The 56,519-nt window shown below is 64.1% G+C and carries 52 protein-coding genes, 1 tRNA gene and 2 riboswitches (2 of these 55 running past the window's edge); of the genes, 34 read left to right on the top strand and 19 right to left on the bottom strand.

What is annotated here, in order from left to right; all coding sequences use genetic code 11:
• From ACFFUC_RS02725 to ACFFUC_RS02705, 5 genes are all read left to right on the top strand, one after another.
• Positions 1–857, top strand: the 3' portion of a protein-coding gene (locus ACFFUC_RS02725; RefSeq protein ID WP_377683282.1) for an FIST N-terminal domain-containing protein. It extends 313 nt beyond the left edge of the window; 857 of the gene's 1,170 nt are visible here — the last part of the coding sequence; the start codon falls outside the window, past its left edge; its stop codon occupies positions 855–857.
• 10 nt (positions 858–867) lie between these two features.
• Positions 868–2,196 (top strand): ATP-binding response regulator, encoded by a 1,329-nt coding sequence (locus ACFFUC_RS02720; protein WP_377683281.1) that lies wholly within the window; start codon positions 868–870, stop codon positions 2,194–2,196.
• An 84-nt stretch (positions 2,197–2,280) separates the two neighbouring features.
• Entirely contained in the window at positions 2,281–2,916 is a 636-nt protein-coding gene (locus tag ACFFUC_RS02715; protein ID WP_377683280.1) for a hypothetical protein, read from the top strand.
• Positions 2,913–3,257: a hypothetical protein gene (locus ACFFUC_RS02710; RefSeq protein WP_377683279.1), complete on the top strand. Its 345-nt coding sequence runs from the start codon at positions 2,913–2,915 to the stop codon at positions 3,255–3,257. Before ACFFUC_RS02715 ends, ACFFUC_RS02710 begins: the two co-directional genes overlap by 4 nt.
• Before the next feature lie 91 nt (positions 3,258–3,348).
• On the top strand, positions 3,349–4,131 hold the full coding sequence (locus ACFFUC_RS02705; protein WP_377683278.1) for an SDR family oxidoreductase: 783 nt from the start codon (positions 3,349–3,351) through the stop codon (positions 4,129–4,131).
• Between the two features lie 18 nt (positions 4,132–4,149).
• Here the strand turns inward: ACFFUC_RS02705 and ACFFUC_RS02700 are convergent, their stop codons facing one another.
• Positions 4,150–4,551 (bottom strand): hypothetical protein, encoded by a 402-nt coding sequence (locus ACFFUC_RS02700; protein ID WP_377683276.1) that lies wholly within the window; start codon positions 4,549–4,551, stop codon positions 4,150–4,152.
• A 213-nt stretch (positions 4,552–4,764) separates the two neighbouring features.
• A riboswitch (glycine riboswitch) is annotated at positions 4,765–4,853 on the top strand.
• A gap of 3 nt (positions 4,854–4,856) precedes the next feature.
• A riboswitch (glycine riboswitch) is annotated at positions 4,857–4,917 on the top strand.
• A gap of 72 nt (positions 4,918–4,989) precedes the next feature.
• On the opposite strand from ACFFUC_RS02700, the gene gcvT reads away from it, so the two are divergent.
• From gcvT to ACFFUC_RS02675, 5 genes are all read left to right on the top strand, one after another.
• Complete coding sequence (gene gcvT, locus ACFFUC_RS02695; protein ID WP_377683608.1) at positions 4,990–6,099, top strand: glycine cleavage system aminomethyltransferase GcvT; 1,110 nt, start codon at positions 4,990–4,992, stop codon at positions 6,097–6,099.
• A gap of 9 nt (positions 6,100–6,108) precedes the next feature.
• A complete protein-coding gene (gcvH, locus tag ACFFUC_RS02690; protein WP_377683274.1) occupies positions 6,109–6,468 on the top strand; it encodes a glycine cleavage system protein GcvH in 360 nt (119 codons plus the stop codon).
• A 161-nt stretch (positions 6,469–6,629) separates the two neighbouring features.
• Entirely contained in the window at positions 6,630–9,467 is a 2,838-nt protein-coding gene (gene gcvP / locus ACFFUC_RS02685) for an aminomethyl-transferring glycine dehydrogenase (protein ID WP_377683272.1), read from the top strand.
• Between the two features lie 135 nt (positions 9,468–9,602).
• On the top strand, positions 9,603–10,040 hold the full coding sequence (gene trxC / locus ACFFUC_RS02680) for a thioredoxin TrxC (RefSeq protein ID WP_377683270.1): 438 nt from the start codon (positions 9,603–9,605) through the stop codon (positions 10,038–10,040).
• Positions 10,041–10,126: 86 nt separating this feature from the next.
• Positions 10,127–10,202: transfer RNA gene (locus tag ACFFUC_RS02675), tRNA-Ala, on the top strand.
• Positions 10,203–10,467: 265 nt separating this feature from the next.
• On the opposite strand, the gene ACFFUC_RS02670 is transcribed toward ACFFUC_RS02675, so the two are convergent.
• The 5 genes from ACFFUC_RS02670 to ACFFUC_RS02650 are packed head-to-tail and all read right to left on the bottom strand — an operon-like array spanning position 10,468 to position 15,782.
• Entirely contained in the window at positions 10,468–11,382 is a 915-nt protein-coding gene (locus ACFFUC_RS02670; RefSeq protein ID WP_377683268.1) for an SMP-30/gluconolactonase/LRE family protein, read from the bottom strand.
• Between the two features lie 2 nt (positions 11,383–11,384).
• Positions 11,385–12,350 carry an ABC transporter permease gene (locus ACFFUC_RS02665; RefSeq protein WP_377683266.1) on the bottom strand — a complete coding sequence of 322 codons (966 nt, stop codon included), beginning with the start codon at positions 12,348–12,350 and terminating at the stop codon, positions 11,385–11,387.
• Positions 12,347–13,276 carry an ABC transporter permease gene (locus ACFFUC_RS02660; RefSeq protein ID WP_377683264.1) on the bottom strand — a complete coding sequence of 310 codons (930 nt, stop codon included), beginning with the start codon at positions 13,274–13,276 and terminating at the stop codon, positions 12,347–12,349. Before ACFFUC_RS02660 ends, ACFFUC_RS02665 begins: the two co-directional genes overlap by 4 nt.
• A complete protein-coding gene (locus ACFFUC_RS02655; protein WP_377683262.1) occupies positions 13,273–14,763 on the bottom strand; it encodes a sugar ABC transporter ATP-binding protein in 1,491 nt (496 codons plus the stop codon). Before ACFFUC_RS02655 ends, ACFFUC_RS02660 begins: the two co-directional genes overlap by 4 nt.
• Positions 14,763–15,782, bottom strand: a complete 1,020-nt coding sequence (locus ACFFUC_RS02650; RefSeq protein WP_377683261.1) for an ABC transporter substrate-binding protein — start codon at positions 15,780–15,782, stop codon at positions 14,763–14,765. Before ACFFUC_RS02650 ends, ACFFUC_RS02655 begins: the two co-directional genes overlap by 1 nt.
• Positions 15,783–16,026: 244 nt before the next feature.
• On the opposite strand from ACFFUC_RS02650, the gene ACFFUC_RS02645 reads away from it, so the two are divergent.
• Positions 16,027–17,292, top strand: coding sequence for a GAF domain-containing sensor histidine kinase (locus tag ACFFUC_RS02645; RefSeq protein ID WP_377683258.1), 1,266 nt, complete (start codon positions 16,027–16,029; stop codon positions 17,290–17,292).
• Positions 17,289–18,008 carry a response regulator gene (locus ACFFUC_RS02640; protein WP_377683256.1) on the top strand — a complete coding sequence of 240 codons (720 nt, stop codon included), beginning with the start codon at positions 17,289–17,291 and terminating at the stop codon, positions 18,006–18,008. The genes ACFFUC_RS02645 and ACFFUC_RS02640 overlap by 4 nt, the downstream gene beginning before the upstream one ends.
• Here ACFFUC_RS02640 and ACFFUC_RS02635 read toward each other — a convergent pair.
• Positions 18,005–18,994, bottom strand: coding sequence for a GntR family transcriptional regulator (locus ACFFUC_RS02635; RefSeq protein WP_377683254.1), 990 nt, complete (start codon positions 18,992–18,994; stop codon positions 18,005–18,007). The genes ACFFUC_RS02640 and ACFFUC_RS02635 overlap by 4 nt on opposite strands.
• A 112-nt stretch (positions 18,995–19,106) precedes the next feature.
• Between ACFFUC_RS02635 and ACFFUC_RS02630 the strand changes: the two genes are divergently transcribed.
• The 6 genes from ACFFUC_RS02630 to ACFFUC_RS02605 all read left to right on the top strand — a co-directional run bounded on the left by ACFFUC_RS02630 (position 19,107) and on the right by ACFFUC_RS02605 (position 25,290).
• Complete coding sequence (locus tag ACFFUC_RS02630) at positions 19,107–20,168, top strand: Ldh family oxidoreductase (protein ID WP_377683252.1); 1,062 nt, start codon at positions 19,107–19,109, stop codon at positions 20,166–20,168.
• A 214-nt stretch (positions 20,169–20,382) separates the two neighbouring features.
• Positions 20,383–21,078 (top strand): FadR/GntR family transcriptional regulator, encoded by a 696-nt coding sequence (locus ACFFUC_RS02625; RefSeq protein ID WP_377683250.1) that lies wholly within the window; start codon positions 20,383–20,385, stop codon positions 21,076–21,078.
• Positions 21,079–21,139: 61 nt separating this feature from the next.
• Entirely contained in the window at positions 21,140–22,114 is a 975-nt protein-coding gene (locus ACFFUC_RS02620) for a sialic acid TRAP transporter substrate-binding protein SiaP (protein ID WP_377683248.1), read from the top strand.
• An 80-nt stretch (positions 22,115–22,194) separates the two neighbouring features.
• Positions 22,195–22,767 carry a TRAP transporter small permease gene (locus ACFFUC_RS02615; protein ID WP_377683244.1) on the top strand — a complete coding sequence of 191 codons (573 nt, stop codon included), beginning with the start codon at positions 22,195–22,197 and terminating at the stop codon, positions 22,765–22,767.
• A gap of 5 nt (positions 22,768–22,772) precedes the next feature.
• Complete coding sequence (locus ACFFUC_RS02610) at positions 22,773–24,179, top strand: TRAP transporter large permease (RefSeq protein WP_377683242.1); 1,407 nt, start codon at positions 22,773–22,775, stop codon at positions 24,177–24,179.
• 61 nt (positions 24,180–24,240) lie between these two features.
• Positions 24,241–25,290, top strand: a complete 1,050-nt coding sequence (locus ACFFUC_RS02605) for an L-idonate 5-dehydrogenase (protein ID WP_377683240.1) — start codon at positions 24,241–24,243, stop codon at positions 25,288–25,290.
• 76 nt (positions 25,291–25,366) lie between these two features.
• On the opposite strand, the gene ACFFUC_RS02600 is transcribed toward ACFFUC_RS02605, so the two are convergent.
• Both ACFFUC_RS02600 and ACFFUC_RS02595 read right to left on the bottom strand, forming a co-directional pair.
• The gene (locus ACFFUC_RS02600) at positions 25,367–25,723 is read right to left on the bottom strand and encodes a cupin domain-containing protein (RefSeq protein ID WP_377683239.1); all 357 of its coding nucleotides are present in this window, start codon (positions 25,721–25,723) and stop codon (positions 25,367–25,369) included.
• 185 nt (positions 25,724–25,908) lie between these two features.
• Positions 25,909–26,796, bottom strand: a complete 888-nt coding sequence (locus tag ACFFUC_RS02595) for a helix-turn-helix transcriptional regulator (RefSeq protein ID WP_377683237.1) — start codon at positions 26,794–26,796, stop codon at positions 25,909–25,911.
• A gap of 215 nt (positions 26,797–27,011) precedes the next feature.
• Between ACFFUC_RS02595 and ACFFUC_RS02590 the strand changes: the two genes are divergently transcribed.
• Together ACFFUC_RS02590 and ACFFUC_RS02585 are read left to right on the top strand one after the other, a co-directional pair.
• Positions 27,012–27,899 (top strand): DMT family transporter, encoded by an 888-nt coding sequence (locus ACFFUC_RS02590; RefSeq protein ID WP_377683235.1) that lies wholly within the window; start codon positions 27,012–27,014, stop codon positions 27,897–27,899.
• 73 nt (positions 27,900–27,972) lie between these two features.
• On the top strand, positions 27,973–28,431 hold the full coding sequence (locus ACFFUC_RS02585) for a YaiI/YqxD family protein (protein WP_377683233.1): 459 nt from the start codon (positions 27,973–27,975) through the stop codon (positions 28,429–28,431).
• A 3-nt stretch (positions 28,432–28,434) separates the two neighbouring features.
• Here ACFFUC_RS02585 and ACFFUC_RS02580 read toward each other — a convergent pair whose 3' ends face one another.
• From ACFFUC_RS02580 to ACFFUC_RS02545, 8 genes are all read right to left on the bottom strand, one after another.
• Positions 28,435–29,529, bottom strand: a complete 1,095-nt coding sequence (locus ACFFUC_RS02580; RefSeq protein WP_377683231.1) for a mannitol dehydrogenase family protein — start codon at positions 29,527–29,529, stop codon at positions 28,435–28,437.
• Positions 29,530–29,586: 57 nt separating this feature from the next.
• Entirely contained in the window at positions 29,587–30,585 is a 999-nt protein-coding gene (locus ACFFUC_RS02575) for a Gfo/Idh/MocA family protein (RefSeq protein WP_377683229.1), read from the bottom strand.
• The gene (locus tag ACFFUC_RS02570) at positions 30,585–31,472 is read right to left on the bottom strand and encodes a sugar phosphate isomerase/epimerase family protein (protein ID WP_377683227.1); all 888 of its coding nucleotides are present in this window, start codon (positions 31,470–31,472) and stop codon (positions 30,585–30,587) included. The genes ACFFUC_RS02575 and ACFFUC_RS02570 overlap by 1 nt, the downstream gene beginning before the upstream one ends.
• A gap of 85 nt (positions 31,473–31,557) precedes the next feature.
• Positions 31,558–32,391: a carbohydrate ABC transporter permease gene (locus tag ACFFUC_RS02565; protein ID WP_377683225.1), complete on the bottom strand. Its 834-nt coding sequence runs from the start codon at positions 32,389–32,391 to the stop codon at positions 31,558–31,560.
• A complete protein-coding gene (locus tag ACFFUC_RS02560; protein ID WP_377683223.1) occupies positions 32,391–33,308 on the bottom strand; it encodes a carbohydrate ABC transporter permease in 918 nt (305 codons plus the stop codon). The genes ACFFUC_RS02565 and ACFFUC_RS02560 overlap by 1 nt, the downstream gene beginning before the upstream one ends.
• A 153-nt stretch (positions 33,309–33,461) precedes the next feature.
• A complete protein-coding gene (locus tag ACFFUC_RS02555; protein WP_377683221.1) occupies positions 33,462–34,682 on the bottom strand; it encodes an ABC transporter substrate-binding protein in 1,221 nt (406 codons plus the stop codon).
• A 24-nt stretch (positions 34,683–34,706) separates the two neighbouring features.
• Positions 34,707–35,633 carry an alpha/beta hydrolase gene (locus ACFFUC_RS02550; protein WP_377683218.1) on the bottom strand — a complete coding sequence of 309 codons (927 nt, stop codon included), beginning with the start codon at positions 35,631–35,633 and terminating at the stop codon, positions 34,707–34,709.
• A gap of 1 nt (position 35,634) precedes the next feature.
• The gene (locus ACFFUC_RS02545) at positions 35,635–36,318 is read right to left on the bottom strand and encodes a GntR family transcriptional regulator (protein WP_377683217.1); all 684 of its coding nucleotides are present in this window, start codon (positions 36,316–36,318) and stop codon (positions 35,635–35,637) included.
• Positions 36,319–36,460: 142 nt separating this feature from the next.
• On the opposite strand from ACFFUC_RS02545, the gene ACFFUC_RS02540 reads away from it, so the two are divergent.
• The 14 genes from ACFFUC_RS02540 to ACFFUC_RS02475 all read left to right on the top strand — a co-directional run bounded on the left by ACFFUC_RS02540 (position 36,461) and on the right by ACFFUC_RS02475 (position 55,145).
• Positions 36,461–37,540, top strand: a complete 1,080-nt coding sequence (locus ACFFUC_RS02540; protein ID WP_377683215.1) for an ABC transporter ATP-binding protein — start codon at positions 36,461–36,463, stop codon at positions 37,538–37,540.
• A 232-nt stretch (positions 37,541–37,772) separates the two neighbouring features.
• Positions 37,773–38,819 (top strand): autoinducer 2 ABC transporter substrate-binding protein, encoded by a 1,047-nt coding sequence (locus ACFFUC_RS02535; RefSeq protein ID WP_377683213.1) that lies wholly within the window; start codon positions 37,773–37,775, stop codon positions 38,817–38,819.
• A 70-nt stretch (positions 38,820–38,889) separates the two neighbouring features.
• Positions 38,890–40,383: a sugar ABC transporter ATP-binding protein gene (locus ACFFUC_RS02530; RefSeq protein WP_377683211.1), complete on the top strand. Its 1,494-nt coding sequence runs from the start codon at positions 38,890–38,892 to the stop codon at positions 40,381–40,383.
• 9 nt (positions 40,384–40,392) lie between these two features.
• Entirely contained in the window at positions 40,393–41,370 is a 978-nt protein-coding gene (locus tag ACFFUC_RS02525) for an ABC transporter permease (protein WP_377683209.1), read from the top strand.
• A gap of 15 nt (positions 41,371–41,385) precedes the next feature.
• Positions 41,386–42,417, top strand: a complete 1,032-nt coding sequence (locus tag ACFFUC_RS02520; RefSeq protein WP_377683208.1) for an ABC transporter permease — start codon at positions 41,386–41,388, stop codon at positions 42,415–42,417.
• Between the two features lie 12 nt (positions 42,418–42,429).
• Entirely contained in the window at positions 42,430–43,521 is a 1,092-nt protein-coding gene (locus tag ACFFUC_RS02515) for a DUF4432 family protein (RefSeq protein ID WP_377683206.1), read from the top strand.
• Positions 43,522–43,530: 9 nt separating this feature from the next.
• Positions 43,531–44,469: a ribokinase gene (rbsK, locus tag ACFFUC_RS02510; RefSeq protein ID WP_377683204.1), complete on the top strand. Its 939-nt coding sequence runs from the start codon at positions 43,531–43,533 to the stop codon at positions 44,467–44,469.
• Between the two features lie 193 nt (positions 44,470–44,662).
• Positions 44,663–45,307: a DsbA family protein gene (locus ACFFUC_RS02505; RefSeq protein ID WP_377683202.1), complete on the top strand. Its 645-nt coding sequence runs from the start codon at positions 44,663–44,665 to the stop codon at positions 45,305–45,307.
• 237 nt (positions 45,308–45,544) lie between these two features.
• A complete protein-coding gene (locus tag ACFFUC_RS02500; RefSeq protein ID WP_377683201.1) occupies positions 45,545–47,566 on the top strand; it encodes a type VI secretion system Vgr family protein in 2,022 nt (673 codons plus the stop codon).
• Between the two features lie 2 nt (positions 47,567–47,568).
• Positions 47,569–47,997: a DcrB-related protein gene (locus ACFFUC_RS02495; RefSeq protein ID WP_377683199.1), complete on the top strand. Its 429-nt coding sequence runs from the start codon at positions 47,569–47,571 to the stop codon at positions 47,995–47,997.
• A gap of 4 nt (positions 47,998–48,001) precedes the next feature.
• Complete coding sequence (locus tag ACFFUC_RS02490; protein WP_377683197.1) at positions 48,002–52,795, top strand: RHS repeat-associated core domain-containing protein; 4,794 nt, start codon at positions 48,002–48,004, stop codon at positions 52,793–52,795.
• Positions 52,795–53,343, top strand: coding sequence for a hypothetical protein (locus ACFFUC_RS02485; RefSeq protein WP_377683196.1), 549 nt, complete (start codon positions 52,795–52,797; stop codon positions 53,341–53,343). Before ACFFUC_RS02490 ends, ACFFUC_RS02485 begins: the two co-directional genes overlap by 1 nt.
• A 21-nt stretch (positions 53,344–53,364) precedes the next feature.
• Positions 53,365–53,730, top strand: coding sequence for a hypothetical protein (locus ACFFUC_RS02480; protein WP_377683194.1), 366 nt, complete (start codon positions 53,365–53,367; stop codon positions 53,728–53,730).
• A gap of 140 nt (positions 53,731–53,870) precedes the next feature.
• Positions 53,871–55,145 (top strand): solute carrier family 23 protein, encoded by a 1,275-nt coding sequence (locus ACFFUC_RS02475; RefSeq protein ID WP_377683192.1) that lies wholly within the window; start codon positions 53,871–53,873, stop codon positions 55,143–55,145.
• A gap of 89 nt (positions 55,146–55,234) precedes the next feature.
• Here ACFFUC_RS02475 and ACFFUC_RS02470 read toward each other — a convergent pair whose 3' ends face one another.
• Together ACFFUC_RS02470 and ACFFUC_RS02465 are read right to left on the bottom strand one after the other, a co-directional pair.
• Positions 55,235–55,750, bottom strand: coding sequence for an Lrp/AsnC family transcriptional regulator (locus ACFFUC_RS02470; RefSeq protein ID WP_377683189.1), 516 nt, complete (start codon positions 55,748–55,750; stop codon positions 55,235–55,237).
• On the bottom strand, positions 55,747–56,519 hold the 3' portion of the coding sequence (locus ACFFUC_RS02465) for a VOC family protein (protein WP_377683187.1). The gene runs 103 nt beyond the window's last position; 773 of the gene's 876 nt are visible here — the last part of the coding sequence; its start codon lies off the right edge, out of view; its stop codon occupies positions 55,747–55,749. The genes ACFFUC_RS02470 and ACFFUC_RS02465 overlap by 4 nt, the downstream gene beginning before the upstream one ends.

Below are 56,519 nucleotides of genomic sequence, written 5' to 3'. Positions count from 1 at the left end.
TCCGTTCTGCCGTCTGTGTTTTGCGCGATCAGGAACATATTCCGGTCTCGGAATGGATGCAGGTCCTGCGCAATTTCCGCATGGATTTCAATGTGGACGACCGCCGCTCGGTCTTTGGCGTGTTGCTGGCGGACGGGATGGCGCGGCACGAGGATGTGCTGGTCGCCACCCTCGAGGCAACCATGCCGGGCATGCCGGTCATCGGCGGCTCGGCAGCGGACGGGCTGCGCTTCGGGCGCACTTGTCAGGTCGTGAACGGGGTCGAGCATCCCGGCTCGGCGATCGTGCTGCTGGTCGAGACCGATTTCACCGCCCACGAGGTCAGCTTTTCGCATTTCTCGGCAACCTCGAAACGGGCGGTCGTGACGGCTGCCGATCCGCAGAACCGTACCATTCTCGAACTGAATGCCGAACCCGCCGCCGAAGAATACGCCCGACTTGCGGGGATCCGCGCCGACAATCTCCATCCGCCGGAATTCGCGCGCCATCCGCTGGTGTTACGCACGGGTCGGCGCAACCATATCCGCGCCATTCGCGGTGTAACCCCCGAGGGCGGGCTGGAGCTGATGTCCTCGATCGAGGCGGGCACCATCCTGCGGCTCGGTCGGGTCGAGGATATGACGCAGGGCTTTGCCGATACGCTCAGCGCCCTGCCGCGTCCGCCGGTCATGGTTTTGGGTTTCGACTGCATCCTGCGCCGTCTTGCCATCGAGCGCGCGGGGATGCGCGAGGAAATGTCCGAGATTTTTGCCCGTTTTCGCGTTGCGGGGTTCAATACCTACGGCGAGCAGCATAATGGGATGCATGTGAACCAGACCTTTGTGGGCATGGCCCTGATGCAGCCCGAAACGGCGTGACGATATTCCGATGACCCTGCTCCGCGAAACCGACAGCCCCGAGCGCCGCGTCGAAAAGCTCTCGCGCATTTCCGACGTGCTGATAGACCGCATCGACCGGCTCGAGGAAATGCGCGGCTCGGCATGGTCGATGTTTCAGGCCGCCGTCGCGCTGGAGCAAGAGGTCGAGGCGCGCACCCGCGAGCTGGAACGCGTGCTGGCCGATCTGTCCGAGCGCAACCGCGAGCTGGCCGTGGCGCGCGCCGCTGCCGAAGAGGCGAACCGTTCCAAGACGCGGTTCCTGCGCGCGGCGAGCCATGATCTGTTGCAGCCCTTGTCTGCCGCGCGGCTGTTTCTGACCGCGCTGAGCGATACCGATCTCGACCCGTTCCAGCAGGAGCTGACCGGCCGTCTGGCGGGGGCCTTCGAATCGGTCGAAGAGCTGATGCATGCGGTGCTCGACATCTCGCGGCTCGATAGCCAGCGCATCGAATTCCACCGCAAACCGGTCTATCTGGGCGATCTCTTCCGCCGTCTCGCCATCGAATATGCGCCGATGGCCGAAGTCAAAGGGCTGGCACTGACCTTCGTGCCGACCTCGGCCGTGGTCGACAGCGATCCGGTGTTCCTGCGCCGGATTGCACAAAACCTTGTGTCCAACGCGATCAAATATACCGAAAGCGGGCGGGTTCTGGTCGGAATCCGCCGTCAGGGCGATCAGGTCTGGCTCGAGATCCACGACACCGGCATCGGCATTCCGCCCGCCGACCGCAGCCGGATTTTCGACGAATTCCAGCGCGTCGGCCGCGAAGGCGTCGCGCCGGGCATGGGGCTCGGCCTGTCGATCGTGCGCCGCGCCTGTGCCAAGCTCGGCCATCCGATCACGGTCGACAGCGAGCAGGGCCGCGGCACGGTCTTCCGCGTCGGCCTGCCGATTGTCGCGCCCGACGAGGACGGGCTGATCCGCATCGTCGACAAGACCCCCGCAGCCCTGCGCGGACGGGTGGCGCTGGTGGTGGAAAACGACCCCAACATGCGCCGCGCCTATGAATTGATCCTGAGCGACCAGCTCGGCATGGTGCCGCGTCTGGCGGGCGGCACGGCCGAGGCTTTGGCCACGATGGGCGAAGAGCCCCCCGATGTGATCATCGCCGATTACAACCTCGACAACGGCGACAACGGCCTGACCGCGATCAATGCCCTGCGCGAAGAGGTCAATCTCGAAATTCCCGCGATCATGATCACGGCGCAGCGCTCGTCCGAGATCGCGCGTGCCTGCAACGAGATCAACGTGCCGCTGATGGAAAAGCCTATCCGGCGCGAAGAACTGCAACTGCTGCTCCAGAGGATTTTGTCCTAAGACAAAGGGACCATCCCTCCGGCGCGGCGCTTTCGCCCCGCGCGGCCAAAGCGCAGGCTGACGGCGATGTGGAGGAGACGACCCATGACCATTCTGCCGACCCAACTGCGCAAGTTGGCCCTTGCCGCAAGCCTGGCTTTCGCCTGCGCCCTGCCGGGGCTTGCTGCCGCCGACGAGGCGGGCGATCTGGTGTTCACCGAGCGCGCGCCGTGGTCTTTGCCCGACGGCGGCGAGGTCTGGGCGCTTGATATCGTCGTGCCGCAGGGGGCCGAGGTCCGCGCGTTCAGGGACGGCAAACTGTCCCTCGTCACGACGACCGATCCCAAGGACGGCAAACCCATGCTGCAACTGCTGGAAGACGGCGGCGGGCTCGAGCGCAAGATCGGTCCTTTTCCCAGCGACGGCGGCGATCCGACGGTGGTTTTCTTCCTTGAAACCGTGGCGCGCAATATGGCGGCCTCGTCGGGGGGCAGCCCCTATTACATCCGCAACCGCCTGAAGGATGCGGTGTTTCGCGGCGGCGAGCTGACCTCGGAAGGCGACACCAAGGTCGCGGTCTTCCGGCCCTTCCTCAACGATCCGAACAAGGCACGGATGGGGGTGTTCGAGCAGCTCGAGCTGCGCTTCGTCATCGCCGATCCCAAGGAGCCGATCGCAAGCATGACAGCGACCACCGGCGGCGAGACGCCCGCCTTCCTCGTCTCGATGGTGCAGCCGTGAGGGGGCTGGTTCTGGCGGCGGCGCTGTTTGCGCCCTTGGCCCCGCTGCCGCTCGCGGCGCAGGCGGTCAACGACTACCCGACCAATGCGCGGGCCGATTACGTTTTCGTCTGCATGGCAACCAACGGCCAGACCCGCGACATGCTGGACCGCTGTTCCTGCGCCATCGACGAAATCGCCAGCATCCTGCCCTATGACAAATACGTCAGCGCAGAGACCGTGATGCGCATGCGCCATACCACGGGCGAGCGCTCGGGCATGTTCAAGCAAGGCGGCATGATAGGCGAGATCGTCGCCGAATTCCGCCGCGCGCAGGCCGAGGCCGAGGTGCTCTGCTTCTGATCGCTCGCGCGGAGCAAACGGGGCGCAAGCGGGGTGGACATTGGCCGTCCCAAACCGTCCTATTGCCGCGGATTTCGACAGGAGGATGACGATGGATCTGGGCATCAAGGGCAAACGCGGGCTGGTTTGTGCGGCCTCGAAAGGGCTGGGGCGCGGCTGCGCCGAAGCATTGGCCGCGGCAGGGGTCGATCTGGTGATCAACGCACGCAGCGAAGACGTGCTGACCCGCACCGCCGAAGACATCGCCAGCCGTTTCGGTGTCAAGGTCACGCCGGTTGCCGCCGATATCACCACCGACGAAGGCCGCGCCAAGGTTCTGGCCGCGCTGGTTGGTCAGGCCGATATTCTGGTCACCAATGCCGGCGGCCCGCCCCCCGGCCAATGGACCGACTGGAGCCGCGACGATTTCATCAAAGCTTTGGATGCGAACATGCTTTCGGCGGTTGCGCTGATGCAGGCGCTGGTTCCGGGTATGATGGAGCGCGGCTGGGGCCGTGTCGTCAACATCACTTCGCAATCGGTGCGCACGCCGATCGGCGTTCTGGGCCTGTCGAATGCGGCGCGATCGGGGCTGACGGGTTTTGTCGCAGGCATGTCGCGCGCGGTCGCGCCCTCGGGCGTCGTGGTCAACAACCTGCTGCCCGGCATCCATGCCACCGACCGTGCCGAAAGTCTGGACGGCGGTGTCTCCAAGGCCGAGGGGATCTCTATCGAAGAAGCCCGCAAGCGCCGCGAGGCCACCATCCCGACCCGCAGCTACGGCACGGCCGAGGATTTCGGCGCGACCTGTGCCTTCATGTGCAGCCAGCATGCGCGGTTCATGGTCGGCCAGAACATTCTGCTGGACGGCGGCGCGTCGAACATCTCGATCTGAGGGGTGTCGGGCGCGGGTTCAGCGGTAGCTGTCGATGATCCGCGCCAGACTTTCCTTCAGGCTGGCCATCTGCGCGGCGGGGCAATGGGCCTCGTAATGCAGCGGGCCGACCGAGACGATGTCGCTGCCGTAATCGTTGCACAGCGACCCCTCGCCCAAGCTGCCGGCGGGGATCGGATTGGCCTCGATATGGCGACGGGCGGCAAGATAGGCACCGGCGCGCAATTGCCGGTCCTCGCGCTGTTCGGGCTTGCCGCGCCATCGGGTGATGCTGACCAGCCGGTCGTCCGGCGACAAAAGCTGTTCGGAGCGGTGGCCGAAACCGCCGCCCTCGACGATGCGGATCGCTTCTGATTGCAGGGCGGCTCCGCCTTTGCGCTGTGCAAAGCCCGATTTCTTTTGCGGCATGGCTTGGGTCATGGTTTCGGTTCCGTCCGGGGTTGCGGACCGGCTTGACGGTTGGGCGCAGGCGGCCGGCGCCAAGAGGCAGGCAAGGGACAGGGCGGTCATCGTCACGCGCATCGGGGTCGGCCTTTGATCGTTTGAACGAAGCTTCCGCGCTTTTGACGAAAGGCGCAAGTTCGTGGCGTTTCAAACCCTCTTGCCAGAAATTGTGCCGTCCGCTACGACCTTTGGTGGAAGTCGGGAGACGCTGGCGCAAGTCAGGGCCGAAGGAGCAACCGCCCCGGTAAACTCTCAGGCAAAAAGACCGCCTTCCCCAAAAACTCTGGAGAGAGCCGCGAGCGGCCGCCGAAGGGATAACGATCTCAGGCGCAAAGGACAGAGGGGGCATCTAACCGCAGCCAAAGGCTGCACGCTGTGGACAGTCATGTCCGGGCGGTGGAACCGGGGGATGTCATGGCCGAAACACGGCGCACGAAGCTTTTTGATCTGCATGTCGCCAAAGGCGCGAAGATGGTGCCTTTTGCCGGATGGGATATGCCCGTCCAATATCCGATGGGCGTGCTGAACGAGCATCTCCACACCCGTGCCCGCGCCGGTCTGTTCGACGTCAGCCACATGGGGCAGGTGATTTTGCGTGGCGAGGGTGCTGCCGAGGCGCTCGAGACGCTGATCCCCGCCGATATCGCGGGTTTGAAGGAAGGCCGCCAGCGTTACGGCCTGTTCACCAGCGAGACGGGCGGCGTGCTGGACGATCTGATGATCGCCAACAAGGGCGACCACCTTTACCTCGTGGTGAATGCGGCGAATGCCGAGGCCGATCTTGCGCATCTGCGCCAGCTTGAAGCCAAGGGCGTTTCGGTCGAGCAGGCGGACCGCTCGCTTCTAGCGCTGCAGGGCCCCGAGGCCGAGGCGGTTCTGGAGGCTGTCGTCCCCGGAGTTGCAGCGATGAAGTTCATGGATTCGCACGATTTCGACTGGCAGGGCGCAAGCCTGTGGATCTCGCGCTCGGGCTATACCGGCGAGGACGGTTTCGAGGTGTCGGTCCCGCATGACCGTGTCGAGGCTTTCGCCGATGCGCTTCTGGCGCATGAGGCCGTGGCATGGGTCGGGCTTGGCGCGCGCGACAGCCTGCGTCTCGAGGCGGGCATGCCGCTTTACGGTCACGAGATGGACGAGACGACCTCGCCTGCACGGGCCGGTCTGGGCTGGTCGATCCCGAAGGTCCGCCGCATTGGCGGGGCACGCGAAGGCGGCTTCCCCGGGGCGGATGCTATTTTGGCCGAACTTGCAGCCGGTGCGACCCGCGCCCGCTACGGCATTCGTCCCGAAGGTCGTGCGCCGATCCGCGAGGGCGTCGCGATCTTTGACACCGATCAAGGCGGCGAGGCCATCGGCACGGTAACGTCGGGCGGATTCGGACCCTCGGCCGGTGGCCCGATCGCCATGGCCGAATTGCCCGCAGGGCTGGCCGAAGGTCGCCAGCTTTGGGCCGAATTGCGCGGCAAGCGCCTGCCGGTTGTTATTGCCGCTTTGCCTTTCCATATACCCGCATACAAGCGCTGAGGAGCGATCATGCTGAAATATACCGAAGACCACGAATGGCTGCGCGTCGAAGGTGACGAAGTTGTCGTCGGCATCACCGCCCATGCCAGCGAACAACTGGGCGATGTCGTCTTCATCGAGCTGCCGGAAGTCGGTCGCGATGTTTCGGCCGGCGAAGAGATCGTCGTGATCGAATCGGTCAAGGCGGCATCCGACATCACCGCGCCGGTCGCGGGCGTGATCACCGCCGTCAACGACGCGCTTGCCGACACCCCCGGCGACGTGAACGGCGACGCTTTGGCTGCTTGGTTCTTCAAGATCAAACCGGCCGATGCCGCTGCGGTCGAGGCGTTCATGGATGAAGCCGCTTACAACGCGCTGATCGGCTGAGGCCGGATCAAGGAGGTATTTGGGTGATGAAGAAAGCCGCCGGAGCCGATTGGCGCCGCCGCTTTCGCCCGAAGCCTTTCAAATCGAGAATGTGCGGGATCATCCGCGCATTCCGCATCTCTTTGACACTCTGACGCATCCAAGGATGCAGGGCCCTAGTCATGACGAAATGGAACCCGACCACCTATAATCCCGATGATTTCGCCAACCGGCGCCACATCGGACCCTCGCCGGCAGAGATGGCGGAGATGCTGAAAGCCGTTGGCGCAGCGGATCTGGACGCGCTGATCGGCCAGACCATCCCCGCTTCGATCCGTCAGGAGACGACGCTGGACTGGCCGGCTTTGTCGGAAAAGGCCTTGCTCGAGCGGATGCGCGAAGTTGCGGGCAAGAACCGCGTCATGACCAGCCTGATCGGGCAGGGCTATTACGGCACCGTCACCCCGCCCGCGATCCAGCGCAATATTCTGGAAAATCCGGCGTGGTATACGGCCTACACCCCCTATCAGCCCGAGATCGCGCAGGGCCGCCTCGAGGCGCTGTTGAACTATCAGACGATGGTGTCGGATCTGACCGGCCTGCCGGTGGCGAATGCCTCGCTTCTGGACGAGGCGACGGCTGCGGCCGAGGCCATGACCATGGCGCAGCGTCTGGCCAAGTCGAAAGCCAAAGCCTTCTTCGTTGATCGCGGCCTGCACCCGCAGACGATCTCCGTGATCGAGACCCGCGCCGAGCCTTTGGGTATCGAAGTCGTGGTCGGTGCAGTCGAAGAGCTGGATGCGACCGCCGTTTTCGGTGCGATCTTCCAATATCCGGGCACTTACGGCCATTTGCGCGACTTTACCGCCGAATGTGCGGCCGTTCATGCGGCGGGCGGCGTGGCGATTGTCGCGACCGATCTGCTGGCGCTTTGCCTGATCAAAGAGCCTGCCGCGATGGGCGCCGATATCGCTGTCGGCACATCGCAGCGCTTTGGCGTTCCGATGGGCTACGGCGGTCCGCATGCCGCTTTCATGGCCTGCCGCGACGAGATGAAGCGCGCCATGCCGGGGCGGATTGTCGGCGTCTCGATCGATGCCAAGGGCAATCAGGCCTACCGTCTGTCGCTGCAGACCCGCGAGCAGCATATCCGTCGCGAAAAGGCGACCTCGAACGTTTGCACGGCGCAGGCTTTGCTTGCGGTGATGGCGTCCTTCTATGCGGTTTTCCACGGGCCCGAGGGCCTGCGCGCGATTGCGCAGCGCGTCCATCTGAACGCCGTGACGCTGGCCAATGCCCTCCGCGAAGCCGGTGCCGATGTCGCGCCCGAACATTTCTTCGACACGATCACGGTGCGCGTCGGCGTCGGCCAGCAGGGCATCATGGCAGCTGCGCGCCATCGCGGCATCAACCTGCGCAAGGTCGGCCGTGACCGCGTCGGCATCTCGGTCGACGAGACGACGGATGCAGGCGTCATCGCACGGGTTCTGGACGCTTTCGGCGTGACCGATGCGCCGGTGCAGGCCACCCAGCCCGCGATCCCCGAGGATCTGCTGCGCGACAGCGAGTATCTGACCCATCCGATCTTCCACATGAACCGCGCCGAATCCGAGATGATGCGCTACATGCGCCGCCTCTCGGACCGCGATCTGGCGCTGGACCGCGCGATGATCCCGCTCGGGTCCTGCACGATGAAGCTCAACGCCGCGGCCGAGATGATGCCGATCACCTGGCCGGAATTCGGCGGGCTGCATCCCTACGTCCCCGAAGATCAGGCGGCGGGCTATCACGAGGTCTTTGCCGATCTCTCGGAGAAACTGTGCCAGATCACCGGCTATGACGCTTTCTCGCTTCAGCCGAACTCGGGCGCGCAGGGCGAATATGCGGGTCTTCTGACCATCGCCGCCTATCACAAATCCCGCGGCGAAGAGCGCGACATCTGCCTGATTCCGGTTTCGGCCCACGGCACGAACCCGGCCTCGGCACAAATGGCGGGCATGAAGGTCGTCGTGGTCAAATCCGCGCCGAACGGCGATATCGACCTCGAAGATTTCGCGGCTCAGGCGGAAAAAGCGGGCGACAGGCTGGCGGCGGTGATGATCACCTATCCCTCGACCCATGGCGTCTTTGAGGACACCGTGCGCGAGGTTTGCGACATCGCCCACAAGCACGGCGGTCAGGTCTATATCGACGGCGCCAATATGAACGCGCTGGTCGGTCTGGTGCGTCCGGGCGATGTGGGCGGCGACGTGAGCCACCTCAACATGCACAAGACCTTCGCCATTCCGCATGGCGGCGGCGGTCCGGGCATGGGCCCGATCGGCGTCAAGGCGCATCTGGCACCCTTCCTGCCGTCCGACCCGCAAACGGGTGACGAAGGCGCGGTCTCGGCGGCGAATTGGGGCTCGGCCTCGATCCTGCTGATTTCCTGGGCCTATATCCAGATGATGGGCGGGGCCGGTCTGACGCAGGCGACGCGCGTCGCGATCCTGAACGCCAACTATATCGCAAGCCGCCTGCAGGCCGCTTATCCGATCCTGTTCATGGGCAATCGTGGTCGCGTGGCGCATGAATGCATCCTCGACACCCGCCCCTTCGCGGAATTCGGCGTGACGGTGGATGATGTCGCGAAACGTCTGGTCGACAACGGCTTCCACGCGCCGACCATGAGCTGGCCGGTTGCGGGTACGCTGATGGTCGAGCCGACCGAGTCGGAAACCAAGGCCGAGATCGACCGCTTCATCACCGCGCTTCTCGCGATCCGCGACGAGATCACCGACGTGGCCGAGGGCCGCATCAGCGCCGAGGACAGCCCCCTGCGCCATGCACCCCACACGGTCGAGGATCTGGTTGCGGAATGGGATCGTCCCTATTCGCGCGAACAGGGCTGCTTCCCCGCGGGTGCCTTCCGCGTCGACAAATACTGGCCGCCGGTCGGCCGCGTCGACAACGCCTACGGCGACCGCAACCTGATCTGCACCTGCCCGCCCTTGGAGAGCTATGCCGAGGCGGCCGAGTAAGGCTGCTTGACGGCGCGCGCTTCGGGCGCGCAGATGGAAAATCAAAGGCGCTGCTGGTCAACGGCGGCGCCTTTGGGTTTTGATGCAGGCATCGCCAAGGGCAAGCCCCCGCATCGCAAGCAAAGGGAGAAAGCCATGTCCGGCAAGAAACTGACCTGTCTTGAATGCGGGCAGGTGAACCGCGTTCCGGCCGAGCGTTTCAGCGACAATCCGAAATGCGGCATTTGCGGCGCGGCGCTGTTCTCGCGCAAACCCCGCGCGGTCGATACCGAGACGCTGCTCAAGGCCTCGCGCAATGACGAGGTGCCTTTGGTGGTCGACTTCTGGGCGCCCTGGTGTGGTCCTTGCCGCCAGATGGCACCGGAATTCGAAAAGGCCGCTTCAGCGCTCGGGACCGGTGCGCGCTTGGTGAAGCTCGATACCGAGGCGAACCCGCAAGCCGGCGCGCGCTGGAACATCCGCAGCATTCCGACGCTTGCGCTGTTTCTGAACGGCAAAGAGCAAAGCCGCGCCGCCGGAGCCCGCCCCGCCGCAGCCATCGCCGATTTCGCGCGAGTCAAATCTTCGCGGTGATCGTGGGCTTGTGATCGGGCCGCGTGAAAACACCGTTCGGTCGCGCTTGACAACGCCCCGACATTGCGAAAAAAATTCCGCTAGATGGGGCCGTAGCTCAGTTGGTAGAGCGCGTCGTTCGCAATGACGAGGCCAGGGGTTCGATTCCCCTCGGCTCCACCAGATTTCTCCCGATAGTTGTCTTCCGACATCGAAACACTGACTTTTCGACAAAAGTCGGTATGCGGATTTGCGATGCGGACGGGCGATTTTGCGGGCCGTGAACGGGGCGATTCGTCAGCACCGTCCGAGCCACATAGAGATGCCGTATTCCCGTCCCCAAAAGTGCGGATGCTATGCGCCGGTGTCGATCGAGCATGCGGCACCGTCAAGATTTCATACTACCGGATATGGCGGGGAGGGGTTGCCTTCCCGCCAAATCTTGCGTCTACGGCCAGCCCGCCGCGCTCGCATTGACCGCGAGAATATAGAGGCTGGTGGTCGCGGTGATGAACAGGCGGTTGCCGCGCTCGCCGCCGAAGCAGAGGTTCGAGACAACCTCCGGCACAAGGATTTTGCCCAAAAGCGTGCCGTCGGGCGCGAAGATATGGATCCCGTCGGCGGCCGAGGACCAGAGATTGCCGCGCTCGTCACAGCGGATCCCGTCGGGCAGACCCGCATCGATGCGCGCGAAATCGCGGCCTTGTCCCGAGATCGCACCATCCGCCGTCACATCGAAGACGCGAATGACCGACGGCACGGAAGCATCATGGCTCGATCCCGATTCCGCGACATAAAGCAGGCGCTCGTCCGGCGAGAAACACAGCCCGTTCGGCTGGGTGAAATTTGTGATCACGGGCTGCGGCTCGCCGCCCTCGGGCGGGATGCGGTAGACGAAGCTGCCCGCTTGCTCGGGATCGGCGCGGTAGCCCTCGAGATCGGACAAGATGCCGTAGGTCGGATCGGTAAACCAGATGCTGCCGTCGCTTTTGGCCACGAGATCATTGGGCGAATTGAGCCGTTTGCCGGCATGGTGGCTGGCCAGATTGCTCAGGCGGCCGTCTGCCTCGGTGCGGGTGACGCGGCGGGTGCCGTGGTGGCAAGTGATCAGACGGCCTTCGGGATCGCGGCTGTTGCCGTTGGAGTAATCCGAGTTCTCGCGAAAGATCGAGCAGCCGGTCTGCGCCGTCCAGCGCATCATGCGATGGGCCGGAATATCCGAGAACAGCAGCATTTGCGCGGCTGGAAACCAGACCGGCCCCTCGGCCCATTCAAAACCGGAGCCGATCTGGTGCAGCCGTGCATTGGGGTGGATCAGAGCACGGAAACGCGGGTCCCGCGCATCATAAAGCGGTGCGGTCATGGTCAGACCCTGGCCTTTCTGCCGCTCGCGACGGCGACGATTGCGATGATGATGATACCGGTCGACAGCAGACGCACACCCGCGCCGAGGCCGTATGAATTCAGCATCGAAACAATGAGATACATGAAGAGCGCGCCCGCCCAGATGCCGGGAACGTTGGAATTGCCGCCCGCGATGGACGAGCCGCCGATGACGGTAACGGCGATCGACATCAGCAGAAACTCGGCCCCCATATTGAGCGCGGCCCCGCCCGAAAAGCAGGCGAGCAGAAACCCCGTGAGACCCGCCATCGTGGCGCAGATGACATAGGTCGCGGCGCTGATGCGGGCGACCGGCACGCCGGCAAGGCGGGCGGCGCGGGGGTTTTGACCGATGGCGGACAGCCTGCGGCCAAAGCTCGACCGGTTCAGCAGCACCCAAAAGCCGATGCTGACGGCCAGCGCGACCCAAGCCAGATTGGGCACGCCCAGAAGGGCGCGGCCGGTGGTGAAATCGGCCAAGGCCTGCGGCGGTTTGATGCGCAGCCCGCGGTTCGACCAGATCGCGAGGGATTGGTAGAGAAAGCTCGCCGAGAGCGTCGCGATGATCGGCGGGATGCGCAGCAGTCGGATCAGCGCGAAATTCGTGACGCCCACCGCCGCACCGATCGCGAGCGCCGCAAGAAGCCCCGCCAGAACGGTTATTGCGCTCGGGCCGCCCATTCCGCCCATCAGTTTCAGCGACAGGGTTGCGGCTAGGGTCATGGTCGCGGGGATCGACAGGTCGGTATTGCCTGGCCCCATTGTGATCACAAGCATTTGCCCCAGCCCCGTCATGATCGAGAAACTGCCGAAGGTCAGCGCCGCGACGGCCAGAGCCATGCCGCCTCCGCCACCCGCGCTGATAGACCAGGTGGCGCCAAAGGCCGCGAAGGCCGCGACCCATGCCCAGAACCACGGCGCTTTGTGCAGGGTTGAAATCGCGCTCATTTGCGGGCCTCCGCTTGGCGAATGACCAGACGCGCGGCCAGAACAAGGATGAGGATCGCGCCCTGCGCCCCGATCTGCCAATCGGGCGACAGCCGCAGGAAGGACAGGAAGCTGCCTGCCAGCGTCAGGGTCAGCGCGCCGATCACCGCTCCCACGGGCGAGATGCGCCCGCCGGTGAATTCACCGCCGCCAAGAATGACCCCCGCGATCGACAAAAGCGTATAGCGCAGCGCGATATTGGCATCGCCCGAGGTCGTCAGCCCGACCAGCGCCATCCCCGCGAGCACCGCGAAAACCCCCGCAAGCCCGTAGGCAGAGGCGCGCAGCATGACGGTCGAGCGTCCCGAACGCGCCACCGCACGGGCATTGCCGCCAAGCGCGCGCAATTTGGTGCCGAAGCCCGAGCGCATGATCAGCAGATGCGCCGTGCCCGCGATCAGCACGCTGGCGATGATCGCCATCGGCACAAGCGGCGGCTTGGATTTCATGATCGCCGCCAGCCAGCCGGGCGCGGTTCCGCCGGGCGAGGGCAGGACCAGAACGGCAGCGCCGCTCCAGACAAAGGACATGCCGAGGGTGACGACAATGGCGGGCAGCTGGCGGATCTCGATCAGCGCGCCAAGCGCGGCATAGGCCAGCACGCAGCCCGCCAGCATCGCGACGCCCAAGGCGGGGTTTTCGGGCAGGATCGCGGCGGTGATGCAGGCGATCAGGCTGACGAATGCGCCCATCGACAGGTCGATGTCGTTGACCATGATGATGATCATCTGCGCCACCGTCGCCAAGGCGATCGGCACGGCCAGATTGAACAGAAGGTTGACGCCGGTATAGCTCATGGCACGCGGTTGCAGCCAGAAAACCGCCGCGACCAGAATGAGCAGCGACAGGACCGGCAGCGCGAGGCGGGGAGAAATGTATTTGCTCATGCCGCGTGGTCTCCGAATTCGAAAGATGCGGCGAGGATATTGGCCTCGGTGATCTCGTCGCCTTCCAGTTCGGCCGAAATCGCGCCGTCGCGGAAGACGAAAACGCGGTCGCAGTTGCGGATCTCGTCCATCTCGGTCGAGTACCACAGGAAGGTGCGGCCTTTGGCGGCTTCGAGGCGGATCATCTCGTAGACCTCGGTCTTGGTGCCGATATCGACGCCGCGCATGGGGTCGTCCATGACGATGACCGGCGCGGTGGTCGCCAGCGCGCGCGCGAAGAGCGCCTTTTGCTGGTTGCCGCCCGACAGCGACAGGATCGGATTGCCCATGTCGGGGGTGCGGATGCCGATGCGCTGCTGCCAGTCGGCGGCAATCGCCTCCTCGCTTTGGCGGTCGACCAACCCGCGCCGCGTCAGGCCCGCCAGCGCGGCAAGGGTCAGGTTACGCGCGATCGACCAGATCGGCATGACCCCGTCGCGCCGCCGGTCGCCCGCGACGAAAGCGGCATGGGGATCGCGCGTCACGCGCCAATCCGAGCTTTGCGAGAAATAGAACCGCGCCAAGGCCTCGGCCTGACCGTGGCCCGCAAGACCCGCGATGCCGATGATCTCGCCCTTGCGGGCCTCGATCCCTTCGGGCGTGCGCAGGATCGCCGCCGATTTCGGGCCGAGATCGCGGGACGCCGTTTCGCCCGTCTGTGCGTGATCCTCGGAGGCGATATGGCCCATCGCGTCGACAAGGCTTTGCCGCGTGAATGCTCCGGCCGCGCGGTCGGCGATCACCGCCCCGTCGCGCATGACGGTGATGCGGGTCGCGACCTCGAAAATCTCGCCCATCATGTGGGAAATAAAGATGACCGCGCCGCCCGAGGCGCAGAAGTTGCGGATATGGGCCAGAAGCTGCGCCGCGATTGCCGCATCAAGCGACGAGGTCGGCTCGTCCAGCACCACCAGCCGCGCGGGGCTGCTGCTTTCGGCAAAGCCGATGGCGATTTCGACCATCTGCTGCTCGGCCAAACTCATATCCAGCACCAGATCGGTCGGGCGGATGCGGTGGCCGGGGAAAATCGTGTCGAGCGCGGCTTTGACGCGGTGGCCCGCGCGGCTGCGCCAGCCAGCGCCGGTCAGATCATGCTGCGCGACATGGAGGTTTTCGAGCACGGTGAGGTTGGGGCAGAGCGTCCCCTCCTGCGAGATCGCGCGGATGCCCGCATCCAGCGGCCCCGTGTGATCGGGGTAGGTGACGCGCCCCTCCGAGGCGGACAGAACGCCCGTCACCAGATTGACCAGCGTGGATTTCCCCGCGCCGTTATGGCCGACCAGCCCCAGACATTCGCCGGCACCGATGCTTAACGTGACCGCATCCAGCGCCTTGAGCGACCCGAAGTGTTTCGAGGCTGCCTGAAGCGCGACGACGGTGCCCACAAGCGGCGGGTTGGTCGGGGCGTGCTGCGCCCCGACCGAGGTTTTCGTGGATTGATCCGCCATTACTTCGCCTCGGCGATGACTTTCTTGGCATCATCGAGGGTGTAGTCGACATTCGTGACCCCGCCTTCGGGCGTGTCCTTCAGCGCCTGGTCGAGCGTGTCGGCCGTAACCGACAGGAAGGGCACGGTCAGATCCTTGGGGATTTCCTGCCCGTCGAGGATCTGCTGCGCGATCCAGAACGCCAAAGTGCCGACGCCCGGTGCGATTGAAGTCGAGACGGTCTCGTAGCCGTTGGCGTCACGCTGTTCGCCCCACCATTTCAGCTCGTCCTGACGGTTGCCCATGATGATGATCGGCATCGGACGGCCCGCCGCCGCAAAAGCCTGCGCCGCGCCATAGCCGTCGCCGCCCTGTGTCACGACACCGACAATCTCGGGCAGGGACGGCAGAATGCCCGCCACCGCCTTTTGGGACACGTCTTGCGCCCAATCGCCGTTGACCGAGCCCACGACCTTGAAGGCCGGATTGGCCTTGATGCCTTCCTCGATGCCGGCATGGATCTCGTCATCGACCGAAACGCCGGCGAGGCCGCGGATCTCCAGCAGATTGCCGCCCTCGGGCAGGCGCGAGGCGAGATAGGCGATCTCGTCCTGACCCATCTTCTTGAAGTCCACCGCGACACGCCAAGCGCAGGGCTCGGTCACGATGCCGTCGAAGGAAACGACGGTGATGCCCGCGTCGCAGGCCTCTTTGACGGCGCCGTTCAGCGCGGTCGGCGAGGCGGCGTTGATGACGATGGCGTCATAGCCCTGCAGGATCATGTTCTGGATCTGCGCGGCCTGTTCGGTCGCCTGGTTTTCGGCGGTGGTGAAGGCATCGGCCGAGGCCACGACCCCATCGGCCACGGCCTGATCGGTGACGCGCTTCCAGCTTTCCAGCATGGCCTGACGCCAGCTGTTGCCTGCGTAGTTGTTCGACAAAGCGATCTTCTTGTCCGCCGTATCGGCGAAAGCCCCTGATCCAAGCGAAAGCGCCATGGCGGCAGCGGCAGTCAGCATCAATCCTTTACGGATGGTCATTTGGTTGTCCTCCCTGACTGGATCGGGCTTCTCCCCTCGCCCGTCTCCCGCAAGCAGGATAGGCGGAGCGGGGCCTGTGCATAGAATGGAAACGTGCCGCTTCCTGCATCTGGCCGCGTATCACTTGCGGGTTCCCGCAAGTCGGAGCTATGCCGATAGAAGCGGCGCGGCCGATGTGGCATCGTCGGATCACGCGCCGGAGCCCGACTTCGGCGGCTTGCGGACCGAGGGGAGGCGGGACGGCATGCAGCATTCACCCCGACCGGCACCAGAGGCTGTCGCTGAAGCTGCCGCAAAGCCTGCTTCAGAGCAGGTCGAGCTCGATCCCGGCCCGCTTTTGCCGCATCTTTTCCGGATTTCGCGGGCCTTGGCGGGGCAGCTCGACTTTTTGTCGGCGATCCGCTCCGTCGCGCAGGAGATCGGGCAGTTTCTGCCCTATGACCACCTCGATCTGTGCCTGTTGCGCCATGACGGAACGCTGTCGGCGGCCTACGAGACCGGAATCGAGACCGAATGGGGCCGCCGCGCCACCGATAATGTCGAAACCAGCCCGATCCGCACCCTGCTGCGGGGGCGGGTCGACCATCTGCTGACCGATGATGCGATGCTGGATCCACGTTTCAACTTTCCCGGCGCTTTCGTGGCGCCGATCCTCGACAACAAGCTGCGTTCGCGGGTGCATGTGCCTCTGGTGGTTGCGGACGGGATTATCGGCGCGCTCAGCATCTCGCGGCTGACGCGGGGCAGTTACGGCCCGCGCGATGTCGCGGCGGCGCGCTATGTTGCCGATCTGATCTCGCCCTATGTCTATGCACTGCTCGAAACCGACCGCTCGCGCCATGCCGCGATCATCGAGGCCGAGGCCCGCGCCCGCGAGGACGGCTTGCGCCAAGGCGCGCTGAACCTGACCGAGGCGCTCGAACAGGAGCGCCAGCGTATCGGCATGGATCTCCACGACCAGACCCTGGCCGATCTGAGCCGCCTGATGCGCGAGCTTTCGCGGCCGGGCGGAATGGACGGTGATGCGGTTCTGGCGCAGCTCAATGATTGCGTCGACGATCTGCGGCGCATCATCGACACGGCGGTCCCCTCGATTCTCGACATGTTCGGCTTTTGCCATGCGGTGCGCGTCCATCTCGAGCGGGCGACCCGCGAGAGCGATATCGCGATCCATGTCCATGACGACAGCAATCTGGGCGTGGATGCGCTGGATCCGGTGGTGCGCATCGCGCTGTTCCGCATCGTACAGGAGGCGATCAACAATGCCGGACGCCATGCCGCCCCCTCGCGGATCGATGTGCGGATTGCGGGTAAACCGCGTCTGCGCGTGACGGTGGCCGACGACGGTTGCGGCATTGCCGAAGACATCCGCCGCAGCCGCAAAAAGGGCGGGCTTTCGCATATGCGCACCCGCGCGCAGCTGATCGGAGCACGCCTTTCGGTGCGCAGCGGCAAGACCGGCACCAGCGTCAGTGTCAGCCTGCCTGCCCCGCAAGAGGTTGCGCCATGAAAATCCTTCTGGTCGAAGACGACCCCCTCCATGCCGCTTTCCTGCGCGATGCCGTCGATCAGGCTTTGCCCGAGGTCTCGCATGTCCTGACTGCCGAAAACGGCCGCGAGGGCGAGGCGATGGCGCGCAAGGGCGTCGGCGCGGTGGTGATGGATCTCCAGATGAAAGAGCGCAACGGCATCGATGCCGCCCGCACAATCTGGTCCGAGCGCCCCGAAACGCGCATCCTGTTCTGGTCGAACTACGCGGACGAGGCCTATTTGCGCGGCCTCAGCCGCATCGTTCCGGCGGGATCGCCCTATGGCTATGTGCTGAAAACCGCGCCGGTCCAGCGCCTGCATCTGGCGATGCGCGCCGTTCTGGTCGAGGGGCAGGTGCTGGTCGACCGCGAAATCCACCGCCTGCAACAACGCCAGTCCCGTCCCGCGCAGGGGCTTAGCGAAAGCGAATATTCGGTACTGCTCGACATGGCGCTGGGCCTGCCCGACCGCGAGATCGCGCGCCGTCGCGGCATGTCCGAGCGCACGGTCCAGAACCGGCTGCTGTCGCTTTACGAAAAATTCGCCGTCGACCTGCCCGATAGCGGCACGCCCGCCATGAACAAGCGCGTCCGCGCGGTTGCCTGCGCGCTGACGGGCGGCGTGCTCAATGTCGAGGCTTTGCGCATCGCCGAACGCGAGATGCAGGACTGGCTGCGGCGCAATCCGGCGGGCTAGGCGGGCTCCACGGCTTCGAGATAGGGCAGGGGCTGCGGCGGGACCAGCTCCTGAATGGCTTCGATCCGCAGCATGGCGCGGCGGCGCGAGATGCGCAGATGTGCGGTCAGCGCGGCTTTCGCGGCAGGAAGATCGCCCTCCTCGAGCTTGCGGATGATCTCGAGATGCTCGCCCAGAAAGGGCTCGGTTCCGAACAGTTCGAGCGTCCAGCTATAGAGAAAATGATGCGCGATCAGCAAAGCTTGCGGCAGGCTGATCGCCTGCATCAGTGCGCGATTGCCGCAAAAGCCCAGCAATTCGACATGAAGGCGATGCTCCAGCCGGTCGAGCAGCGCGGAATCGATCACCGCGCCGGGCTGCATCGCGGCTTCGAGCTCGCGGCGCAGCTCTGCAAGATAGCCCGCAGGCAAAAGCGGCGCGGCCTTTTCCATGGCGAGGGGTTCGAGCACCCAGCGCAGCTCGTAAAGCTCGTCGATATTGGTCTGGGTCAGCGCGGGGGCGAACCAGCGGCCGGCATCGTCCTTGACGATGATGCCGCGCGCTTCCAGCCGCACCACGACCTCGCGCGCGACCGTGCGGCTGACGCCGTAATGGCGTGCGATCACCGATTCATTGACGCGCCACGCACCAAGCGAGCTGCGCGAGACGATGGCCAGCTCGACCTCGGGGTAAAGCAGCGCGCCGCTGGTTTGCGGGGTCAGGCGGTCGTTCTCGGGATCAGCCGACGCGCGGGCGGGTGCCGCGCCGGTCTGTTGGCCCTGTGCCACCGCGAACCGGCCCGAGGCGCTGCGCGTCAAAAGCCCGAGATCGGCCAGATCGTCCAATGCCTTGCGCGCCGGTGCGCGGCTGATCCCGAAGCGTAAAGCCACGCCGTTCTGCGTCAGGGCCTCGCCGCCCGTCAGGGTGCCGCTGCGGATGTCGCGGGCGAGCGCCTCGGTCGCAAGCTGATAAAGGCGCGGCGCCAGTCGGGATGGTTCGGGGGACATGCGGCCTGCTCCTTTGGTCGGGGCAGAATGCAGAAAGGGCGGGCGGAAATCAATTGAAGGGCTTCTGAATATCTGTCTAGTGTATCCACTATGCAATTTGCCGGAGGGGACCATGGGTGCAGAGCAGCAAATCAGTTTGGCGGCGTTGGAGCGCTTTTGCCGCGCGGCTTTCGCGGCGATCGGTGCCGACAAGGCGACCGCCGATGGCGCGACCCGTGCCATGCTGCACGGCACCCGACTGGGCGTCGACAGCCACGGCGTCCGGCTTTTGCCGCATTACCTCAAGGCGCTGGAGGGCGGGCGTCTGAACCGCAATCCGCGGATGAAACAGGTTGGCGGTTTCGGCGCGATCGAGGTCTGGGACGCCGATCACGCCCAAGGCGCGGTCGGGACCTATCACGGTATGGCGCGCGCCGTCACGTTGGCCGGCCAGTTCGGTCTGGGTGCGGTCGCAATCCGCAACAGCTCGCATTTCGGACCGGCGGGTGCCTATGCGCTTGCCGCGGCCGAGGCGGGGTATATCGGCATAACATTTTGTAATTCCGATAGTTTTGTGCGTCTCCATGATGGTGCATCGCGTTTCCACGGCACCAATCCGATTGCGGTTTCGGTTCCGGTTGCAGGTCAGCAGCCTTGGCTTCTGGATATGGCGACCAGCGCCATTCCTTATAACCGAGTCGAGCTTTACCGCAGTCTGGGCGTGGAACTGCCCGAAGCGGTGGCCTCGGATGTGACGGGGCGCGATACCCGCGACGCCCATCTGGCCGATATGCTCGCGCCGCTTGGCGGCATGTTCGGCTTCAAGGGCGCGGCTTTGGCGGGCGTGGCCGAGATCTTCAGCGCGGTGCTGAGCGGGATGAAACTCAGCTTCGATATCGACCCGATGGGCGGTCCGGATTTCGCGACGCCGCGCGGAATGGGGGCCTTCGTTCTGGCGCTCAAACCCGAAGCCTTTCTTGACCGCGCCGCTTTCGATGCGGGCATGACGCGCTATCTCGACGTGCTGCGCGGCTCGGCCCTGAGGGAGAATGCGCCGGACGGTGTCTCGGTCATGGCTCCGGGGGATCGCGAATGGAAAGTCGCGGCGGAACGTGGCGAAAACGGCGTGATTCTGGACCCTGTGACGGCCCAAAGCTTCCGCGATTTGTCGCAAAGGCTGGGGATCGACTGGTAGGCGCGGGATGAATGTCCTGTCGGATACAGAGGCCAGTTCGATCTATCCGATTGAGTTTGTTTGATATTGGCGGATGGCAAGCAGGAATAAGGGACCAGAACGATAAGAATTGCTTGAACGGCGCGAGAATCGGCCTGTAACCTGAAATTGGTCAAACCACTTTGGCCATGACCGCAGGGTCGGCACCGCGAGGAGGCGGTGCAGGAGGGAAGAAATGCTCAACGAGCCCGCAACCCGTCGCCATTACCGGCAGGTTGCAGACCAGATCATGGCTTTCGTCGCCGATCAGGGGCTTGCCCCCGGCGAGCGGCTGCCGTCCGAGCGCGATATGGCCGAGCAGTTCAGCCTGTCGCGCCCGTCGCTGCGCGAGGCTTTGATCGCGCTCGAGGTCGAGGGCCATGTCGAGATCCGCATGGGCTCGGGCATTTATCTCAGTCATCAGGCCCCCGGCGAGAGCCGCCCGATCGAAGGCGGCGCCCCGTTCGAGATCCTTCAGGCCCGCTGCATCATCGAAAGCGCCGTGGCCGAAGAGGCCGCGCGTCATGTCTCGGCCAAGCTGATCGAGGGGCTCGACCGCAACCTGACGGAAATGGCCGCCGCCCTTCACGATACGCCGAGCGCGATCCGGCTGGACGGCGCTTTCCATATCGCCATCGCGCAGGGGATCGGCAATTCGGTCCTGACCCATCTGATGGCGGCGAGCTACGAGCAACGGCTTTCGCCGTTTTTCGAGCGCTTTTCGGTCCATTTCGAGGGGCCGCGGACCTGGCGGCTGGCTTTGGCGGAACATGGCGCGATCCGCGATGCGATTGCCGAAGGCGATCCTTCGGCGGCGCGCGAGGCGATGCGCCACCATCTGACGGAATCGCAGCGCCGCTTTTCCGAGAATTTCACGCCCGATCCGAATTAGGGGCGGGCGTGGCACCACAAGAACGACCAAGCAACTGAACCGACGCTACTGGGAGGAATGCATGAAGTTCACGATCAAAGGCCTGATGGGTGCCGCCGCCGTTTTGATGGCCGGCACTTTCGCAGCCCAAGCGCAAACCACGCTGAAATGGGGCCATGTCTACGAAGCATCCGAGCCGTTCCACACGGAATCGGTTTGGGCAGCCGAGGAAATCGCCAAGCGCACCGACGGCCGCTACAAGATCGACGTCTTTCCGGCCTCGCAGCTGGGCAAGGAAACCGACCTGAACCAAGGCCTGAAACTGGGCACGGTCGACATCATCATCTCGGGGTCGAGCTTTGCCTCGCGCGATTACAAGCCGATCGGCGTGACCTATTACCCCTATATCTTCCGCAACCCCTCGCATCTGATCGCCTATACCAAAAGCGACGTCTTCAAGCAGCTCGTCGCGGGCTACGAGGAGGCCAGCGGCAACCACATCACCGCCGTGACCTATTACGGCACGCGCCATACGACCGCGAACAAGGAAATCAAATCCTGCGCCGATATGCAGGGGCTGAAGATCCGCGTTCCCGACGTTCCGGCCTATCTCGCGATGCCGCGCGCTTGCGGGGCGAACACCTCGCCCATCGCTTTCGCCGAAGTCTATCTGGCGCTGCAGAACGGCACGGTCGAGGCGCAGGAGAACCCGCTGACCGCGATCGAGGCCAAGAAGTTCTACGAGGTCCAGAAGAACATCGCGCTGACCGGCCACATCGTCGACCACCTCAATACCGTGGTCTCGGGCCAGCTGTGGAACAAGCTGTCGGATGAAGACAAGCAGATCTTCTCGGAAGTGATGCTGGAAGCGGCCGAGCGCGGCACCAAGATCGTCGAGCAGCGCGAAGGCGAGCTGGTCGAGAAGTTCCGCGGCATGGGCATCAGCGTCAACGAAGTCGACACCACCGATTTCGAGCGCGTCGTTCTCGAGAAAGTGCCCTTCGAGGAATACGGCTACAACAAAGCCGATTGGGAAGCGATCCGCGCGGTCCAGTAAGACCCGCCACTGTCGCAAGCCCCGGGGCCGCATCGCCGGCCCCGGGCATCCTGAACCACCCCATTTCCGGAGCCTTTGATATGGCAGACAAAGACCACACGCCGATCAGCGTGGAAGAAATGGCGCATGCTTTCGAGGAAGAGACCGGCCCCGTCGATCTTTCCCCCTATTCGGTCGAGGACTGGATCACGCTTGCCGTGTTCTGGGGAATGGCCCTTTGCGTGTTCCTGCAATTCTTCACGCGTTACGCGCTGAACAACAGCCTGACCTGGACCGAAGAAGTCGCGATGAACTGCCTTGTCGTCGTGGTCTTTCTGGGCTCGGTCATGTGCGTGCGTATGACGCGCCATATCGTGGTAGACATTCTTTACAACTTTCTGTCGCGCAAGGCGGGCCGCGTGCTCGAATGCATCGTCGACGTCATCACGGTCGGCTTCTTCGTCTACATGACCTGGCTGATGTGGCGCTATGTCGGCGTCGTCGGTTCCGAGCGGATGGTCACGATCGATCTGCCGCGCGGCATCATCTATTACACCGTGCTCGTGTCCTTTGCCCTGATGGGTCTGCGCGCGCTGCAAAATCTGGTCAGCGACATGCGCAGCACCAAAACCGTTCGTGAAAAAGCCGCGGAAAGCGGCGTATCGGGAGTATAAGGGCGATGCTGCTACTGATTGGAGCCTTTCTTGTCCTGCTGCTGATCGGCGTGCCGGTCGCGGTGTCGATGGCGGTGGCCTCGCTGCTTTATCTGGGCATCTACGATGTCGCGCCCGACATTATCGCGGCGCAGCGCATGATCGCGGGGGTGGAGAGCTTTCCGCTGATCGCGGTGCCCTTCTTCATCCTTGCCGGCAACCTGATGAATATCGCGGGTGTGACCGGCCGCATCTACCATTTCGCCCTCTCGCTCGTCGGCTGGATGAAGGGCGGTCTGGCACAGGTCAACATCATCGGTTCGGTGGTGTTCTCGGGCATGTCGGGGACCGCGCTGGCCGATGCCGCCGGTATCGGCACGATCGAGATCAAGGCGATGAAGGATCACGGCTATCCGGTCGAGGCCGCCGTCGGCGTCACCGCCGCATCGGCCACGCTCGGTCCGATCATCCCGCCCTCGCTGCCTTTCGTGATCTACGGCATGATGGCCAATACCTCGATCGGCGCCTTGTTCATGGCGGGGATCATTCCGGGCGTGGTCATGACCAGCCTGATGATGCTGACGGTTTATATCTTCGCGCGCCGCTACGGCTGGGGTTCCGACACGCCGTTCAACCTGCGCCAGCTTTTGGGCGCCGGCGGCGAAGTGCTGATCGTTCTGGGCTTTCCGGTCGCGATCTATGCGCTGGTGATGATGGGCATTTCGGTCAACCTTGCCGTGATCATCGGCCTTGCCGCCCTGATCGCGCTGGATTGGTATTTCGACTGGTACGCGGTCATGGCGCTGATGGCGCCGGTCCTGCTGATCGGCGGCATGACGCTTGGCTGGTTCACCCCGACAGAGGCCGCCGTCGCCGCCGTGCTCTGGTCGATGTTCCTCGGCCTCGTGCGCTACCGCACGATGACGTTCCGCAGCCTCGCGAAAGCCTCGTTCGACACGATCGAGACCACGGCTTCGGTCCTGTTCATCGTGACGGCGGCCTCGATCTTTGCATGGCTTCTGACGGTCAGCCAAGCGGCGCAGCTCTTTGCGGATCTGATGTTCTCGATCACCAACAACTGGTGGACCTTCCTGATCATCGTCAACATCCTGCTGCTGATCGTGGGCGCATTCCTCGATACGATCGCGGCCATCACGATCATCGTGCCGATCCTGATGCCGGTCGCGGCGCGCTATGGGGTGGATCCGGTCCATCTCGGCCTGATCGTCACGCTCAACCTGATGATCGGCCTGCTGACGCCGCCGGTGGGGATGGTGCTCTTCGTGCTGGCGCGGATCTCGAAGCTCTCGGTCGAGAGGACGGCGCTCGCGATCCTGCCGTGGATGATCCCTCTGTTCGTGGCACTGCTGCTGATCACCTTCATTCCGGCGATCAGCCTGTGGCTGCCGACCCAGCTTGGTCTGATCAAGTAAACCGCCTTGCCCGCGCCCCGACCGGCGCGGGCTTTTCATTACGGTGTCGAAAGGGCGTTTCATGCGCACCAGAGTGGCGCGTCTTTACGGCGCGCGCGATTTGCGGGTCGAGGAACAGGAGGTCGCGGACCTAGCCGCGGGCGAGGTCCTGCTGCGGATGGCGGCGGGCGGGATTTGCGGCTCGGATCTGCATTATTATCAGGACGGCGGCTTCGGTCCGGTCCGCGTGCGCGAGCCGATCATCGCGGGCCACGAGGCCGCGGGCCGCGTCGAGGCGGTCGGCGAGGGCGTCTCGCTGCCCCTTGGCACGCTGGTCGCGGTCAATCCCTCGCAGCCCTGCGGCAACTGCGACTATTGTGCGCGGGGCTTGCCGATCCATTGCCTCGACATGCATTTCATCGGCTCGGCCATGCGCTTGCCGCACGAGCAGGGGATGTTTCGCGATCTGTTCACCGTACCGGCCAAACAGGTCCATGCCTTCCCCGAGACAACGACCGAGGCCGAGGCCGCCTGTGCCGAACCCCTCGCGGTCTGCCTTCATGCCGTGGCTCAGGCGCGAGCGTTGCTGGGCGATCTGGCGGGGCGGCGCATCCTGATCAGCGGCGCGGGGCCGATCGGGCTTTTGGTGTTGGCCGCCGCGCGCCATGCGGGGGCCGAGGACGTGATCGTGACCGATCTGACCGATGCGGCGCTGGCGCGGGCGCACCAGATGGGCGCGGGGCAGATCATCAATGTCGCAACTGACCCCGACGCACTTTTGCCGCTGCAGGAGGGCAAGGGCCAGATCGATCTGGTCTTCGATTGCTCGGCCGCCGCGCCCGCGTTGCGCGCGGCTTTTGCCGTGATCCGCCCGCGCGGCGTCATCATTCAGGTCGGCGTGACCGGCGATATGACCATCCCGCTGAACGCTTTGGTCGGCAAGGAGATCACCTGGCGCGGCTCGCAACGCTTCCACGAGGAATTCGCCGAGGCCGTCGCCCTGATCGGCAGCCGCAAGGTCGATCTGCGCGCGATCATCAGCCATAGCCTGCCGCTCGAACGCGCGGTCGAAGCCTTTGAATTGGCGGGAGATCGCAGTCTGGCCTGCAAGGTGCAGCTGACCTTCGCCTGAGCGGCAGCACCCGAAATGAATTTCCCTCTGCGTTTGCACGCAGAGGGAGACCCGTCATTAAAGATTTCAGTTTAGGCTATTTCGCGCGAATGGCGAAGAGCTTGCGGACGGTTTCCTCGGTTTTCCAGATACCGTTGAAGCCCGCCTCGATGTAGAAGGTATCGCCCGCCTGAAAGGTCTTGGGCTCCTCGCCGTCCTGTGTCAGCGTCACCTTGCCTTCGAACATGTGGATATATTCGTCGACGCCGTAGACGACGCGGTAGCTGCCGGGGGTCGCTTCCCAATAGCCGGTCAGGAATTTGCCGTCATCGGTCTGGTTCTCGATCCATGTTTTCATCGAAGGTGTCCCTTCGACCGGCTCCCACCAGTCCAGATCCGTGGTGATCGGTTCGGAGTTCGGGGCCTGATAGGTGCCAAATTTCATCACTGCCATGGTACTATCCTGAAAAACGCAGAGCGGTTCGCTCGATAACATCACGCCGGAGAAGGCGCGCGACCAAGGCTAGCCCCGATCCCCGCGAAGTCATGAGCCGCTTTGGTCCTAGACCTTGGGTCGCCTGTCCTTGTCCATGTTTCAGGGCGGTTGGCGGTCCGTCCGGCTGGCTGTCCGTCCGCGCGTCATGCCGACAAGCGGCGGTATTGGCCGGGCGTCGCGCCGGTCGCCGATTTGAAGGCGCGGCTGAAGTGGCTGTGGCTGTCGAAACCGCAATCCAGCGCGATCTCGAGCAGGGGGCGGCCCGCGCGGATGCGGGATTTCGCGCGTTCGATACGGCGGTGCAGGATCCAGCGATGCGGCGAAATCCCTGCCGTCGCGCGGAAGCTGCGTTGCAGGTGGAACTCGCTGAGCCCCGCGAGCCGCGCCAGATCGCGCAGATGGATCGGCTGGTCGAGATGGGCCTCGATATGCTCGGTCAAAAGCCGCAATTTGCGCGGCGCGAGCCCGCCCGACAAAGGACCCGCCACCGGCGCGCCCAGATGCGAATCCGCGAAAAGGCTGGCCAGCAGCTCGGACATGGCGGTTTCGGCGGCGAAGGGATCGGCTGCCTCTGTCGCGGCCCAAAGCGCGCGGAAAGGCGCGATCATGCGCGGCGCGTCTATATAGGTCAGATCCGCCAGCGCGAGCCCGCGCGCATCACGCCCGCAGATTTCGCTATAGGCGAGGCGCAACTCCTCGTCGGGCAAATGGAGATGGAAAAACTCGAACCGCTCCGAAATCTCCCATTCCGAGACCTGCCCCTGCGGCATCAGGCAGATCGCGCCCTGCCAGCCGCGGTCGACGCCCGCCGCTTTCGCGCCCCGATCGATGCGCCGTGTCCCGCTGCCGCCCCGGGTATAGAGGCTGAGCGTATGGCCCGAGAGCCCCTCGTAGCGAACCTGCGCGTCGCGGTTGCTCCAGACCGTGGTCGAGCGCCCGTAGCCCAGATCAAGCGCCGCCCCCCGTCGCGCATGGGGCGAGGCGGCAAGGAAGGTCGATACGGGCAAAAGCGGGCCGGGCATGGCGTCCATCGCAAAAGCAGGATGCCCCCAGATTAACGCGCGCCACGCCCGCCGCCAGAGGCAAGTCGGACCGCAATCGCCCCGCGACCCGCCCCGCCGCACGATCACCGCAAGATCGTGCAAAACATTTCCGCTGCGCGGGTGTAGGGCGGGGGGAGGCGCCGGCCGATTTGCCGGATTCGCGCGCCGCTTTTGTTTTCAAGACGACTGCCCAAGGTTTGCTCATGAATATCCTCCTCTTCGCCGCCACCGTCCTGATCTGGGGTTCGACATGGATCGCGATCACCTTTCAGGTCGGGCCGGTGCCGGTTCTGGCATCGGTTTTCTACCGTTTCGCGCTGGCGGGGCTGGTCTATCTGGCGGTACTGGCGCTGAGCGGGCGGCTGGTGATCCCCAAGGGGCGCGAGCGGCTGTGGATCCTCGCGCAGGCCTTTTGCCTCTTCAGCCTGAACTTCATCTGTTTCTATACGGCGGCGGGCTATGTGCATTCGGGGCTGATTTCGGTGATCTTCTCGCTCGCGACGCTGTTCAATGCGGTGAATGCGCGGATCTTCTTCAAGGATGCGATTTCGGGGCGCACGGTGCTGGCCTCGGCTTTGGGCGTGGCGGGACTGGTGTTGCTGTTCGGGCCGGAGCTGGCGGTGTCCCATGACGGCGGCGTTCTGACCGGCATCTTTTTTGCCTGTCTGGGCACGATGCTGTTTTCGCTGGGTAACATGGTCTCGCGGCGCAACAGCGCGGCAGGGATTTCGCCGGTAACGGCGACCTCTTGGGGCATGGGTTGCGGCGCGGTGATCCTTTTGGTGCTGATCGCGCTGACCGGCACGCCGCTGGTGGCCCCGCCGGATGCGGCTTATGTCGGTGCGCTGGTCTATCTGGCGGTGATCGGCTCGGTCGTTGGCTTTACCACTTATCTGATGATGGTGGCGCGGATGGGCTCGTCGCGGGCGGCCTATGCGACGGTGCTGTTTCCGGTAGTGGCGCTGGCGCTTTCCACGGTGTTCGAGGGCTATCAATGGCATCCGAGTGCGGTTGCGGGGCTGATCCTCGCGCTTTTGGGCAATGTCGTGATGTTCGCGCCACGCCGCAAAACGGCCGCGCTTGCCGCGTGATCGCGGGCGCGCTTCTTTCCAAAGCGGGCCGCGCGGCCTAGATCAGGGGCAGACCGCCGGATAGAGGACCGCCATGACCACGCTTTACATCGATGCCGACGCCTGCCCCGTCAAATCCGAGGCCGAGCGTGTCGCGACCCGTCTGCGCGTGCCCATGGTTCTGGTCTGCAACGGCGGCATCCGGCCGTCGCAAAATCCGCTGGTGTCGCTGGTGATCGTCAGCGAGGGCATGGATGTGGCCGATATGTGGATCGCCGACCGTAGCGGTCCGGGGGATGTGGTCGTGACGAACGACATTCCTTTGGCCGACCGCTGCCTTAAAGCCGGAGCGCAGGTCGTGCAGAATAACGGCGAGATCCTGACCATGGCCAATATCGGCGGCAGGCTCGCGACCCGCGATCTCATGAGCGACATCCGCTCGGCCAATCCGAATTTTCAGGGCGGCGGGGCGGCCTTTTCCAAGGCCGACCGCTCGCATTTCCTGCAATCTCTGGACAAGGTTTTGACCAAGGCCCTGACGGTCAAAGCCTAAGGCTCAGGCCCCTTTCGCAGACAAAGCGTGAAGGCGGGGGGCCTGATCCGGCGTCAGCCCGCTCCATCCCAGAAAATCGGTGACGCGGTGGCTGATCTTCGAGGCGTGGTTGCCCTCGATATCGGACAGCCGGTGGTCAAGGAAGGGATTGGCGAAGCGGTCCAACGTCACCGCCAGATAGTCGCGCGCCTGATCGCCCATACCGCGCGCCGCAAAACCGGCCAGAACCTCGGCCTGATAGATCGCCAGCAGCTCACCCGCCAAGGGGCCGGACATGGCCTCGCGCACATAGGTTTCGCGCTTGCCCGCCTGCTGCCACAGATCGACCAGCGTGGTATGGCCAAGGTTGAGGACATGCAGCTTCAGCCGCTGGATCGGTTCGAGATCGGGCATGATCTGGATCGCGGGATGGGTCACGGGCATGGAAAGCCCCGGCTGATCCTCGATCGCCCAAAGCGCATAGGGTTCGGCCACGGCACCCGCGGGCTGCAGCTCTTGCGAGACGATGCGGTCGACCAGCGAGTTCACCCAAAGATGCTGCGAAAGCGCGTCGACAAGCGACGCATCCGCGCCCTGTTCGCGGGCGATGTCCATGACGCGGGCGCGCAGGACGTCGCCGTTCCTTGCCACCAGCTCGGTCGGCAGGATGGTCAGCGCGCCGCCGCCTGCCAGATGGCGCGCGGCCAGCAGGTGGTAAAGTTTCGCGGGATAGCTTTGCGCCGGATCGGGGCGGGGCAGGCTGTCGGCGGGCTGGGGATCAAAGCCGCGATCGGCGGTGTTCGAGACAATCCAGCGCGCCTCGGTCGCGACGATCCGTTCAAGTGCGGCGTAATCGGCGGAAAAGGCCAGCCTGCGCTTGACGACCTGCACCTGTTCGGCGCGGTCGACGGTTTCGCCACCCTCGATCCCCTTGATCTCGACGCGGTAGCCTTGGGGGGCTGCCAGCGCCTCCAGCCGGTTGCGCCGCGCGGGATCATCGGTCGTCTGGACCACGGTGACATGCGGCGCCTCGCCCAAGGGACGGCCGGTTTGCAGAAAGCTCAAGGCATGGGCCTGCAGGAAGCGGCTGGTGCCGAACTGGATGATCGGAGTGCGCAAATCGTGGTCCTTTCCAAACAAAATGCCGCCCCCGAGGACCGGAGGCGGCAGCGGGCATCAGCCTTCGATCAGGGTGATCATGCGTTCCAGACGGCGCATCGCAAGCCAGCCGTCGCGGATCAGCGGCGCATTGTCGCTTTCGCCGCGCATGGTTGCCGCGACATCCAAAAGCAGCGCGTGATAGCCCTTGTGATCCTCGTTCGCGGCGGCGGTGAAATTCGGGGTCCAGACCATGCTGTCGCAGGCCGGATCCAGAACCGCCTTGGGATCGTCCGCCTTGAAGGGCGGGTTGCGGTGCCATGCGACATTGATGACGTTTTCGACCTCGACGCGGTTGTGGTCGCCCATCACCTGCACGAATTCCATCGGCGTGCCGCGCGACTGGACCGTGCCCATGACGATATTGCCGATCACCCCGTTTTCGCATTCGAAATTCATGTGGATCAGCATCTTGCCCGCATCGGGGACATTCTTGCGCAGCTTGATGTCGGCGAATTCCGAGCCCGCGAACCACGGGATCAGGTCCATGTAATGGACGCAGTGGTGCAGGTAGAAGCCGGTATAATCGACCTCGCCCGAGAAATAGGTGGGCGCGGTCATATAGCTGCCGTGGATGCCCAGAACCGCGCCGAAATCGCCGCCATCAAGGATGTTCTTGGCGATCTTGTTGCCGGTCGAATAGCGCTTCATGAAGCCGACGGTGACCGGCACTTTCGCGGCCTCGGATGCGCGCATCAGGTCTTCAGCCTGCGCGGCGGTGGCGGCGGGCGGCTTTTCCATGAAGACCGGCAGGCCGCGCTTGATCGCGGCATGGGTTGCGCGGAAATGGACCTCGGGGCCGACCGCCATGCCGACCGCGTCGATATCGGCATTGGCGATCATGTCTTCAAAGTCGGAATAGACCGCTTTTGCGCCGAACTGGCGGGCGGCATTCTGGGCCGCCGCCTGATCGCGGTCGCAGACGGCGGCGATTTCAAAGCCGCTGCGCGCGAGTTGCGGCATCAGCATCCAGGTTGCGTGGCGGCCGCAGCCGATCCAGCCGATCTTGATCGTCATCAGTGGTTCACCTCGGCAAAGTGCAGCGCGGAGCGGATCAGGGCGAGGCCGGCGCGCAGCTTGTCGTCCTCGTTCTCGTGGGGGGCGCGCCAATGGGCGATGGGCAGGCCGACGCGGTCGTCTTCGCGGCGGAAGGGCTCCAGCGAGACCGGACCCTGATAGCCGACCTGATGGAGCGCGCGGGCAATCGCCGCCCAGTCCATATTGCCGGTGCCGGGGAAGCCGCGGTGGTTTTCGTTGGCTTGGAAATGCACCAAACGCTCGCCGGTGGCGCGGATGCAATCCGGGATCGAGCGTTCCTCCATATTCATGTGGAACGTATCGAGCATCACGCCCAGACCTTTCGAGCCGACCGCATCACAGATCTCGATCGCTTGGCTTGTGGTGTTGACGATATCGGTCTCGAAGCGGTTCAGCGCCTCGAGGCCGAAGACCTGCCCCGCAGCCTCGGCCAAGGGCGCGACCTGGGCCAGACCGTCGATGGTGCGTTTCGCGCGCTCGGCGATCTGCGCGGCCGTCCACGGATAGGGGGCGCGGCCCGCGAAGACCAAAGGCTCGCCGTAAAGCGGGCCGCCGATGATTTTGGCACCAACGCGGTCGGCGGCTTCGATGCAGAATTTCAGATAGTCGATGCCGCCTTGGCGGTTCGCGGCATCCTCGCTTGCGATCGAGCGTTGCAGGTTCACCCGCGCGGCCAGAACGATGTCCAACCCCTCGCCCTCGCAGATGCGGCGGACTTCGGCGGGGTCGAGATCATCCTCGGGCTCGGGGACCAGCAACTCGATGAAATCGAAGCCGAGTTCGCGGGTTTTCTTCAGGTAATGCAGCGCGCCGTTGTTGAAGGGGCGGATATATTGCATCGAAATGATGCCGACAGGATTTTTCACGATATGCCTCTGGGGGTCTTTGAATGAAAACTTCGGGATTTCCGGCGCGTCCCGCCTGTGGGCAGGGCGCGCGAAATGGGTGGGATCAGCCTTTGACCGCGCCTTGGGTCAGGCCGCCGACCAGCCGACGCTGGATGATCAGGAAGAGCACGGTTGCCGGCATCGCGCCGACGATGCCGCCCGCCGTCAGCAAACCCCATTGCACCTGATATTCGCCGATCATGGTCTGGACCGCGACGGTGATCGGGCGGACGTTCTGGCCGCCAAGCGTCAGCGCATAAAGGTATTCGTTCCATGCGGTGATGAAGATATAGATGCCGGTCGCGATGATGCCGGGGGTGCACAAAGGCAAGATCACCCGCACCATCGCCTGCAAGCGCGAGCAGCCGTCGGTCATCGCCGCCTCGTCGAGCGATTTCGGGATGCCGTTGATATAGCTCGTCATCATCCAGACCGAGAAGGGGATGGCGATGGTCGAGTTTGCGACAATCAGCGCGAAATGCGTGTCCAGCAGCCCCAATTGGCGCATGAGGACGAACAAAGGCAGGATCAGCAGCACCAGCGGGAACATGTTGATCAGCAGGAATTGCAGCAGCAGGATCTTTTTGCCGCGGAACTCGAAGCGCGAGAAGCTGTAGGCCGCCGTCACCGACAGCGCGAGGCCCACGACCACCGTGCCCGCCGCGATGATGAAGCTGTCGAGCATGTTGCGCGCGAAGCCCACATTGGTGAACAGGCGCTGGTAATTGTCCCAGACCATGGTGAACAGGGACGGGCCTTCGGTGAAGATCTGCTGCTCGCTGGTCAGCGAGGTCAGCAGCATCCACAGATAGGGCCCCAGCGTGAACAAGAGGATCAGCGCCATCGGCAGATCCACCGTCAGCAGGCGTTTGGGCAAGGATTTGCGACCCATGGCCATTATTGCACCGCCTTTGCCGAGCGTTTCAGATACAGGATCACGACACCCAGAAGCAGGATCGTGAAGGTCATCGCCAAAGCCGAGCCGTAGCCGAAGTTGAGGTTCGTGCGCGCCTCGAGGAAGGCGTAAAGCGGCAGGGTATAGGTGGCGTAACCCGGCCCGCCTCCGGTCATGACGAAGATCACATCCATCGAGTTCGCGACCCAGATCGTGCGCAAGAGGATCGCGGTGAACAGCACCCCCGAGATCCCCGGCAAGGTGATGTGCCAGAACTGGCGCAGGCTGCTTGCGCCATCAAGCGAGGCGGCCTCGTAATAGCTGCGCGGGATGGATTGCAGGCCGGCAAGGATCATGATCGCGAAGAAGGGAAAGCCCTGCCATGTCAGCGTCAGGATGATCGCGTAAAGCGCGGTGTCGGGATTGGCGAGCCACGGGATCGAGGTTTCCAGCAGGCCGATCCTCAGCAGCAGGTCGTTCAGCACGCCGTAGTTGGAATCGTAGATCCACGTCCACATCAGCGCGATCACGACCGAAGGCAGCGCCCACGGAATGATCACCAGCGCGCGGGCGATCGGACGCCACGGGAATTCCTGATTGAGCAAAAGCGCCGTCGCCAGACCCAAAGCGGCTTGGGCGGGCACGGTGATCAGGATCCACAGCGCGGTATGGCGCAGCGAGATCCAGAAGACCTCGTCCTGAAAGATCGCGAAGTAATGTTTCAGACCGACGAAATCGAATTTCTTGGGGCGAAACAGCACATAGTCGTGCAGGCTCATCCAGGCGGTCTGGATCATCGGGAAGAAGACGATGGCCAAAGTCACCAGCACGGCGGGCGACAGCAGTGCCAAAGGCAGGATCTGACGCCAAAGCCTGCCGTGCCGGTAGGGCTCGATCGCGAGGTCGGATTGGGTGGTCATAGGCAAACCTCTCTTGGCCCTACCGGCGGCGCCGGCAGGCAAGGCGGAACAGGTCCCGACCAAAGGGGCGTGAGGGCGCTATCCGGTCGGGGTCTCGGGGTTGGGTTCGCGGCGGTCGGCTTGCGGCGACAGCCACGCGGTTTGGTCGAAGGATCAGTTCTCGGCGAAAAGCTTCGCGATCGCCTCGTTCATTTGCTGGGCGGTGATCTCGCCGTTCAGGGCGCGCTGCATATTCGTCGGCCAGACGGTGTTGACGAATTCGGGCGTCGCCGAGGAGGCAGGCAGCAGCTTCGCGAAAGGCAGCGATTCCTGCGTCGCGTCGATAAAGCGCTTCTCGTGGCGGTCCCACGCGGCAGTGTCGGATTTCGTCACCGGAAGCTGGCCGGTCGCGGTGTTGAAAAGCGCGTTGTTGCCGGTGGTGGACAGGAACGAGATCCATTTCCACGCCGCGTCCTTGTCGGACGCATTGGCCAGAACGGCAGTCGATTCGTCGCCAAACGTCGTCCAGCGCCCGCCGCCGCATTCCGGCACGATGGTCGCGGAAACCTTGTCGCCGAGCGCCTCGACCAGATCGTTCGAGGAGCCGATATGGTGGATCGTCATCGCGGTCACGCCGGATTTGAAGGCGCCGATGATTTCCTGAAAACCGTCATTGGGGGCGGAAGGCGGGAAGACCTTGTCGTTGCGGAAGAGATCCACCAAGAATTGCGTACCGGCAACGCCCGCCTCCGAATTCAGGCTGTCGTCCAGCGCGACGCCCGTGCGCGACAGGGTGAAGGGGCCCCAATGTTCATGGCCCGATTTCGCGCCTCGGAAGCCGAAACCATAGGTGTCGATCTTGCCGTCGCCATTGGTATCGCGGGTCAGTTTGACGGCCGCGTCACGCAGGGCCTCGCAGGTCTGGGGCGGCTCGATCCCCGCTTCCTGCAGCATGTCGGCGCGGTAATAGAGATAGAGCGCGACATATTGGATCGGCAGGTAATACTGCTTGCCGTCCTCGGCCTTCGTCAGGTCGAGCAGGTTGTCCAAAAGATCCTCGCGTCCGTCCCAAGCGGCGATGCGCTCGTCCAGCGGCTCGAGCGCCTCCATCTCGGTCAGGCGCGGCAGGGCGTGCATCTTGAGCATGGCGGCATCGGGGGCATTGCCGCCGACGATCGCGGTGTACAGGTTGTCGTAATAGCTGTTCCACGGCACGTTCTGCGCGTCGATCTTGATGCCGGGGTTGGCGGCCTCGAACTTCGAGACGAGATCCGACATCGGGTTGTCGGGATTGTCGAAGTGGTACCAGAATTTCACGGTGCTGTCGGCAGAGGCGGTGAAGGGCGCGAGGCCCAGACCGGCGACCAATGCCAGCATGGCGGTCTTGGTTTTCATTGTTTCCTCCCTTTTTATTGGTCTTCAGGTGATCTTGCGGAACACCTCGCCGGCGCGGCGATAGGCCTCGACGGATTGGGGCAGCCACAGGCTCATCTGCATGAAGCCGTGGACGACACCCGCGACGATCTCGAATTCGTCCTGACGCCCCAGAGCATGAAGGCGCGAGGCAAAGCGTGCGCTATCCGAGCAAAGCGGATCGACCTGCGCCGCGTTCAGATAAAGCGGTGGCAGCTTGGCCAGCATGTCATCGGGCGCATTCGCCGGGGTCAAATATGGATCGGCAGCGCGGCCTGCCTCGGGGGTGTAGAAATCCCAATAGCGGCGCATCTTGTCGCGGGTGAGGCCGGGGCCGTCGGCGACGGCGCGGTAGCTCGGGCTGTTGAAATCGGCGTCATAGACCCCGTAAAACAGCAGGCCCGACGCGGGCAAATCCTGCCCGTCAAGGCGCAGCATCATGGCGACCGCCAGATTGGCACCCGCGCTGTCGCCCGAAACCGACCAGCGCCGGCCGGCCAACACCTCGTGGCGCGCGGCCCAGATCGCAAGGCAATCTTCCAGCCCTGCCGGATAGGGATGTTCCGGCGCGAGGCGGTAGTCGAAGGTCACGACCGCCGCGCCGCATTCGCGTGCAAGCTGGCGCGCCGCGCCGTCATGGGTCGCGCTCGAGCAAAAGGCGAAACCGCCGCCGTGGATGAACAGGACCGCATCCTTGCCCGCATCGTTTTCGGGCAGATAGACATGGGCCGTGATGCCCGCAGAGGTTTCGACCGCCCGCGTTTCCGCCATGGCGGGCGTGCCGTCGTTCCAGCGCTTGTTGCCTTCCTCGGCCAAGGCGCGGCCCTCGGCGGGGGGCAGGGTCGTTGGGTCGGGCTGCGGGCCGCTTTCGGCCGCGAGCCGGTCCAGAACGTCGCGCATTTCGGGGGCAAGCAGATCGGCGGCAGAGCTCATGTCAGGACTTCGCGTTGAGTGGCAGGACATCGGGACCGAAATCCACGATGGTCGAAATGTGATGCGAAAGCGCTGTTTCCAGCGCGGCGGCATCGCCCGATTTCACCGCATCGACGATTGCGACATGGCGGTTCGCGGTTTCCAGCAGCACGCGGCTGTCGGGTTCGGTGTTGAGGATCTTGAAGCGCTGCGAATGGACGAGGCAGCGTTGCAGGACCGGTTCGACCACCGGCATTGCGGCGGCCTCGAACAGGCGCAAATGGAACAGGCAGTCGCTTTCGAGAAGGGCATATTCGTCCTCCTGCAGGGCCGCGAGGCGCATCGCCTGCAAAAGGTCGCCCAGATCGTCGGTCAGCGCCGTATCGCGCGCCGCGATCACGCGCCCTGCGGCGCGGCATTCGATGTCGTGGCGGATGCGCAGCAACTCGCCCGCATCATCGGGGCGGGCGGGGGCGACATGGGTGTCGCGACGGGCGCGCCGCGTCACGAGACCTTCCTCGGAGAGCCGCATCAGGGCCTCGCGCACTGTGCCTTGCGAGCAGTTGAACTGGCTGGCCAGATCCATCTCGCGCAGGACCGCGCCGGGTTCCAGCGTCCCCAGCACGATGCCGCGGCGCAGCGCGGCCTCGACGATTTCGCCGGGGCCTTTTTGCGGGGCGGTCTTGGTCACGCTTCTGGGCGTCACGATGCGCGTTTCCTCCGGCTGGGTGTCATTCGATGCTTGCTTTATCGATAATCGCTACGTTATCGATAATGTCAAGATTATTGATAAACCAAGCGAGCGGCCCGGGACGCCGCGCTTCGGGGGTCTGGGAGGACAAGGGTTCATGGCGCAGATAAGCCTTGAGAAGATCGTCAAACGCTATGGCACCGTCGAGACGATCCACGGCGTCGATCTGGAAATCGGGAACGGCGAATTCGTGGCCTTCGTCGGGCCGTCGGGTTGCGGAAAATCCACGATGTTGCGGATGATCGCGGGTCTCGAGGACATCACCGGCGGGCGCCTCAAGATCGGCGATGCGCTGGTCAATGATGTCGAGCCGCGCGGCCGCGATGTCGCGATGGTCTTTCAGGATTACGCGCTCTATCCGCATATGACGGTCGGCCAGAACATCGGATTCGGCCTGAAAATGCGCGGCGAAAAGCCCGAGGTGATTCGCGAGAAAGTCGCCGAAGCCGCCGGGATCCTGCAACTGACCGATCTTCTCGACCGCCGTCCGGGCCAGCTTTCGGGCGGCCAGCGCCAGCGTGTCGCCATGGGCCGCGCGATCGTGCGCAAGCCGAAGGTTTTCCTTTTCGACGAGCCACTGTCGAATCTCGATGCGAAATTGCGCGTCGAGATGCGCACCCAGATCAAGCGCCTTCACCGCATGCTGCGCACCACGACGATCTATGTGACCCATGATCAGGTCGAGGCGATGACGCTGGCCGACCGTGTCGTCGTGCTGCGCAAGGGCGAAATCGTCCAGCACGGCCGCCCGTTGGAGCTTTACGAGCGGCCGAACTGCCGCTTTGTCGCCGAATTCATCGGCTCGCCGCAGATGAACATCCTGCCGGGCGAGGTCATTGCGGGCGATCGCGGCCCCGCCTTGTCTTTTGCGGGCGGGGTGATCGCGCTGGACCATATCACCGCGGCGCGCGGCACCAAGGTCGATATCGGCCTGCGCCCCGAGCATCTTCTTCTCAGCCTGCCGCATGAGGCCGATTTCTCGGTCGAGGTCGATGTGCTCGAAGAACTCGGCTCGGATACGGTGGCGATCTGCATGCTGGGCGGGCGCGAGATTACCATGCGCATGGGGGCCGGCGATGCGCTGGATCTGCCCAAGGTGATCCACCTGCGCTTCGACCGCAAAAAGCTGCATGTCTTTGACGCGCAAAGCGGCGCGCGGATCGAATTTACCGCCTGATCGCGGGCATTTTCCGCCGGTTTTGCGGCCCGATCCGGCAGAAAACGGCGTGTCGCGGCAGGCTTGCCGCGGGGCGTCCGCGCGTCTCATCTATTTGATTGCTCTGGGCAAGAGTTTGCGCTTCACTCCGCAGGTGACGGCGCGGGGATGGGTGCGCATCGCCCTGCGGAGCGGCCTCGGCACGGACCGGAGCAGCCCCCCGAAAACCGCCGCATATAGGGAGGAGTTCGGAATGAAATCTTTGCTCGCTTCGGCCGCATTCGCGGTCATGGCCCTTGTTGGACCGGCGATGTCCGAAGGCGTGGTCGATGTCGCCAATGTCAACAAAGACCTCATCACAACCAAGGACGACAAGAAATACACCATCGCGACCGTGGTGAAGGTCGACGGCATCGCCTGGTTCGACCGCATGCGCGACGGCGTCGAGCAGTTCAAATCCGACACCGGCAACGACGTCTGGATGGTTGGCCCGAGCCAGGCCGATGCGGCTGCACAGGTCCAGATCATCGAGAACCTGATCGCGCAGGATGTCGATGCGATCGCCGTTGTGCCCTTCTCGGTCGAGGCGCTGGAGCCGGTGCTGAAAAAGGCGCGCGATCGCGGTATTGTCGTCGTCTCGCACGAGGCGTCGAACCTGCAGAACACCGATTTCGACCTCGAGGCCTTCGACAACAAGGCCTATGGTGCCGAGCTGATGGCGCATCTGGGCGAACAGATGGGCGGCAAGGGCAAATATGTCGCGACGGTCGGCTCGCTGACCTCGAAAAGCCAGATGGAATGGATCGACGGCGCGGTCGAATACCAAAAGACGCATTTCCCCGAGATGGAAATGGTCGGCGACCGGCTCGAGACCTATGACGATGCCAATCAGGATTACACCAAGCTGAAAGAGGCGATGACCGCCTATCCCGACATCACCGGCATTCTTGGCGCGCCGATGCCGACTTCGGCGGGTGCGGGGCGTCTGATCGCGGAAAGCGGGCTGAAGGACAAGGTCTTCTTCGCGGGTACGGGCCTTCCGTCGGTTGCGGGCGAATATATCGCGGGCGGCGACGTCAAATACATCCAGTTCTGGGATCCGGCCGTTGCGGGCTATGCGATGAACATGCTCGCCGTGGCCGCGCTCGAGGGCAAGAAAGACGAGATCAAGGCCGGTCTGAACCTTGGTCTTTCGGGCTACGACAACCTGATCGCCCCCGACGATAGCCGTCCGAACCTGCTTTACGGCGCGGGCTGGGTCGGTGTGACCGCCGAGAACATGGACCAATACGACTTCTGATCTTCGTTCTGTATCAATGGTTTGGGGCCGGTTATCGGCCCCGATCCGGCTTATACCTTCGGGAGAGGGCATGTCGGACAATATTCTGGAACTACGGCATATCGGGAAACGCTTCGGCGGGGTTCAGGCACTTGACGATGTGTCGATGACCATCCGCGCGGGCGAGATCCATTGCCTTGCCGGCGAGAACGGCTCGGGCAAATCCACCATCATCAAGGTGATCTCGGGGATCTACACGCCCGATAGCGGCGAAATCTCGATCGGCGGCGAGACGGTCGCGAAGCTTGATCCGATCAAGGCGGTCAATCACGGGATTCAGGTGATCTATCAGGATTTCTCGCTCTTCGGGAATCTGACGGTTGCCGAGAATCTGGCGATGAACACCTTCGTCATGCAGGGGCGCAAGCGCATGGATTGGCGCGCGGCTCGGGCCCTGGCGCAACGCGCGCTCGACCGTTTGGGCGTGAGCATGGATCTCGACGCCGAGGTCGGCAGCCTGCCCACCGCCAACAAGCAGATCGTGGCGATCGCGCGTGCGGTCGTGGCGGATGCGCGGTTGATCATCATGGACGAGCCGACGACCGCATTGACCCGCCACGAGGTCGACGCGCTTTTCGCCATTGTGCGCGATTTGCAGGCGCAGGGGATCGCGGTTCTCTTTGTCAGCCACAAAATGCGGGAAATGCTGGAGATTTCCGAACGTCTGACGGTCTTCCGCAACGGCCGCAAAGTGGCCGAAGGCGCGATGGCCGATTTCGACGAGGCTGCAATCACCCGCGCCATGACCGGCGCGGAGATCGCGACCGACCACTACCACTTCACCGACCGCGGGGCCGAGCCGGTCCTCGAGGTGCGCGGCCTGTCCGTCCCCGCCGCCGTCGACGGCGTCGATCTGACCCTGAAGCCGGGCGAGATCGTGGGCATTTCCGGCCTGATCGGCTCTGGCCGGACCGAGCTTGCCCGCGCCCTTTTCGGCATGGAGCGCGAGATGCGCGGCGAGATGCGTTTGGGCGGCGCGCCCGTGCGCCCGCGCTCTGTGCAAGAAGCAATCGCGCTCGGCATTGCCTATGTCCCCGAGGACCGCCTGACCGAAGGGCTGTTTCTCGGCCAGTCGATCAAACGCAACATGGTGGTCTCGATCCTCGACCGGCTGAAAAAGGGGCTGTTTCTTGATCGCGCCGCGATGGATGCGGAGACCGCGCGCATGTTCTCGGCCATGCAGATCGCCGCGCCCGATGCCGAATTGCCGGTGGGCAATCTGTCGGGCGGGAATGCGCAGCGCGTGATGCTGGGGCGCTGGCTTCTGACCGGCGCGCGGGTCCTGATCCTGAACGGGCCGACGGTCGGCGTCGATGTCGGATCCAAGGCCACGATCCACGCCATCATCCGCGATCTTGCGGTGCGAGAGGGCCTCGCGGTGCTGATGATCTCGGACGACATTCCCGAACTGGTGACCAACTGCAACCGCATCCATGTCATGCATCGCGGTCGTTTCGTCTCGGCGCTTGCGGGCGCGGAGATGACCGAAGAGGCGGTCAACGACTGCCTGAAGCAACTGAATTAAGGCGTAGAAATGGCATTCACGCGCTCCACAGAATTCATTATCGCCTGTGTCCTGATCGCCGCCATGGTGCTGATCGGACTGGTCAATCCGGCCTTTTGGGGCCTCGACAACCTGTTCAGCCTCGCGAAAGCCAATGTCATTATCGGCATCATGGCTCTGGGCGTGCTTCTGGTCATGATCTCGGGCGGGATCGACGTCAGCTTCACCGCGATCGCGGTTGCGGCGATGTATATCACCGTCAAGCTGATGGTTGCCTATCAGGTCGATGCGGTGTTCCTGCCCTTCGTGCTGGCCTGTCTGATCGGGCTGGTGCTGGGCGGTTTCAACGCCTTCATTATCGAGCGGTTCAAGATGATCCCGCTGATCGTGACGCTCGGCACTGCCTCGATCATCCGCGGGCTGGTGCTGGGGCTGATGGGCACATCCATCGTCAATATCAACAAGATGCCCAAAGAGCTGATCGCCTTCGGCAAGACCGATCTGGCGGTGGCGACATCGGCCAATGGCGCGACTTTCGGGCTGACGGCGATGGTGCTGGTCTATCTCGCGCTGGCCTTGGTCATCCATTGGGTGCTGAACCGCACGATGATCGGACGCTCGGTCTATGCCTATGGCGGCGATCCCGAATCCGCCAAACGCGCGGGGTTCAATACGCGCCGCACGATCTGGTTCGTCTATTGCACGGCAGGGATGCTGGCTGGTTTTGCGGGACTTTTGCAGGCCTCGATGATCTGGCAGGCCAATCCGCGCGACTTTCAGGGCTTCGAGCTCGACGTGATCGCGGCCGTCGTGCTGGGCGGCGCGTCGATCTTTGGTGGTCGCGGCTCTGTGCTCGGCACGGTGCTGGGGGTTTTCATGCTGGTCATGGTCAAGAATTCGCTGATCCTGATGAAGGTCGATACCACATGGCAGCGCGTCGTCGTGGGCCTGATCATCATCATCGCGACCGCCATTACCGCATGGCGCGACCGCAAGAAGCTGGGCTGAGGAGGAGGAACCGTCATGACAACCCCGACCCCCGCCCCGACCCCCGCCGCCACCCGCAAGCCGCTGCTCAAACGCCTGCTCGGAGAGGATGCCGGCATCGCGCAGCTGATCGTGATTACAGTGCTGATCTTTGTCGCGATGACCGCGCTCAGCCCCGACAAGTTCCTGCGCTGGTACAATTTCGAGTCGATTTCCTACATCATGCCCGAACTCGGCATCCTCTCGATCGCGATGATGATCGCCATGCTGACGGGGGGGATCGATCTTTCGGTCGTGGGGATCGCCAACCTCGCGGCGATCTGCGCGGGGCTTTACTTCAAGAACCCCGCCGTGGCCGAGGCGATGGCGGCAGGCGGCGCAGGGATGGTCCTGCATACCGTCATCGCCGCGCTGATCGCGCTGGTCGTGGGTCTTGGCGCGGGGGTCGCGAACGGGCTGTTGATCGCAAAGCTGCGCATCATCCCGATCCTTGCCACCCTCGGCACGGGGCAGGTCTTCATGGGCCTTGCGCTGGTGCTGACCGGCGGCCCCGCCATCGTCGGCTTTCCCGAGACATGGAGCTGGCTCGGCAACGGCAAGATTTTTGGAATCGCGACGCCTTTCTGGGTGCTGCTTGCGGTTGCGGGAGGCGTCGCCGTCCTGTTGCAGCGCACCTCGCTCGGCGTGAACCTGATGCTGATCGGGACCAATGCGAAAGCGGCCGTCTTCGCGGGGATCCGCTCGGCGCGGATGGTGATCTACAGCTATATGCTCACGGGATTTCTGGCGGCGATCGCGGGGATTTTGCTCTCGGGGCGCACCAATGCGGCCAAGGCGGATTTCGGCGGGTCCTACCTGTTGCAGGCCGTGCTGATCGCGGTCCTGGGCGGCACCAATCCGGCAGGCGGCAAGGGCAGGGTGCAGGGCGTTTTGCTGGCGCTGGTCGCCTTGATGCTGCTGTCCTCGGGCTTCCAGATGATCCGCGTCTCGAACCACCTCATCGACTTCATCTGGGGCGCGTTTCTGGTCGTGGTCATTGCGATCAACTATCTGCGCCGCGCGAAATAGGGGGCTCAACGCATGTCCGATCTTACCCTGCCGCTCGAACGCCGCGATTTCTCCGCGCAGGAACGCCTTTTGGCCCAGACCGCCGATTTCCGCGTCGTAACTTTCGCCTATCCGTCGGGGGTCGAGGCCCTGCGTCTGGAAAATGCACGCGGGCAGGTCACGCTTTTGCCCTATCTCGGCCAGATGGTCTGGGACGCGGAATTTGACGGGCGGCGGCTGACGATGGGCCATGTCTTTCCCTATCCGCGCAAGGGCGCCTCGATCTTGGATACCTACGGGGCTTTCGCCTATCACGCGGGGATGCTGCGCAACGGCACGCCCGGCCCGACAGATACCCATCCGCTTCATGGCGAGATGCCGGTGGCCGAGATGGACCGCGCATGGCTGCGCTTTGGCGAGGATGCCGGCGGGCCTTGGGTAGAGCTGGGCGGGCAATGTGACTATGTCATGGGGTTCGGCCCCCATTACCGCGCGCAACCCCGCGTGCGGCTGGGCGCGAAAGAGGCGGCTTTCCTGATCGAGATGCAGGTCCGGAACCTGTCTGCCCATCCGATGGAGCTGATGTATATGCTCCATGCGAATTTCGCCTTCGTCGCGGATGCAGAGATCCACCAGCCCGCCGCATGGACGCCCGAGACGACCAAGGTCCGCCGCGCCGTGCCGGGCCATGTGACGCCATCGCCCGAATTCCTCTCTTTGCTCGACGACCTCGCGGTGAACCCCGCACGGATGCGCCGCCTTTCGGAGCCCGCGCTTTATAGCCCCGAGCAGGTTTTCTACGTCACCGGCCTCGGCACCGGCACCGGCGGGCGCACGCGGCAGGTCATGGCCTTGCCCGAGGGCGACGGCTTTTCGCTGTCCCATCGCCCCGCCGATTTTCCCCATTGTGTGCGCTGGATTTTCAACGACGGCGATGCGCAGGTGGCGGCCTTCGCGCTGCCCTCGACCTGCGAACCCGAGGGCTATACCGCCGAAAAGGCCAAGGGCCATATCCGCATCCTCGCCCCGGGCGAGGAGCTGCGCTTTCCCGTGCAGCTGGGTCATCTTTCGCCCGAGGAAATGCCGCAGGTCCTGGCCGAAGTGGCCGCGCTCGATCAGGATTAAGGGCTTTTCATGGACAGAATTGGACGCATCGCCGTTGTCGGCTCGAATATGGTCGATCTGGTGACCTATACCGACCGCATGCCCGCCCCCGGTGAGACGCTGGAGGCCCCGAGTTTCGAGATGGGCAATGGCGGCAAAGGGGCCAATCAGGCGGTCGCGGCAGCGAAACTGGGCGCGAAACTCGTGATGGTGTCCAAGGTCGGCAGCGATATTTTCGGCGAGAATACCATCCGCAACCTGCAGGGCTTCGGCATCGACACGCGGCATGTGAGCGTGGCGCAAGGCATGTCCTCGGGGGTTGCGCTGATCTTTGTCGAGCCCTCGGGCGAGAATGCGATCCTGATCGTGAAAGGCGCGAATGCCGCGCTTTCGCCCGCCGATGTCGATGCCGCCGAAGAGCTTCTGCGCGGCGCCGATCTGATCCTGATGCAGCTCGAAGTGCCGCTCGAGACGGTTTATCACACGGTTGCGCGCGCCGCTGAATGGGGGGTGAGGACGATCCTCAATCCCGCGCCCGCCGCGCGCGATCTCGATGTCGGGCAGCTGGCAAGTTTGGGCTTTCTGGTCCCGAACGAGACCGAGCTGGCCCAGCTTTCGGGACTGCCCACAGGCTCGGACCCCGAGATCGAGGCTGCAGCGCAGGCCCTGATCGCGCGCGGGATCGGCGCGGTGATCGTGACGCTTGGCGCGCGTGGTGTGCGGCTTGTCACCAGCGAGGGCATGGTCGCGGTCCCCGCCGTAGCGGTCGAGGCGGTCGATACCACCGGCGCGGGCGATGCCTTCATCGGCGGTTTCGCGCATTTCCTGACCGCAAGCGGCGATACTTTGGCGGCGCTGCATCAGGCGGCGCGCTATGCGGCCCATTCGGTGACGGGGCGCGGAACACAGAAATCCTATGCGACAGTCGCGGAATTCGCGGAATTTTGCCGTGTTCTCGACGATCGCTAGAGGGCGCGGTTGCGCTTAAGGCTGGGTTAAGCTTGATGCGCGACTTGCGGGGCATGAGATATCCGCCCCAGCTTACGCCACCGCCCCCGAGGCGTCCCCGCCCCTCGGGCGCGGTTTTGGGCCCGCTGCGGCCCGCTTCGGGTGTGCGGCCTACCGGTCCCGCCGCCCCGACCGGAATTTGAAAGGACGAACCATGACGACCACCCCGACCCTGCCGCTGTTCAGCCGCCGTGCCACCCTTGCCGGCGGCATTGTCCTTGGCGCGGGCCTTGCCCTTCCGGCGCTCGCGCAAGAGGACAACCCCATGCCCGCAGAGTTGCGCAAGGCGCTCGAGCGTGATCCCAATGCGCCGGTTCTGGGCAATCCCGACGGCAATATCACCTTGACCGAATTCTTCGACTACAACTGCCCCTATTGCCGCCTGATGGTGCGCGACGTGCACGGGCTGATCCTCGAGGACAAGGAATTGCGCATCGTCTTCCGCGAGTGGGCGGTCTTCGGCGAGGGCTCGATCTTTGCGGCGCAGGCCTCGCTCGCCTCGCTCGATCAGGGCAAATACTGGCAGATGCACAGCGCGCTGATGGCGATCAAGGGCCGCGCCGAAGAGGCTTCGGTGCTGGCGGCGGCGGAAACGGTCGGGCTGGATATGGCGAAACTGCGGCGCGACATGGAATCGGACCGTGTGTTCCAGCATATGAGCACCTCGGGCGAGTTGGCCGACCATATGGCGCTGATGGGCACGCCGACCTTCATCGCGGGCAACGAAGGCCTGTTCGGCAAGCAAAGCCCCAAAGACCTGCGCGATCTGGTTGCGCGCGGGCGTAAGGCTTTGGGATAAGGGCCTGAAATTTGCACGCGGGGGCCGGTTCGGCGTCCCGTGAAAGCCGCAGAAAAGACGAACCGCCGCGCCTGATGGTTGCGGCGGTTTTCTTTTCCGTGCCGTCCGGTTGCGGAAATCCCGCACGTTGAAGTTGTTGAAAAACTTCCTTTTCCCAAGAAATGCGTCATTCAAATCGTACAAATAGATTGATAAAGTACGTTTTGCATTCGAGAGGTCATGAGGGGGCGCAAGCCGATGAACATGCCATTCCTGCAAGCGGGTCGCTTGGGACGCCTGACCACGGTGCTCGGGCCGAACGATCTGGTTATGCTGAGGTTTTTCGGCAGCGACTATATGAATGCGCTGTTCGAATACGAGGTCGAGGCGCTTGCGCCGACCTCGGGTGTCGATTTCGACGCGCTGCTCGGCACCCATGCCACGGTGACGATCGACACGCGCCACGGGCCGCGCCATTTCGACGGGATCGTCGCGCGGACGCGCTATGGCGGGGCGGGCGAGGGCGGGCATCGTTTCGTGCTGACCCTGAAGCCCTGGCTGTGGTTGGCCGACCAGCGCTTCAACCAGAAAATCTTCCACAACAAGACGGTCGACCGCATCATCGCGGAAACCCTGGCACCCTATGCCGATGCGGGCAGCCCCGCGCTCGATATCAAGCTCACGGGCGACTACCCGACGCTGGAATATACCGTGCAGTACCGCGAAAGCGATTTCGCCTTTGTCAGCCGCCTGATGGAGCGGTTCGGGATTTCCTATCATTTCGTCCATTCCGACGGAAACCACATGCTGCTTTTGACGGACAGCGATGCCAGCCATGGCGAGGTTGCGGGAGGTGCGCGCAAGTTCCTGCCGCTCGACGGCCACCACCAGCCCGACGAAGAGCATTTCTGGGATCTCGCGCCCGAGCGCAAAATGAAGACCGGCGCAGTCAGCCTGATCGATTACAACTTCAAGACCCCGCGCGCCGAGATGATGGCCGAAAGGGTCTCGGCGTCGAAATATGCGTTCGGGCAGCTCGAAAGCTACGAGTATCCCGGCACCTATCTGGACCGCGACGAGGGCCGCAAACTGGCGCGAACCCGCAACGACCAGTTTCAGGGAGGCGACCGGCGCAACCGCGCGTCGGGGGATTGCATCTCGCTTGGCGCGGGGATGGTGGTCAATCTCGACGCGAACGGGATCGAGAATGTCGGCGATGCCCGCCAGCTGTGCCTGTTTGCACAGCATAGTTTCGTGTCCGAAGCCTATGGCTCGGGCGAGACGCAATCGGACGGATACTCCTTTAGCGGCAGCTATGTGCTGATGCCGACCTCCGCCCCGCTGGCGCCGCCGCGCCGCACGCCGGTGCCGGTGGTGCAGGGCCCGCAGACCGCGATGGTGGTGGGCGAGGACGAGATCGATTGCGACGAATTCGGCCGCATTCTGGTGCGCTTCCATTGGGACCGCGAGGGAGCGATCTCAATGCGCTGCCGCGTCAGCCAACAATGGGCGGGGGCGGGCCTCGGCCAGGTCGTGATCCCGCGCGTCGGGATGGAGGTGATCGTCGATTTCGTCGATGGCGATCCCGACAAGCCCTTGGTTACAGGCTGCGTCGTCAATGCCTCGAATGCCAATATCTACGGTCTGCCCGCCAACAAGACCCGCAGCGGCTTCAAGTCCAAGACCCATAACGGCGGCGGCAACAACGAGCTGATGTTCGAGGATGCGTCGGGCAAGGAGGAGATCTTCCTTCATGCCGAGAAGGACATGAACCGCGTCATCGAGGATAACGAGGACACCAAGATCAACCGCGGCAACCGCTCGATCACGGTGGGGCTGGGCGACGAGACCAAGACCATCGCCAGCGGCAAGCTGAGCGAGAAGGTTGCTTTGTCGCGCAGTACGACCGCGAATACGATCAATGCCTCTGCCGTGGCCGGATCGGCAGGGCCGGGACACATCACCTATAATGCCGACGACAATATCTCGATGACCGCGAAAAAGATCATCGCGCTGGATGCCACCGAGGACATCACCCAGGTCACCAAGCAAAGCCATCGCACCGAGGCCAAGGTGAATGTGATCACCCATGCCAAAGAGCTGACCCAGATCACCGCGGGCCAGCGGCTGACCCTTGCCGTGGGCGAGAACACCCTGATCGAGATCATCGACGGCCAGATCACGCTCAAATGCGGCTCGACCAGCGTGACCTTGGCAGAGGGGATTCTCGACCAGATCAGCGGTGCGATCCATCTCAACACCAACAAGGACGCCGGCTGAGCATGTATCACTTCAACGAGGGCTCTCTCGATCTTCCCGAGAGCTGGATCGACCAGACGATCAATATCGTGTCCAGCTCGGGATCGCTGGAGCCGGGCCTGACGATCACCATGACCCGCGACGCGATTCCGTGGGGCATGGGGTTTTCGGAATATGTCGAGGACCAGATCGCACAGGTCACCGAGGCGTTGACCGATTTCACCTTGCTCGGGCGCAAGCCGGTGACCGCCGGACGCAGCGCCGCCTACGAGATCGAATGCCGCTGGAAGGCCAAAAGCGGGCCGATGCACCAGATCATCACCACGGTGCAGCTTTCCGATAACCGCGCGCTGGTGCTGACCGCCTCGCATCCCGGCGAGATGACGGCGAACCAGCAAACAGAGGTGCGCCGCATCATCTCGACCCTGAACCTGCAACAACGACGAGGCTGACCCCATGACAGGCCTGACTTCGGCTGCGCAAACCGGCGCTGCGGCTTCCAGCGCGCAGATCGGCGATGATGGTCTTGTGACCCTGCCGGACCAGACCGGCCGCAACGGGATCGAGCAGGGCTGGGACGCGACACTCGATTATGTCGAGGGCGATACTTTCGGCAATGTGGTCATGGCAGGATCGGTGGCGCTGCCTGCGGCGGGTGCGGCCTTCACCTCGCTCGGAACGGCGGGGGCGGTCACGACCGGCACGCTGTCGGCGGCGGGTGGCGCGGCAATGACGGCGGCGCTGCCCGCCGCGGTCGCGGTCGCGGCCGGTTACGCGGGCGGCGTGATCGGCGACAAGCTCGGCAACTGGCTGGGCGATGCGGTGATGGGCTCGGACTTCATGCAGTCGATGGGCTACAACAAGATGGGCGATGCGGAAAACCCCGCCACGATCGACGACCCGATCGCCCATGTCAGCATGTGGGCGACGCTGGGCGCAGTGGCGCTGGGCGCGGTCGCCGCCATCGGGGTCGGTGCGCTGATCTTTTTCACCGCCGGTGCGGCGACGCCCTTCATCGTGGTTGCGGCCAGCGCGGCTTTCGCGGGCGGCGTGGTCGGAGGGATCGGCGCGGGCTTTGCCTCGGCCGCCGGACAATACGGCAAGAACAAGGGCAAGATCGTCCAGGGCTCGCCCGATGTCTTTTTCGAGGGCCTTGCCGTCGCGCGCGTCACCGATCTGGTCGAATGCGAGCAGCACGGCGGCCCGCAGCATGTCGCCGAGGGCGCCGAGACGGTTTTCGCCAACGGCTGGCCGATTGCACGGGTCGGGCATTGCTCGACCTGCAACGGCAAGATCAACGCGGGCAAGGAAACCATCGGGATCGACCTCAAGACCAGCGCGATCCGCATGGACATCGACGGCGGCTGGACCGAGCGTCTCGTGCGCAGTGCGGTCGCGCTTTCTGATTTCCTGCCGATCCCCGGCGAGAACCGGCACAGCCCCAACAACAGCCCGACGCCGCGCCCGAATGGCGACTTCACCCCGACGCGCGGAGGCACGACGACGCCTTCGACCCGTCCCGTGACCCCCGCAAGCAATGTGCACGGCCGCCCCGACGGCGCGGCGACCTGCGCGACCGACCCCGTCGACGTGGCTTCGGGCCAAGTGGTCGAGACCCGCGCCGATATTGCCATTCCCGCGACGATTCCGCTGGTGCTCAAGCGCAGCTACCGGCAGGGCTGCGACGGAATTCAGGGGCGCGGCTGGTCGGGAACATGGGCACAGCATCTTCGCCTTCAGGGCAACGAGATCGTTTATCAGGACCCCGAGGGCGTGCTGATCTCGTTCCACACCCCGCATGAAGAAGTGCAAAGCCTCAACCTGCGTTTCCCGCATCTGCGGCTGGTCGGCGTGCGGGGCGGGGCGATGTTCCTTTACGACCGCCGCCAGCAGCTGTTCTTCATCTTCGACCATCATGTGCGCGGGCGGGTGCTGCTGACGCGGATCGAGGACCGCAACGGCAATACGATCAAGCTGACCTATGACGAGAACGGGTTGAACGAGGTCCGCCACTCGGACGGGTTCAGCCTCTCGGTCGAAAGCCGCAACATGCTGATCCGCCGCGCCGTTCTGAATGCGCCCGGAAGCACCGATTGCGGCTTTGTCTGGAGCTATACTTCGGCGGGCCTGCTCTCCGAGGCCAACTCGGCCCAGACCGGCATCCTGCGCTACAGCTATGACGAACAGGAGCGCATCACCAGCTGGGCCGACAGCCGCCTGACGCGCTCGCATTACGAATATGGCGCGCATGGCCGCGTGATCCGCAACTGGTCGGATTCGGGCCATATGGGCGGTCAGCTTGACTACGACCTTGAAAACAAACGCACCTTCGTCACCGATTCCGGCGGCGCGGTGACGGTCTATGACTGGGACGATCTGGGCCTCGTCTGGCGCATGACCGATGCGGCGGGCGGCGAGTGGCTGACCGAATGGGGCCGCAGCTTCAACATCCTGTCGAGCACCGATCCTCTGGGCCATACCCGCAAGGCCGCTTATGACGCTTACGGCGATGTCGTCGAAATGACCGACGCCGAGGGCAATTCGGAACGCTGGAGCTATTACCTCTCGGGCCGCGTCCAGAGCCATGTCGATATCGCGGGCGCGAAGACCGGCTTCCGCTATGACAACAAGGGCAATCTCGTCACGGTCGAGCTGCCAGACGGTGCCTTCGTGCGCTACCGCCGCGCCGAAAACGGGCAGGTCCTGCGGGTGGATTACCCCGGCGAGCGGCAGGAGCGCTATGCTTACGACATGCTGCAGCGTCCGCGCATGATCACGACGGTCGCGGGCTACGAGCTGCATATGCAGCATGATGCCGAGGGTCGTCTGGTGCGCTCTTCCGACGAGGTCGGGGCGGAGACGCGCTGGGACTATACGCGCGGCCCCGACAATCCGCGCGGCAATATGCGGCAGGTCACGGGACCGGAAGGCGCTGTGGCGAGTGCGCGCTACGACAGCGAAGGTCTGCGCACCAGCATGACCGATGCCGAAGGCACCACCCAGCTTTACCATTACGGCGCGCTGGACATGTTCCTCGGCATGACCGACGCCGAAGGCCACCGCGTCTCGGTCGAGCATGACAGCGAATGCCGGATCGTCGCGCTGGTCAACCAAAAGGGCGAGCGTCACGAATTCACCCGCAACGCGCTGGGTCTGATCACGGCCGAGCGCGACTTCTCGGGGCTGGTGACGCGGTTCGAATATGACGCGGCGGGGCGGATCTCCAAACGTATCCAGCCCGACGGTACGGTCGTGCATCTGCAACGCGACAAGCGTGGTCTGCCGCTGGAGATCACCCATACCCGCGGCGCCGAGATTTCGCGCCAACGCTTCGCCTATGACGCGGTCGGCCGGATGCTGCGCGCCAGCGATGCCGAAAGCCTGATCGAAATGGCCTATGACAAGCTGGGCAACCTCGTCTCGGAAAAGGTCAACGGCCGCGAGATCAAGCACGGCTACTCGGACAAAGGCTTCGGCTCGTTGGAGCGGACGGGCGATGTCATGCCGCTTCGCGCCGCCTTCAACCTCGAGGGGATGATGGCGAGCCTGCAGATCGGCGATCATGCGCCGCTGGAGTTTTCCTATGATCCGCGCGGGCTCGAGATCATGCGCAGCTCGGGCGCGGGCTTCATGCTTGCGCAGGGCCACGACATTGCCGGACGGCTGGTCGAGCAGATCGCGGGTCCGCTGGCCGCGCTGCCGCAAGAGGTCCGCTATGGCGCGTTGACGGCGGACGGCAGCAACGAACATGTCACGCGTCACGGCGCGATGATGCACCGGACCTACCAATGGGATCAGGCTTCGCGCGCGGTTTCGGTCAATGACCGGATTCTGGGCGAGAACCGCTTCGACTATGACCGTCGCGGGCAGGTCGTGGGCGTCGAAAAGACGCTGCGCGGCGACAGTCTGCCGGTTCTGCGCCGCTTCGGCTATGATCCGAACCAGAACCTGACCGAGATCGCCTCGGGCGAGAAACGCGAGCAGGTCGAGAGCAAGGCGGGACGCATCAAACGTCGAGGCTTGGTCTTTTACCGCCATGACGATGCCGGTCGCGTCGTCGAAAAGCGTGTCGAGGAACAAGGTTTCCGGCCGAAAACCTGGCAGATGCAATGGGATGCGCAAAGCCGTCTGGTGCGGCTGACGACGCCCGATGGTGCGGTTTGGCGCTATGTCTACGACGCTCTGGGGCGGCGGATCCAACGGCTCAAGCTCATCGCGGGCGGCAAGGGCGCGGCGGATGCCATCCCCGAGGGCGGCGGGCGCGCCTATCAATGGGAAGGCAGCCAGATCGTGGCCGAGGCCCCGATCCTCGCCGACGGCTCGACCGATTGGGCGGCGGCGGCGCATTGGATCTACGAGCCGGGCTCGTACCGGCCCTTGGCGCGGGCCTCGGGCGACGGGCTCCATTATGTCGTGACCGACCATATCGGCACCCCGCGCGAGCTGTTTTGCGAGGACGGCACGGCGGTCGCCTATCGTCAGGAGCTGTCGCTCTGGGGCGAGGTCGAGCCGATCACGCTGCCGCGCCGCGCCGCCAATGACGATACGGCGCCGGTCGATTGCCCGATCCGTTTTCAGGGTCAGTGGCTCGATGAAGAAAGCGGGCTGCATTACAACTGCATGCGGTATTACGACCCCGAGGCGACACAATACCTGACCCCAGACCCGATCGGCCTGCTGGGCGGGATGCGAACGCAAGCCTATGTCGCCGACCCCAATGGCTGGGTCGATCCGCTGGGGTTGCGTCCTTGCTCGCAGACCCTCAAGCGCAACATGTTGCGAAACGAGGGGCACGATCCCAACCAGAACCTGCCGCACTATCAGGCGCAGCATCTCATTCCCGGCGAGTTCATGGATCCGAGCAAGCCGGATAAAATGCATCCCGCTCTCGTGGCGGCCGGTCTGGATATCAACGCGGCGGCCAACGGGATTTTCCTGAGAAACAATCGAGGAGGTGTGAGCCCCCTGTCGCGTCACCAAGGCAGCCACCCCGCTTATTCGCGAGCCGTTCAGGACGCATTGGACCGGATCGACCTCAACCGGCCGCAGGCCGACATTGCTGCAGATATCGCAAGGCTCCAGAGGGTGCTCTACACAAACCAAATGGCTGGTGTACCCATCCGCAACAAGGATATGGTCGGATCTGCTACGGCACGGTTTTACGGGCTGAGCAGGCAGGAGGCGACCGCTCTCGGCGGGCAGCGCGTATACGATATGTGGGACGGTATCTTGAAGGGGGCGGGATTCTGATGTCCGAGATCGACTTTGTTCTCGAACCTGTGCATTTCTTCGGCTCGCCCCTGCTTTTGTCCGGTGCCCATCCAGAAGCCTTGCCTGCGGATGCGGAAATCGTGACCGACCTCGAGCGCGCGATGATTTTGGAAAACGAGCAGGATCTGCCCGCAGGATACGCGATCTGGCTCGATGCCTATGCTGCTGCAAAAGCGTCCTATTTCAGCACGGACGCGGCCCGCGACGGCGAAAAAATCGCGGCCGAGGCCGCCTTGCGGCAGGTCAGCGATATCGAGCGTCTCGAGGGGGCGGCCCTCGAGACCGAGTTTTACGAATTCTGGGACACGGTCGCGGGCGAGATCATTGACCAGCTCAACTCCATCGCGATCAGCCGCTTCGTTTTGGGCCAAGCGGTTCCGAAATTCTTCGCGGATCTGTTCCAGATCTATCGCGCGGGCTTTTACCCCTGCGGTTTGCGCGAGGACGGAGGGATGGTGGCTTTTGATCCCAAGGCTTTGGGCGGCTTCGATCTCGTTGCAGCCGCGCGCCGTCGACTTTCCCGCTGAGGCGGGCCGCAAGGAGAAAGCATGACCGATCGCGACCACAGATTCCGCCGCCGCATGGCCGTTTTCGTCGGGCTTGTGGCTGCGGCTCTGGCGGCCTATGCGACCTATCTTGCCGTGACCCTGCCGGCGGGGCTGCATTTTCCGGTCGGCTTTTCGCGTCCGGGCCGCCAGCGCGAGATCGAAATGGGGGTCGAGGGGCTATATCTCTTTCCCGCGGTTCTGGCGGTCGGCGCGGGCTACCTCTGGCGCTCGGAGGCCTGGCTTTTGCCGGGGCCGGGCAAAGAGCGCCGCTTTACGCTCGGGCTGATCTGGATGCTGGTCATCGGCGTCGCGGTGGCGCAGCTGGTGATCTGCGCCGAGGCCGTCGGCGCGGCAGGTGCCGCCTGAGACAGCCCACACCAAGGTCTAGGTCCTTGATGCAACGCAGAGGCGAATTCTGCGGCTTTGCGTGAAAACCGCTTTCTCTTGTCGCACTCTTGTGGCCATTGGACCGACAGTGATCACCGCAAGAGAAGGCTGAGGTTAGGATGGGATATTTCCCCAATTGGCGGCTGACCCGCAACGAGGTCGTGCTGCCCGACGAGAGGCTGCCTTGGGCCGAGGCCGCGCCCATGGGCATCCAGCATTTGCTGGCCATGTCCGGCTCGACCATTCTCGCGCCGCTATTGATGGGCTTCGACCCCAATATCGCGGTCTTCTTTTCGGGGATCGGCACTTTGCTGTTCTTCGTCCTGACCGGAGGACGCGTTCCCAGCTATCTCGGCTCGTCCTTTGCCTTCATCGCGGTGGTGATCGCGGCGACGGGCTATGCCGGTTCGGGGCCGAACCCGAATATCGCGCTCGCGCTAGGCGGGATCGTCGCGGCCGGTGCGCTTTATACGCTGATCGGCCTCATCGTCATGGCGGCGGGGACCGGCTGGGTCGAGAAACTGATGCCGCCCGCCGTCACCGGCGCGATCGGCGTGGCGATCGGCCTGAACCTTGCGCCGGTCGCGGTCGGCCAGCTCAAGGGCACCTGGACGCATCTGCTCATCGCGCTGGCGACGGTACTCTGTATGGCGCTGATCTCGACCTACGGGCCGCGGGCAACGCGGCGCGTGGCTGTGCTGGTGGCGATTGCCTTCGGCTATCTGCTGGTGCTGGTGCTCGGCAACGGGCTCGGCATCGTGCCGGGGATTGACTTTGCCGCCGTAAGCAATGCCGCCTGGTTCGGCCTGCCGCAATTCGTGAAGCCGGAATTCACCTGGGCCGCGACCTCGCTGATCGCGCCGGTGGCCATTGTGCTCGTCGCTGAAAACCTTGGCCATATCAAGGCATTGGGCTCTATCACCGGTCGCGACATGGACCCCTATATCGGGCGCGGCTTTGTCGGAGACGGGCTTGCCACCATGCTTTCTGGCGCGAATGGCGGCACGGGGATCACGACCTATGCCGAGAATATCGGCGTCATGGCGATGACCCGCGTTTACTCGACGCTGATCTTTGTCTTTGCGGCCTGTGTCGCGATCCTGCTTGGTCTTTCGCCGAAATTCGGGACGCTGCTGCAAACCATTCCGGCGCCGGTTCTGGCGGGGCTGGCGGTCTCGGTCTTCGGGCTGATCGCCTCGGCGATGGCGCGGATCTGGGTCGAGAACAAGGTCGATTTCTCGCAGCCGCGCAACCTCTTTACGGTCGGCATCACGCTGATTTTCGGCGCGGGCGATTTCACCGTGACCATCGGGCAATTCGCGCTTGGCGGTATCGGGACGGCAACCATCGCGGCTCTGGTGGTCTATCAGCTGCTTGGCCTCAAGCGCGACTGATCACGGCGTGAAAGCCAAACGGAACCCCGATCCGCACATGCTGCGGGTCGGGGTTTTTCGTTCCTTGCCCTGTGCTCACGCCGGTCCGGTCACAGGTATTTCGTCGGAACCGAAGTGGTGAACTTCAGCTCCTCCATCGAGATCGACGAGTTGATCTGCGAGAATTCGAGCTGCTCGATCATGGATTTGTAGACGTGATCGAAGGTCTCGATATCGGGGACCATGACCTTGAGGATGTAATCGACCGAGCCGGTGAGGCGGTAGGCCTCGACGATCTCGGGGATGCCGTCGATCAGGCTGCGGAAGCTGGTGAGCCAGGCCATCTCGTGGCGCGGGGCGGTGACGCCGATGAAGATCGTCAGCGGCACGCCGGCGTTGCGCGGATCGACCAAAGTCACGCGGCCGCGGATCACCCCCGCCTCTTCGAGCTTGCGGATGCGCCGCCAGCACGGGGTCTGCGACAGGCCGATTTCCTCGGCAAGGACCGCCACGGGGCGGTCCCTTTCCTGCAGGAGATCGAGGATCTGGCGGTCGATATCGTCAAAGGCCGAGCCGTCCGGAACCCGCCGCCGCGCTTCGGGAGGCTTCTTCGGGCTTTGGGTCATGGGCCGACGAACTCCATGATCGAGCCGCCGGCATGGGCGGGAGCGACCCAGATCGCGCCTTCGGGGCCGTCATGGACGGCGATGCCGTTGGCGATCAACAGCGCGCGGGTTGCGGCTGGATCGGCGACGCGGATGCGCAGTGCGGCAAGGCCCTTGAGCGGCGTGGCGGCGACGGCATCGGCGCTATAGCGCGCGGCGGCGCCCTCGGGGCTCAGCACCACGATTGCGGCGGAATGCAGGTCTGCCGCATTGCCGGTTGCGACCTCGTGGCCACCCTCGACCGCACGGACGGTTCCGCCGGCGACAAGGCGGGCGAAACCCTCGGCCATGGTCGCGCTATCCTCGCCCACCGCCACAATGGCCGCGATTTCGACCGCGCCGTTGGCATGGGATTTCAGCTCGGGGCGCCAGACCATGTCGCGGGTTTTGTGCTGGCACATGAAGGCAAAGCCGGTCGGTGCCTCGCCTTTGGCGAAATGGGTGACCGCAAAGGCCGCGATACCTTCGGAGCCGTCGGGCAGGGGCAGCGGGCGCGAGAACTCGCCCACCGGCTCGGTCCGGATGCCGAGACCGGCCAGCGCCTCGCGGGCGACATGGGCGTCCTTGATGCGGAAGGCGATGGCGCGCAGCCCCTCGCCGTCGTCCGACAGCATGTCGCGCTGGTGCTGGTTGCCGGAGGTGGGGGTGACGATGCCAAGAAGCTCGACGTAATCATCCTCGAAGATGATCGTGTAATTCGCGGTCCCCTTTTCCGCGCTATGGAGTCCGC

The organism is Paracoccus cavernae, from assembly GCF_042430175.1.
Taxonomy (GTDB): domain Bacteria; phylum Pseudomonadota; class Alphaproteobacteria; order Rhodobacterales; family Rhodobacteraceae; genus Paracoccus; species Paracoccus cavernae.
The sequence above is the reverse complement of the archived record's forward strand: the minus strand, read 5'-3'. Positions and strand labels throughout refer to the sequence as shown.

Excerpts from the sequence above, each read along its gene's own strand:
- ACFFUC_RS02720 (WP_377683281.1), top strand. The coding sequence starts at position 868 with ATGACCCTGCTCCGCGAAACCGACAGCCCCGAGCGCCGCGTCGAAAAG.
- ACFFUC_RS02715 (WP_377683280.1), top strand. The coding sequence starts at position 2,281 with ATGACCATTCTGCCGACCCAACTGCGCAAGTTGGCCCTTGCCGCAAGC.
- ACFFUC_RS02705 (WP_377683278.1), top strand. The coding sequence starts at position 3,349 with ATGGATCTGGGCATCAAGGGCAAACGCGGGCTGGTTTGTGCGGCCTCG.
- ACFFUC_RS02700 (WP_377683276.1), bottom strand. The coding sequence starts at position 4,551 with ATGACCCAAGCCATGCCGCAAAAGAAATCGGGCTTTGCACAGCGCAAA.
- gcvT (WP_377683608.1), top strand. The coding sequence starts at position 4,990 with ATGGCCGAAACACGGCGCACGAAGCTTTTTGATCTGCATGTCGCCAAA.
- gcvH (WP_377683274.1), top strand. The coding sequence starts at position 6,109 with ATGCTGAAATATACCGAAGACCACGAATGGCTGCGCGTCGAAGGTGAC.
- gcvP (WP_377683272.1), top strand. The coding sequence starts at position 6,630 with ATGACGAAATGGAACCCGACCACCTATAATCCCGATGATTTCGCCAAC.
- trxC (WP_377683270.1), top strand. The coding sequence starts at position 9,603 with ATGTCCGGCAAGAAACTGACCTGTCTTGAATGCGGGCAGGTGAACCGC.
- ACFFUC_RS02670 (WP_377683268.1), bottom strand. The coding sequence starts at position 11,382 with ATGACCGCACCGCTTTATGATGCGCGGGACCCGCGTTTCCGTGCTCTG.
- ACFFUC_RS02665 (WP_377683266.1), bottom strand. The coding sequence starts at position 12,350 with ATGAGCGCGATTTCAACCCTGCACAAAGCGCCGTGGTTCTGGGCATGG.
- ACFFUC_RS02660 (WP_377683264.1), bottom strand. The coding sequence starts at position 13,276 with ATGAGCAAATACATTTCTCCCCGCCTCGCGCTGCCGGTCCTGTCGCTG.
- ACFFUC_RS02655 (WP_377683262.1), bottom strand. The coding sequence starts at position 14,763 with ATGGCGGATCAATCCACGAAAACCTCGGTCGGGGCGCAGCACGCCCCG.
- ACFFUC_RS02650 (WP_377683261.1), bottom strand. The coding sequence starts at position 15,782 with ATGACCATCCGTAAAGGATTGATGCTGACTGCCGCTGCCGCCATGGCG.
- ACFFUC_RS02645 (WP_377683258.1), top strand. The coding sequence starts at position 16,027 with ATGCAGCATTCACCCCGACCGGCACCAGAGGCTGTCGCTGAAGCTGCC.
- ACFFUC_RS02640 (WP_377683256.1), top strand. The coding sequence starts at position 17,289 with ATGAAAATCCTTCTGGTCGAAGACGACCCCCTCCATGCCGCTTTCCTG.
- ACFFUC_RS02635 (WP_377683254.1), bottom strand. The coding sequence starts at position 18,994 with ATGTCCCCCGAACCATCCCGACTGGCGCCGCGCCTTTATCAGCTTGCG.
- ACFFUC_RS02630 (WP_377683252.1), top strand. The coding sequence starts at position 19,107 with ATGGGTGCAGAGCAGCAAATCAGTTTGGCGGCGTTGGAGCGCTTTTGC.
- ACFFUC_RS02625 (WP_377683250.1), top strand. The coding sequence starts at position 20,383 with ATGCTCAACGAGCCCGCAACCCGTCGCCATTACCGGCAGGTTGCAGAC.
- ACFFUC_RS02620 (WP_377683248.1), top strand. The coding sequence starts at position 21,140 with ATGAAGTTCACGATCAAAGGCCTGATGGGTGCCGCCGCCGTTTTGATG.
- ACFFUC_RS02615 (WP_377683244.1), top strand. The coding sequence starts at position 22,195 with ATGGCAGACAAAGACCACACGCCGATCAGCGTGGAAGAAATGGCGCAT.
- ACFFUC_RS02610 (WP_377683242.1), top strand. The coding sequence starts at position 22,773 with ATGCTGCTACTGATTGGAGCCTTTCTTGTCCTGCTGCTGATCGGCGTG.
- ACFFUC_RS02605 (WP_377683240.1), top strand. The coding sequence starts at position 24,241 with ATGCGCACCAGAGTGGCGCGTCTTTACGGCGCGCGCGATTTGCGGGTC.
- ACFFUC_RS02600 (WP_377683239.1), bottom strand. The coding sequence starts at position 25,723 with ATGGCAGTGATGAAATTTGGCACCTATCAGGCCCCGAACTCCGAACCG.
- ACFFUC_RS02595 (WP_377683237.1), bottom strand. The coding sequence starts at position 26,796 with ATGGACGCCATGCCCGGCCCGCTTTTGCCCGTATCGACCTTCCTTGCC.
- ACFFUC_RS02590 (WP_377683235.1), top strand. The coding sequence starts at position 27,012 with ATGAATATCCTCCTCTTCGCCGCCACCGTCCTGATCTGGGGTTCGACA.
- ACFFUC_RS02585 (WP_377683233.1), top strand. The coding sequence starts at position 27,973 with ATGACCACGCTTTACATCGATGCCGACGCCTGCCCCGTCAAATCCGAG.
- ACFFUC_RS02575 (WP_377683229.1), bottom strand. The coding sequence starts at position 30,585 with ATGACGATCAAGATCGGCTGGATCGGCTGCGGCCGCCACGCAACCTGG.
- ACFFUC_RS02565 (WP_377683225.1), bottom strand. The coding sequence starts at position 32,391 with ATGGCCATGGGTCGCAAATCCTTGCCCAAACGCCTGCTGACGGTGGAT.
- ACFFUC_RS02560 (WP_377683223.1), bottom strand. The coding sequence starts at position 33,308 with ATGACCACCCAATCCGACCTCGCGATCGAGCCCTACCGGCACGGCAGG.
- ACFFUC_RS02555 (WP_377683221.1), bottom strand. The coding sequence starts at position 34,682 with ATGAAAACCAAGACCGCCATGCTGGCATTGGTCGCCGGTCTGGGCCTC.
- ACFFUC_RS02550 (WP_377683218.1), bottom strand. The coding sequence starts at position 35,633 with ATGAGCTCTGCCGCCGATCTGCTTGCCCCCGAAATGCGCGACGTTCTG.
- ACFFUC_RS02540 (WP_377683215.1), top strand. The coding sequence starts at position 36,461 with ATGGCGCAGATAAGCCTTGAGAAGATCGTCAAACGCTATGGCACCGTC.
- ACFFUC_RS02535 (WP_377683213.1), top strand. The coding sequence starts at position 37,773 with ATGAAATCTTTGCTCGCTTCGGCCGCATTCGCGGTCATGGCCCTTGTT.
- ACFFUC_RS02530 (WP_377683211.1), top strand. The coding sequence starts at position 38,890 with ATGTCGGACAATATTCTGGAACTACGGCATATCGGGAAACGCTTCGGC.
- ACFFUC_RS02525 (WP_377683209.1), top strand. The coding sequence starts at position 40,393 with ATGGCATTCACGCGCTCCACAGAATTCATTATCGCCTGTGTCCTGATC.
- ACFFUC_RS02520 (WP_377683208.1), top strand. The coding sequence starts at position 41,386 with ATGACAACCCCGACCCCCGCCCCGACCCCCGCCGCCACCCGCAAGCCG.
- ACFFUC_RS02515 (WP_377683206.1), top strand. The coding sequence starts at position 42,430 with ATGTCCGATCTTACCCTGCCGCTCGAACGCCGCGATTTCTCCGCGCAG.
- rbsK (WP_377683204.1), top strand. The coding sequence starts at position 43,531 with ATGGACAGAATTGGACGCATCGCCGTTGTCGGCTCGAATATGGTCGAT.
- ACFFUC_RS02505 (WP_377683202.1), top strand. The coding sequence starts at position 44,663 with ATGACGACCACCCCGACCCTGCCGCTGTTCAGCCGCCGTGCCACCCTT.
- ACFFUC_RS02500 (WP_377683201.1), top strand. The coding sequence starts at position 45,545 with ATGAACATGCCATTCCTGCAAGCGGGTCGCTTGGGACGCCTGACCACG.
- ACFFUC_RS02495 (WP_377683199.1), top strand. The coding sequence starts at position 47,569 with ATGTATCACTTCAACGAGGGCTCTCTCGATCTTCCCGAGAGCTGGATC.
- ACFFUC_RS02490 (WP_377683197.1), top strand. The coding sequence starts at position 48,002 with ATGACAGGCCTGACTTCGGCTGCGCAAACCGGCGCTGCGGCTTCCAGC.
- ACFFUC_RS02485 (WP_377683196.1), top strand. The coding sequence starts at position 52,795 with ATGTCCGAGATCGACTTTGTTCTCGAACCTGTGCATTTCTTCGGCTCG.
- ACFFUC_RS02480 (WP_377683194.1), top strand. The coding sequence starts at position 53,365 with ATGACCGATCGCGACCACAGATTCCGCCGCCGCATGGCCGTTTTCGTC.
- ACFFUC_RS02475 (WP_377683192.1), top strand. The coding sequence starts at position 53,871 with ATGGGATATTTCCCCAATTGGCGGCTGACCCGCAACGAGGTCGTGCTG.
- ACFFUC_RS02470 (WP_377683189.1), bottom strand. The coding sequence starts at position 55,750 with ATGACCCAAAGCCCGAAGAAGCCTCCCGAAGCGCGGCGGCGGGTTCCG.